Here is a 57,671-nt window from a genome sequence, read left to right as displayed (position 1 = left end):
GTAGCAGCGACGGCAGGACTGTCTGGAAGTAACAGGCGAGCCCCGGCCAGCAAACGACTGCGATCACCATTGATAAAGGCTTGCGGATTGAGTGCATGTATCTCGTTCATCAGCACCTGAACGGAGCCCTGTTTGGCACTTGCAACTAGTCGCGTGGCAATCTTCCACAGGCTGTCGCCACTGACCACGCTATAGCTATTGCCCTGGGTGGTTGCTGGCATTACCGCCGGGCGACTGCGCTCGACGGCAGCCACACGCGGCGCAGCTGACACAGCAGGGGATGCGGGAGCAGCCAGACTGCGATAGGCAGCGGAACTGGGCGGATCAAGCAGCACGGTGTACTCGCGGTACAACTGGCCATTAGGGCGCGCCACTTCGACGATAAAGTTCAGGTAAGGCTCGCGCACCGGCTGGGTCGACACCACACGAATCACGCTTCTACCGCCGCGCAGCAAGGGCGTGAAGCGCAAGTCATTGAAAAAATACAGACGATCGACGCCTGAACGGGCGAAGACTTCAGCGGGTGCCAGGCGCACACGCATATCGGCACCGCTCAGATCGCCCACATCAAATAACTCGATTTCGGCATCCAGCGGCTGACTGAGCGCCGAATGCAGGGTGATCTCGCCCAGACCCAGGGCTGGAACCAACCCCGAATACAGGGCCGAGCTGGATGCCAGGCCGATCAGCAGTTGACGAACCTTGGCCATAAAAAACGCTCCCGGTGAACCGCCCCTGCACCCTTGCAATTACACGTCATGGACGTGCGCTTCCAGCGCTTGCGAGAGTATAAAGACGGCAAATGCGGCCTTGGGACTACGTTCCCTGTTTAATCCGGCTGGTGCATGGCAATAATTACGGCGCACTGAATAGACAAATGCTCACCGCCGTTCGGCAAAAAGCCGCCACAGGTGCAAGCATAGGCCCACAGCCAAGAATATGACAACTGCGTCACACCGCCGTTTAGCTGTCAGCGCTTTGTCACCCTAACGCCCCAGGCCGCCAAAACCGTAATCGCGAACACCCCGGCCACCAGCCAGAAACTCTGCTTGAAGGCCAGCATTTCGGCGAAGTGATCGCCGCCTTCCGCGCTGTGCCGCCATTCCAGGAAGAAGGTCAGCAGATTGACCCCGAACGCCCCGCCTAACTGGCGCACGAAAGTGATGGCGCCAGCGCCCTGCGCCAGCTCCTCTGAGCTGAGGATATCCAGCGAACCGGTACTCAAGGCCGGCAGCAATATACCTAGACCAATACGCCCAATGCAGGCCCAGAAACACAGCTGGATAAACGAGGCGCCCGCCTCGACCCAGGCCAGCCCCGCCGCCGACAGGGCAAAGATCAGCAGACCGGTACTCAGCAGCACGACCGCAGACAGCCGGTCACTGAGCCAACCGCCGAGAAAGGACGCCATACCCATCAACAGCCCGGCCGGCAATAGCAGCAGCCCCGAGCGCCCGGCGCTGAATCCCTCGACGGTCTGCAGATACAGCGGAATCAGGTAGGTCGAACCATAGAGGCCCAGGCCAAGGGTCAAGGCGACCCAGCTGGCGCTGCGAAATCCGGCATGCCGCCACAGCGCCAGCGGCAGCAGCGGCTGAGCGGCGCGCCGGCTGCGCAGAATAAATGCCACGCCCGCCAGCAGCGCCACACAGCCCGGCAACCAGACCCTCGGCGCCGTCCAGGCAAAGCGCTGCGCTTCGGCGAGAAAACCCAGCGCGGCAAAAATCGCTACACAGAGCCAGGCAAAGGCCTGGAGATCCAGACGCGGCGTACTGCGCTGACGCTCACTGGGCAGCAACCACTGCCCCGCGAGCATGGCCAGCAGGCACATCGGCAGCGGCATCCAGAAGATCGACGGCCAGCCGAAATGATCGACCAGGTAACCACCAATCCCCGGCCCCAGCGATGGCGCCAGCATCACTCCCAGGCCGTATATACCCAGCGCCATGCCGCGGCCGCCATCGGCGAATACGCGAAAGATCAGCACCATGGCCAACGGCTGTACGATCCCCGCGCACAGCCCCTGCACAATGCGCAGGGCAATCAGCTGCCAAGCAGCGTAAGCGACCAGGGCCAACAGTGAGCTGAGGATAAACAGCAGCAGGCCAACCTGCGCCGTACGCCGCGCGCCGAAGCGTGCCTGGGCCCAGGCGGCCAACAGCAGGCCGGCGGTCATGGCGGCGAGAAAACCGGTGGACAGCCACTGCGCCAGCGGCCGGCCGATGGCGAAATCCGCCATGATCACCGGCAGGGCGACGTTGATACTGGTGGAGGCCAACACCATGGCCATGCTGCCGACCATCAGCACCGCCAGCAGCCACTGCGGGTAACGCGGACCGAAGCGTTGCTGCAGGCTTTGCAAGTCGTCACGCATCAGCGTTTTTCCAGGTTACTCAACACCTGGGCATGGACCTTCTGGCAGCGCCGCAATTCGTCTTCATCAATGCCGGCGAACACTTCCTGGCGCAGTTGCGCGGAGATCGCTTCGATCTTTTCAATCAGTGGACGGGCTTCTGGGCTGAGGGCAATCTTCTTCGCGCGACGGTCTTCCGGCACCGCCTGACGGCTAACCAGGCCCTGGGCTTCCAGGCTGTCGAGCAGGCGCGCCAGGGTCGGCCCTTCAACGCCGACGCTCTGCGCCAATTCACGCTGGGTCGGTAATTCGGCAAAACGTCCCAGGTGCAGCAGCACCAGCCAGCGCGCTTGCGACAGCCCCAGACCGACCAGGCGGCGATCCAGTTCGGCGCGCCAGGCGCGGGAGAGTTGGGCAACTTGCATGGCAAAACGGTGTTGATCGGTATGCGACATGGACAGCGGCTCTTAACTATAAAAAACTAATTATTAGCCAGCTAACCATAACCTTTTTGCCGAGGCAAGCCTGCAAAAGGCTTACAACCGTTTCACCACTTTACATACTGGTCTTCAACAAACCCCCAGAGCTTGTCGATACGTACCTCGGGGCGACCAGTCGGGCGCAGCACGCCGCTGAACTGACCGAATATCTGTTTGAAGTTGCTCGCCAGCAGCCCCAGGTTCAGCCGTTCCTTATGCAGGCCACGGCCCTCGAAACGCAGCTCGACCTGGCCGTCATAGGAGTCGATCAACCAGGGCTGCAGCGGTTGATCGCGATCAAAAGCAAAACGCACCGTATCGACCTTGAGCAGCTCACCATCCAGCCAGAAGCAGTTCTCGGTAAAGCTGCTTTCATTGACCCCGCAGGACAGGTTCAGCCCAACCCGCTGCTCACCCGCCAGGCCGGACAGGCAGGCCCAATTCCAGTGGGTCTCGGGGCGCATATATCCGGCCGACCAGTCGTGATGGGCGAATGCGCCAACCTGCGCCAGATCAAAATCTCCCAGCACGCTGCGTACCTGCCCCGTGCAGCGTACCCCCGCCACCTTCTGCGCATAGACCCAGCCATTGACTGCCGTCGGCGTGTTGATGCACATCGGCTGAAACGCCGGCTCTGCCTCGGAAAAACAGGCATCGATGCGGGTGCCGTCATCCAGCTTCACCAGCAGGCGCTTTTCCTTCGATGCGGCGCTGTTCTCCAGGCGCAGCAGATTGCCGCCGCTGCGCACCTCGCACACGCCCTGATCCGGGGTCTGCGAGAACTGGCTACCCAAGCCCAGCGGCAGCTTGAACTGGCGCTCGATCATGCGCCCACTGGCGGGATGGAACAGGTAGACAAAACCCACACCCAGCAGGCTGAGGTTGGCCAGCGCGCAGCCGCCAATCAGCTCATCGCTGATCAGACCGAAATACTGGAACTGGTGGAAGCGCCGCCACTTGGCCAAGGCGCCCAGCTTGCGGCCCATGGGCGAGCGGAAATCAAAGTCGCGGTAATTGATCAGCCCCGGCGCGGCGGGAAAGATGCCGTAATGCGGCTGGCCGTTGGCCTGAATCAGTCGATCCATCGGAGCAATCACTCAAGGAAAAAACCTCAGCGATGCTAGCACCCAGGCTTCGCTGCGGGCATTCACCCCAGGCGCCAAGCGCAGCGGCAAAATCGGCCATGACTGAAGCGGTTGGGCTGAGCTGCGCGAAGCCCAACAACAAGGTCTGTCTGACCTCGGCGCGCTCTCCATCGTCCGTTGGGCTTCGCCGCTGAGCGCCTCAACCCAACCTACGCCACCACCTGATTACGGCCAAACGCCTTGGCCTCGTACAACGCGCGATCCGCATGCTCGTAGAGCTGCGCCAACGCACCACCGGCGGCCGGTTGAATGCAGGAAATGCCAATCGACATAGTCAGCATGCTCGCCGTATCCGAGCCGGCATGTTCGATATTCAGGGTCTGCAGGGTCTGGCGCAGCGCTTCGGCGTGATGCCGCGCTTCGGCTTCGCCGATGTCATAGAGCAGCACGGCAAACTCTTCGCCGCCCAGGCGCACTGCCATGTCCAGCGGGCGCCGCGCCGCGTCCTGCAGCAGGCTGCCAATGCGCTGCAACACGTTATCGCCGGCCTGGTGGCCGTAGTGATCGTTGTAGGCCTTGAAGTGATCCACATCGCAGAGCAGCAACGCCAGGTTGCGCTGCTCACGCTGAGCCTGGCGCCACAGGCGCTCGAACTGACGGTTGAAGCTGCGGCGGTTGTGCAGTCCGGTCAGGCTGTCGTGATCGGCCAATACACGCATCAAACGGCTGATCAGAAAATGCTCACGCGACTTGAACTCCAGCAGATAACAACCCACCGCGCCCATCAGGTTGCCGAACAACAGAAACAGGGTGTTATTGATCAACCGTGGCAGCGCCACGCTGGCCACCAGCAGCTCGACGCAGACGTAGACCAGCAGCACCAGCAAGGAACAGCACAAGGCTTCGAGCAGACGTAAACCCGCCAGAAAGTAAGCAGCCATACAGACCAGCAACAACCCCTCATAGGGGTAGCCGGGGTCAACCCGATGGGCAATACCCACCACGAAGGACGCCGCCGCCCCCAGGGCCAGCAGGCTGACCAGGCTTAACGGCTGCAGTAGGTGGGTATGCTTGCGCTGGATCAGCAGCCCAGCGAACAGGCACAACAACAGTAAAACGGCGAGACGGATGGCCAGCATCCACCACACCTCGGGCGCCTCGATCAGCACAAAATCGAACGCGGCAAAGGCCAGCCACACCAGAATGCCCACGCCCAGGGCAATGCGCTTGAGGTCGAAGGTGTCGTCACTCAGGTAGTCGCGGTACTCCTGCTCCAGCGGCCGCGAGAAGCGCAGTAGACGAAAGCCCAAGGCGAGCTGATCCGCGTAGGGATTGGGGTGAACATCGTCTAACCAGGCATGGGAAAGTGGCACCGGAACCTCTATAGCAGCGTGGCTGAAAACACCTTAGTCGCTCGTACTCGGTGCCACAAGATCAACCGGCGGCCAGACCGCGGTCACTTAGGCCTCGAACTCCGCCTGCAAGGCCGCTCGTACGCAGTGCAAAATGCCCAGCTCCACGCGCCCGACAAACTGCTCGCTGATCGCGGCTACCGGCGGCAGCTCGCCCTCGCCATCGAGAAAGGCATCCTGAATTTCGCCGAGCAATGCTTCGGGCACATCCAGCGCCTGCTCCAGGGACAGCTGCTGACGGCCAATGGCTTCAGCCAGCAGAGCGTAGACATTCTTTTCACTGCAGCTGAGCTGACTGGCGATCTGCGCCGGGGTCATGCCGGCACGGGCCAGGCTGACCAGTTCATGGCGCAAATCGACCACCGCACGCGGCGCTTCATCCTCCGCACCGAGCACGGCCAGGAAGGCCTCGCCATAACGCTCCAGCTTGCGCGCGCCGACACCACTGACCCGCGCCATCTCGGCCAGGGTACTGGGCTGGCTGCGCAGCATCTCCAGCAAGGTGGCATCCGGGAAAATTACATAAGGCGGCACGCCATGCTCCTCGGCCAGTTTGCGGCGCAAGGCACGCAGCGCTTCCCACTGGCCGCGCTCCTCGCCACGCACCAGCTGGCTGGCGGCGCTGCTGGAGGCCTTGGCGCTCTGCTGCGGTTTCAGATCGCGGCGCAGCTGCAGGCTGACCTCGCCCTTGAGCAAAGGCCGGCAACTGTCGGAAAGACGCAGGCCACCAAAGCCTTCCAGGTCGACATCGGCCAAGCCGCGCGCCACCAACTGGCGAAACAACGAACGCCACTCAGCTTCGGCCAACGCCTTGCCGATGCCGAACACCGCCAGGTGCTGATGGCCCACGCCGCGCATCTTCTCGTTATCACGACCGAGCAGCACATCGACCAGGTGCCCCACGCCATAACGCTGGCCGGTGCGATAGATCGCCGACAGCGCCTGGCGCGCCGGCTCGGTGGCATCCCAGGTCTGCACATCGTCGATACAGTTGTCGCAATGGCCGCAGGGCTGCGGCATGTCTTCGTCGAAATAGGCCAGCAGCGCCTGGCGCCGGCAGCGGGTTTCCTCACACAGGGCGAGCATGGCATCAAGCTTGTGCTGCTCGACGCGCTTGTGCCGTTCATCGCCTTCGGAGTTATTGAGCATCTGCTTGAGGAAGATCACATCCTGCAGGCCATAGGCCATCCAGGCATCCGCCGGCAACCCGTCACGGCCGGCGCGACCGGTTTCCTGGTAATAGGCTTCCAGGGATTTCGGCAGATCGAGGTGAGCGACAAAGCGCACGTTGGGTTTGTCGATACCCATGCCGAAGGCGATAGTCGCCACCATGATCAGCCCTTCCTCGTTGAGAAAGCGCTTCTGATGATAGGCACGCAGTTCGTTGGCCAGGCCGGCGTGGTACGGCAACGCGGGGAAGCCCTGCTCGGAGAGGAACGCGGCGACTTCTTCGACCTTTTTGCGCGACAGGCAATAGACGATGCCGGCATCGCCCTTGCGCGCCGCGAGGAAGCTGAGCAGCTGCTTGCGCGGCTGCTCCTTGGGCACGATGCGGTAGAAAATATTCGGCCGGTCGAAACTCGACAGGAAGCGCTCGGCATTCTGCAGATGCAGGCGCTGGACGATTTCCTCGCGGGTGCGCATATCCGCCGTGGCGGTCAGGGCGATGCGCGGCACATTCGGGAATAACTCAGCGAGCTGCCCCAGCTGCAGGTATTCCGGGCGGAAATCATGCCCCCACTGCGACACGCAATGCGCCTCGTCGATGGCGAACAGGGCAATCTCGAGGTTCTGCAGAAAGCTCAGCATGCGCGGCTGCACCAGCCGCTCGGGGGCGAGATAGAGCATCTTGATTTCGCCGCGCTTGATCCGCTCGGCGATCTCGCGCTGTTCATCGGCGCTCAGGGTCGAATTCAGCGCCACGGCGGCGACGCCGAGTTCATCGAGGGTGGCCACCTGATCATCCATCAACGCAATCAGCGGCGACACCACCACCGCCAGGCCTTCGCGCAGCAGGGCCGGCACCTGAAAGCACAGCGACTTGCCGCCACCGGTGGGCATCAGCACCAACGCATCGCCGCCACTGGCCACGCGCTCGATAATCGCACCCTGACGGCCACGGAAGCTGTCGTAACCGAATACGTCTTTGAGGATGCGTTGCGCGTGGTCGAGCATGAAAGGTCTCCGAAACAAGCCGCGCATTATACGCAGGTGCCGCTTGGGCACGCGCGAGCGTGGCGGAGTTTGATCCGATTTTCACCCACTGCACTGCGGCTATGGCTGCTCAGGCCGCTCTAGACTAGAATTCAGCCTCGTTTACTCCTTCAAGGTAGCCCCCGATGTCCTTCGCCGAGCAACTCTCCCGCCTGCAAGCCTTCCTCGATGCCGATGAGCTGCATGAAGAGGCCCTGGACTACATCGCCGCCCACGGCTACCTGACCGCCCTGTCGATCTGCCCACAGCCGGTGCCAGAGCGCGAGTGGATTGACGCGCTGTTCTCCGAGGCGCCGCACTACCGCAGCGACGCCGAGCGTGAAGAGATCGAAGCCACCCTGATTCAGCTGCAAAGCCATATCGCCCGCCAACTGGCCAGCGACGATGAACCCGACGTACCCTGCGACCTCGACCTGGGCGATGAGCCGGATGATTCCGACCTGCGCGGCTGGTGCATTGGTTTTATGGAAGGCGTGTTCCTGCGTGAAGCGGTGTGGTTCGACGACGCCGAAGATGAAGTCAGCGAGCTGCTGCTGCCGATCATGGTCGCTTCCGGCCTGTTCGACGAACAGCCCGAGTTCGCCGAGATCGCCCGTGACCGCGATCTGGTCGACAGCATGGTCGAGCAGATCCCCGAGCTGCTGACCGCACTGTTCCTGCTGTGCCATGCGCCGGAAGAAAAACCGGCCCTCCTGAAGCCTCGCCACCACTAAGCACGCGCCATGGCGCGTGAGATTCAGCAACCGGGTGTTCAAGAGCAGCGCAACCCCGTCATTCGCTATGTTCTGCTGGCCATTGGCTGGCTGAGCGTGGCGCTGGGGGTGATCGGCATCTTCCTCCCTGTGCTGCCCACCACGCCTTTTCTGCTACTGGCGGCCGCCTGTTTTATGCGCAGTTCGCAGCGCTTCTACCTGTGGCTGGTCAATCACCGCCAGCTTGGCCCGTGGATCGTCGACTACCTCAACGGTCAGGGCATTCCACTCAAGGGCAAGGTCTACGCGATCAGCCTGATGTGGCTGAGCATCGGCCTGTCGTGCTACCTGGTACCGCTGTTCTGGGCCCGGGCCTTTATGCTGACCAGCGCGGTGCTGGTCAGCCTGTACATTCTCAGTCAGAAAACCCTGGTCAAACCCTAAGCACCACGCCAGCCGACATTCGCTATAGTCAGCGCGGCAAAAATCTGCAGCAGCACCTAGACTCTTCCAATCTCCGGCCGAGGCGCGGTACATGTCACCCCGTCAGCTTACTCATGGATGGTTCAAGCGCCTCAAGCGAGCGTTGCTGGGTGGCTGCATCCTGCTGATCGGCCTGGCCAGCGCCCTGGCCAACTGGGACTTCGGCGTCATCCTGCAAAATGCCGAAAGCCGCTACGGCAACCTCGGCGCAGCCAAGCAACGTATCCAGGCCTGGGAAGCGCAGATCAAGGCCAGCGGCAGCAGCAGCGAACGAGACAAACTCAACGAGGTCAACCGCTTCTTCAACCGGCAGATCCGCTTTACCGACGATATCCGCCTGTGGAAACAGAACGACTACTGGGCCACGCCCATCGAGATGCTGGTCAAGGGTGAAGGCGACTGCGAAGACTATTCCATCGCCAAATACTTCACCCTGCGCCGCCTCGGCATCCCCAGCGACAAGCTGCGCATCACCTACGTCAAGGCGCTCAATTACAACCAGGCGCACATGGTCCTGACCTACTACGCCAGCCCCGGCGCCGAACCGCTGGTGCTGGACAACCTGATCAATGCAATAAAGCCGGCCTCGCAGCGCAAAGACCTGCTACCGGTCTATGCGTTCAATGCCGAAGGTCTCTATCTCCCAGGCTCCAACAGCAAAAAGAGCGATTCCAAGAAGCTCTCGCGCTGGCAGGACATCTTGAAAAAAATGCGCACGGAGGGCTTCGCCATCGGCGAAGGCTAGGAGGAACCAATGTCTCTACTCAAGCAGCTATTTCTTGCCATCTGCCTGTTCCTGGTCGTGGCCTTTACCGGCAGTTTTATCGCCGGAGTGGAAAGCTCGCGCGAGCAACTGCTCAGTCAGCTGCGCTCTCACGCCCAGGACGCCGCAACCGCGCTGGGTCTGTCGATGACCCCGCACGTGGATGACCCGGCGATGATCGAGCTGATGGTCAGCTCGATCTTCGACAGCGGCTATTTCACCAGTATCCGCGTAGTGCGCATCCCCGACGATGAAGTGATAGTCGAACGGCGCAGCGACGATGCCAGCGACGAAACCGTCCCGGCCTGGTTCAGCGAGCTGGTCGACCTGCAACCCCAGGGCGGCGATGCGCTGATCATGCGTGGCTGGGAACAGGCTGCGCGAGTCGAGGTACTCAGCCACCCGCAATTCGCCCTGGCCAAGCTCTGGGACAGCGCCATCGGCAGCCTGATCTGGCTGCTGCTCTGCGGCCTGGTCAGCGCCGTGCTCGGCGGCTGGCTGCTGCGCACTCAACTGCGCCCGCTGGACAACATGGTGCAACAGGCCCAGGCCATCACCCGCCGCGAATTCCTCACCCTGCCCAAGGTGCCGCGCACCCCCGAGCTCAAGCGCGTGGTCACCGCCATGAACCAGATGGTGGAAAAGCTGAAAACCTTGTTCGCCGAGGAAGCCGCGCGCAGCGAGAAGCTGCGTGAAGAGGCCTATCAGGACAGCAGCACCGGGCTGGCCAACCGCCGTCTGTTCGATATTCGCCTGGCCAACCAACTGGTGGTCAGTGAACAGAATGCCGAAGGCTACCTGATCCTCCTTCGGGTCAATGACCTCGGCGGACTCAACCAGCGCCTCGGTGGCCAGCGGACCGACGCGCTGATTGCCGCTATCGGCGAGCTGCTCAAGCGCCTGCTCAACCAGACCAACCGCTCGGACTGGCTGGCCTCGCGCAGCCGGGGTGGCGAATTCAGCCTACTGGCTCCCGGCATTGGCAGTGAAGAAGCCGATTTGCTCGCAGGCGAGCTGCACAGCGGCCTGGAAAGCCTGCGTCAGACCGGCGCCAGCGACTGCACCCCGGTGGCGCATATGGGCATCGCCGCCTTCCGCCCGGGTGAAGAGCCCAGCCAAGTCATCGGTCGCGCCGATCAGGCGCTGGCGCAAGCGCAGAACGATCCGAGCCGCCACTGGGTGCGCCTGGACGACTACAACGCGCAACCGACCCAGGGCCTGCACGACTGGCGCACCTGGATCGACGATGCGCTGAACACGCGCAAGCTGCAGCTGTATTTCCAGCCGGTCACGCAATGCACCGACCGCCATCAGCTGCTGCACCACAAGGTGCTGGCACGCCTGCTTGATCCGCAAGGCGAAGCGATTGCTGCAGGCCGTTTCCTGCCCTGGATCGAACGCCTGGGCTGGACCGCCCGGTTCGACCTGGCCATGCTCGAACACAGCCTGGCGCACCTCAGCCGGCATGCGGCGCCACTGGCCCTCAGCCTGTCGGCGGCGACCCTGCGCGACAGCGAAACCCTCAAGCGCATGTTTGAAATCCTCAAACAGCACCCGCAGCAGGCCAGCCTGCTGACCCTGGAAGTGGACGAGCGTCATCTACCGCCTGCGGCCGAGTTGGAAGCGCTTAGCCAGGGCATCCGCGAAGCCGGTTTCAGCCTGGGCCTGCAACACTTCGGCGGACGCTTCAGCCTGATCGGCAACCTGACCCACCTGGGCCTGGCCTACCTGAAACTCGACGGCACCTATATCCGCGCCATCGATCAGGAAAGCGACAAGCGCATGTTTATCGAAGCAGTATTCCGCGCCACCAACAGCATCGACCTGCCGTTGATTGCCGAGATGGTAGAAACCGAGGGCGAGCTGGCGGTGCTCAAGGAATTGGGGCTGTACGGCGCCATGGGCCGCCTGTTGGGCGCACCGCAGCCTTGGAAGGAGTAAAAGAGCGATCAGGCGCAGGGGGAGACGTTTTACCCATTCACCAACAGCGACCTTATGGTGGATGAAAAGGGCGTCATCCACCCTACAGTCCCGGCATTTCAGCCTGCGGCCGAATGCAACCCGGGCTGCAGGTCATGCATATAAGGTTCCAGCTGCCTCAGCTGGCAAACAGATAACCTTCCACATCCATCCCGGCATCACGCATCTGCGCCAGCTTGTAGCGCAGGGTGCGCGGGCTGATGCCCAGACGCTCGGCGGCTTCCTTACGGCGGCCGCGCTCGGCGCGCAGGGTATCGATGATCATCTGAAACTCATGCCGGCGCAGGTCATCGCCCAGGGCACCGACCTCTGCCGGCGAGGTGTCCTGCTGCGCAGGTGCGCTATTGACCACCACCGCCAACAGCGGCTGTGCGGTCGGCGTAACCGCCGAACCAATCGGTGCCAGCAGGCAAAGGTCTTGCGGCTGGATCAGCCCGCCCTGCTGCAAAATCAGCGCGCGCTGAATGGCGTTATCCAGCTCACGCACATTGCCCGGCCAGCTATGGCTCATCAGGCTCATCTGCGCTTGCGGGGACAGCCGAATCGGCGCGTGATTCATTTTCTTCACGTACTTGGCCAGCAGACGCTCGGCCAGCGGCACGATGTCCGCCGGGCGCTCACGCAGCGGTCGCCAGGCCAGCGGGAACACTGACAAACGATAGTAAAGGTCTTCGCGGAAACGCCCCGCCGCCACTTCTGCGGCCAGGTCGCGGTTACTGGTGGCCAGCACGCGAATATCCAGGGTAATCGGCTTGCGCGCGCCCACCCGCTCCACCTCACGTTCCTGCAGCACGCGCAACAACTTGGCCTGCAAGCCCAGCGGCATTTCAGAAATCTCGTCGAGCAGAATGGTGCCGCCCTCGGCCAGTTCGAACTTGCCCGGCGCGCTGGTAATTGCCCCGGTAAATGCGCCCTTCTCATGGCCGAACAGCGTGGCTTCGAGCATGTTGTCCGGAATTGCCGCGCAGTTGATCGCAATAAAGGGTTTGCTGCCGCGTGGCGACTGCTGGTGGATAAAGCGCGCCAGCACCTCTTTACCGGTGCCGGATTCGCCGGTGATCAGCACCGTGGAATCGCTCTGCGCCACCCGTGTGGCCAAGGCCAGCAGCTGCACGCTGGCCGGTTCCTCGGCGACCGGGCCGTCCTGTTCACTGGCTGAAACCCGGCCCAACGCATGCCGATCCACCAGCGTCAGCAGGGCTTTCGGCTCGAATGGTTTGACCAGATAATCCGCCGCGCCCTGGCGCATGGCATCCACCGCTCGCTCCACCGCGCCAAAAGCGGTCATCAGCAGCACCGGCAGTTGCGGCTGGCGCTGACGAATCTGCGCGAGCAACTGGTGGCCATCCATGCCGGGCATGTTTACGTCACTGACCACCAGGCCGAAGGGCTCTTCGGCAATCGCCAGCAGCGCCGCCTCGGCGCAATCCACCGCGCGGTAATCATGCCCACCCAGCGCCAGGGTATCGGCCAGCGCCTCGCGCAAGGCGCGGTCATCTTCGACCAATAGAATTTTGCTAGCCATGGATGGTTACTCCTGAATCAAAGGGTGCGTAGCACCAAGCAGCGGCAAGGTGAGAATGGCGCAGGTGCCACGCCCCGGCCGCGAACGCAGCTGCACATCGCCCTGATGGGCGCGCGCCACTGCCTTGACCACGGCCAGGCCAAGCCCGGTGCCGGTGGTTTTGGTGGTAAAGAAGGGTTCGCCGAGGCGCGCCAATGTCGCGCTGTCGATGCCTGGGCCGTTGTCGCTGATGCACAGGCGCAGCGTTTCGCCGCGCTGATACAGATGAATCTTCAAACGCGCCTCACGGCCGCCAGCCTGAATCGCGTTCTCGATCAGATTGAGCACCGTGCCAACCAGGGTGTCGCGGTTGCACAGCAACTCGCCCGCGCGGCTGTCACACTGCCAGCGCACCTGCATATCCAGCACATGGGGTTCGGCGGCGCTGCGCAACGCATCGAACAGCGCCTTGGGCGCCAGGCGATCGGGCAACGGCAGCTCGCCCCGGGCGAAGATCAGCATGTCGCGCACCTGATGTTCCAGCTCGTGTAGACGCTCTTTCAGGCGGCCGGCAAAGCGCTGCTGCTGCTCAACCGGCAGCACCTGCTCAGTCAGATGACTGGCGTAGAGCAACGCAGCGGACAGCGGCGTACGAATCTGGTGGGCCAGGGATGCGACCATGCGGCCCAGGGCAGACAAACGCTCGTGGCGGGACAGTTGATCCTGCAAGCGCCGGGTTTCTGTCAGGTCGGTCAACAGCACCAATTGGCCAGGCTCGGCGTGCAGTGAACGAGTGGCAATCGACAGGCGCCGGCCATCCTTCAGGGAGATTTCGTGGCCATCATCCTCGCGCGGAGCGAAGTTGCGCGAGATGACCTGACGCCAGAGCATGCCCACCAAAGGCAGACCAAGTAGGTTGCGCGCCACCGGATTGGCCTCGCGCACCACGCCCTGACCATCGATGACGATTACCCCGCCGGGCAACAGATCCAGCAGGCTCTGCAGACGGTGAGCCAGGCGCTCTTTCTCGGCCAGCTCCTGCATACGCTGGGCGCTGACCAGCGCCAACTGGCCCTTGAGCTCGGTCACCCGCGCTTCGAGCATACTGTAGGAGGTGCTGAGCTGGGTCGACATCTGGTTGAACAGGGCAAAAGCCTGTTCGAGCCCGGCACGGCTGGCCTGCTCCACGGGAGCAGGCGCTTGGGATTCTTCAGGGCGTTGGGCGTTGGCGTTCATGGTTCTCTCTCGCGCAGCGAGCCGTCATAAGACAGTCAGTTGCATGAGAGATAGCAATACCCGTGCCTGAAAAAATATTCCTTATATATCAATATCTTGCTGAAATAACGTCAAGAAACCGGCTAATTTCCTCTACAGGATACGGATAACCTTGTAGGAGCCAGCTGGCTGGCGCCTACCTATCCTATGTAAGCCACAACGTCAGTCGTCCTGCCCCTCGTCCTCACGCCGGCTCATGCCGTACTTGCGCATTTTCTCGACCAGGGTGGTACGACGAATACGCAAGCGCTCGGCGGCCCGCGCCACCACACCACTGGCATCATCGAGCGCCTGCTGAATCAGGCCCTGTTCCAGATTGCCCAGGTAATCCTTCAGGTCCAAGCCCTCAGGCGGCAGCATGGCCATCGAGTCCACGCCCGGCAGACCGGCCAGGATAGTCGCGCGCTCATCCAAGTCATCACGCAGACTGGCCACCAGGCTCTCGTCTTCATCATCGACATGGCGGAATTTCTTCGGCAGCTCGCCCACACCAATAACGCCATAGGGATGCATGATCGCCATGCGCTCGACCAGGTTGGCCAGCTCGCGTACGTTACCCGCCCAGTCATGCCGGCACAGCGACATGATCGCCGCCGAGTTGAAACGGATGGAGCCGCGCTTCTCAAACTCCATGCGCGAGATCAGCTCATTCATCAGCAGCGGAATATCCTCGATGCGCTCACGCAGCGGGGCCATCTCGATCGGGAAGACGTTAAGACGGTAATACAGATCCTCACGGAAGCTGCCGTCTTCGATCATCTTTTCCAGGTTCTTGTGCGTGGCGGCAATGATCCGCACATCGGCGCTCTGGGTCTTGTTGCTGCCCACCCGCTCGAACGTACGCTCTTGCAGCACACGCAGCAGCTTCACCTGCATGGGTAGCGGCATATCGCCGATTTCATCGAGAAACAGCGTGCCGCCGTTGGCCAGTTCAAAGCGCCCGGCACGGCTGGTGATTGCCCCGGTAAAGGCGCCCTTCTCATGGCCGAACAGCTCACTTTCCAGCAACTCGGCTGGAATTGCGCCGCAGTTGACCGGTACGAAAGGCGCCTCGCGGCGTTTGGAGTGGTAATGCAGGTTGCGCGCGACCACTTCCTTGCCCGTGCCCGACTCACCAAGGATAAGCACGCTGGCCTCGGTATCGGCCACCTGCTGCATCATCTGCCGCACCTGCTGAATGGCCCGACTGGTGCCGACCAGGCTGCGGAACAGATTGGTCTCGCGCTGGCGGCCGCGCTCGCGGGCCTGGTCATACATCTCGCGGTAAACCTGGGCGCGGTGCAGGGAATCCAGCAGCTTATTGTAGCTCACCGGCATTTCCAGGCTCGCCAGTACACTGCGGCGCTGCTCTTCCGGCCATTCCGCAGCGACCGAACTATTAATCAGCAACGTCGGCAGGAACTCATCCCAGGCCGCCAACTGCTTGAGCATTTCCAGCACACCACCTTTGGCTTTTACTTCGCCAAGCAACACGCTGAGCACTTCGCGACTAGACGTCAACTGCGCCACACACTGCTGCCAGTTCTGGCTGTCACAGGCCAGATGATCCTCACCGAGAAAATTCAAAATCACCGTCAAGTCACGACGGCGCTCGCTGTTATCGTCAATCAGGAGGATTTTGGTTTCACGCCACATAATTTTATTTTCTGATCCTGGAGTGAAAAAAGCGCCCATCGCCCAAACACAAGGCAACCCAACGCCGGCAATTGGCCACTAGTTAAGTCAATTTCTTGTTAATAGTCAATTTTATGGCGTGCTTTTATTGTGCCTGCCAAGCAGATCAAGCCGCTATTTAACCAACAGAGGGAGGATAGGGACAGAAAGCAGAAGGTCGATACCTGGCAGCATCGACCGAAAACAGCCGATCAACCAAATAGCTGATAGACCTTGGCGCCGTGTTGCGACTGATTGAGTTGCACGAGTTCATGAGCCAAACGCTGTTGCTCGGCCTGGCAGACGCTTACCAACTCACGATAAAGATCCAACAGCTCCTGCATACGTGCACGCAGGGTGTCTTCATCACTGGCAGACTCGACCATCGCCTCGTCAACGGCCTGGCGGCACTGCAAATCCAGCTCGCCAATAGCGGCCCAGTCCTGAGTAGCCAACGCGGTACGCAAAGCACAACCGGTTTCTTCTAGACGCTGCACGGATGAACTCATAAACACTTCCTCAGGCGGGAAACCGCATCACTCGGCGATAGCATCCCAGCCGGCTTTTACATTACGCAGCAGGCCAGCAACTTCATCCAGCGGGGCTATTTGATTCTGCACATTGGCTTCAACCAGACGCGTAGCCATGTATTCGTAAAGGCTATCCAGGTTGGCAGCGACCTCACCGCCCAGCTCAAGATTAAGGCCTTCACGCAAACCACCGATAATGCCGATAGCTTTACTGATCAACTCGCCTTTGAGGGCAACTTGATTACGCTCCATGGCGCCACGCGCCTGAGCCAAACGCGTGAGCCCGCCCTCCATCAACATTTGAATCAATCGATGCGGGCTGGCTTCAACAGCCTGAGCCTGGGTATTGACGGTTTGATACTGCTTGAGAGCCGCCATCGCGTTCATCGTTGTTCTCGCTGTTCTGTTTGCTGGATACCTTGGGTATCGGCGCTACAGCGCAAAGCTTTAACGACGAAATCAGTTTCCTACAGCTGGCTCAACCTCTGGACCGATGGCATCCCAGGCAGCTTTGATCTGCCCCAGCAAGGTCTGGACTTCGTCCAGGGTTCGCGGTGTGTCGTCCAACGCAACGCCAGCCAGGCGCCGGGTCATGTAGTCATAGAGCGAGTCGAGGTTCTCGGCGATTTCGCCACCCAGTTCCTTATCCAAACCTGCCTGCAGAGCCCCCAGGATAGTGATGGTACTGCCCACTGCCATGCCACGGATCTCGGTATCGCCTTCGAGCTGAGCGTGCTTGGCCAACATCACCCGCTGCAAAGCGCCATCGAGCAGCATCTGTACGGTGCGATACGGAGATACATCATGGCTGGTCTTGACCTGCTTGTAGGTATCGATCGGGTGCTTGCTCATTACTTATCCTTTCTCACGAAGCCCGGCAGGCTGGCCAACTGATTGGCGAGGTTTTCGCTGGTTTTCTGCAAACGGCCGACCAGCATATCCATGGCGTTGTACTGACTGTAGAGGCGCGCCTGCACCTTCTCGATTCGCAGGGTCAACGCCTCGCGCTGTTTGTCGATGCTGCTGATGGTAGTTTGCAGGCCCTTTTCGCGCTGCTGAAACACCCCGTCGGCGCCCAGATAGGGTTTGACCACAGCTTCCAGGCGGCCCATCAAGCCGTCTTCGCCCGAGAGGAACTCGGAGACTTTGTCGTACTTGCCGGTGAGCGCACTGTCCAGTTTTGTCGAATCGATACTCAGCTTGCCGTCTTTCTGGGTGGTAATGCCCAACTCGGCGAGCGACTGCACACCCAGGCTGTCGCCCAATTGCACCAGCTCCTTGCGCATCCCACTGAGCAGGTTACGGATGGAGGTATCGCCTAACAGAGGGCCGGCCACTGGCGCCTTACCTTCGCCGACGGGCACGACCGCCGTCAGCTCATTGGTGGTTTGCACCAGTTTGTTATAGGTGTCGACGAACTTTTTCAGGTTGCCAGCAACCGTACCCTTGTCCTGAGCGATGGTGATATCGACGGTTTTATTAGCGGCAATGTCGTCCGCCGACTGAGCGCTGACCAGATTGATAGTGATACCTTCGATCACGTCACTAATGCTATTGGTCAATTTGACGACCGCGAGGCCATCCACCGAGAACATCGCGGACTTAGCGCTATCGATCGCCTTGCTATTACTACCCGCGACCGATGCCAGACTGGTCAGGCTGTTGTCGCCGGCACTCAGATCATCGGTGGTCGCCGAGACACTCAAATTCTCACCGTTGCTCGACTGAATAACCAGACGCACACCACCGCTGACCGTTTCGATCGAGGCGCTAATTCCTTGCCCAACACCATCGGTATTGATTTTCTGACGGATGGTATCGAGCGAGTCTTCGGCGCTTATCACCACCCCGAGGTTGACTGCCCCGCTGGCAATATTCAGCGTGCCGGCCTTGAAGGTTGCGCCCCCGCCGCCTGCCACAGTGGGCAATTGAGCCGCGCTGTTAGCCGCGGAAAAGGTCAGGGCAGTCAAGGCATTGGCGCCCAGTGTCACACCATCCTGGGTAGCCGCCACTTGCAGATCATTGCCTTCCCCGGTTTTCGCCGAGCTAAGTACCAGGCGCGAACCCGAGGCGTCGGTGACGATATTGGCGCTAATGCCCTCAGTGGCACCGGCCGTATTAATTGCATCACGAACCCCCAACAAACTGTTGTTGTCGGCGGTAATATTCACATTGATGCTACTGCTGCCGGCGCTGATAGTCAGCGAGCCACTATTGAAGGTAGCCGAAGAGTCGCCGCTAACGGACTGCAGTGCCACCTTGCTGCTGGCGGCCAGTTGCTGCACCTGCAGGCTGAATTTGCCAACCGGCACATTCCCAGTGGCGGTGGCTGTAAGCACAGACGAACTGGAAGATGAAACCTTCTGCTTTTGAAACGCAGAGACGCTGTTAAGGCTTTGCAACACGCTGCTGAAGTCACCTAGAACAGAGCGCAAGCTGCCTAGTGCAGAGATACGCGAGGTGGTGGCCTGCTCGAGACGATTGAGCTGCGACTCCTTGGGAGCGCGCTCTGCATTGACCAGCGCCGTCACGATGCTGTTGATATCGATTCCTGAGCCAATGCCCGTAATCCCGACCATAAATCACCTCGCCAAAATAGTGACAGCGCAACGCCAATAGGCGTTACGCAGTCAAAAGCCATGCCAGCAAAACGCTAGGCTTCGGCTTTGAACAACAAACTGCGAACCTCCGAAAGATTCTCTGCCAGTTGCAGGGCTTCTTCAGAAGGGATTTGTCGAATCACATCACCAGATCCGGCATCGGTAACCTTGACCACGACCCGCCCACTGGTTTCCTCCACCGAGAAATTGATGCTGCGGCGAACCGACTGCACAAAATCCTGGATAGAAGCGACGGCTTCTTCGAGCTGCTCGCGGCTGGCGCTTTCGCCTTCAACCGCTGTTCCTGGCTTGAGTTTGTCAACCACCAGCTCATCGCCAATCGCGCTTGCGCCAGACTCCGAAGCCTTAGTGCGTAAAGCTTCGTCCGGTGCTAAACGCGCAGACTCGCGGGTTGCGACCTGAATAAGCGGTTTCTGTATTGAGCCGATGTCCATAAATTTCTCCTCACAACGAGGGAACGGGGGGAAGAGCCAAGCCCTTCCCCCCGTAGTCTAGCGCTTCTGCCCTTAACCGAGCAGACTGAGAACAGCCTGTGGCAACTGGTTAGCCTGGGCCAAAATCGCGGTACCGGCCTGCTGCAGGATCTGATTCTTGGTCAGTTCCGAGGTTTCAGCAGCGTAGTCAGTGTCGCGAATCCGGCTGCGGGCAGCGGAAGCGTTCTCGCCAATGCTCTGCAGGTTGGAGATGGTGTTCTCGAAGCGATTCTGTACCGCACCGAGTTGGGCACGCTGACTATCGATATTGGAGATAGCGCCGTTGATGATGCCTAGAGCATCCTGAGCACCAGCAGAGGTGCTGATATCGATGTCCTTAACGGTATCGAGGGTACTGAATCCACCTGCACCCAAACCTGCGCTGGCGCCGGTGATCTGGAACGCATCCGGGGCTTCAATGATCACCTGACCATCGACACGCGAGTCGTTAGTGCCACCCGTAGTCAGGGTAGCCGCAGCACCTACTGCGGTCGAGCCATCGAACGAGTAAGCGCTCAACGTCGCTGTCGCGGTGCCGCCGCCGTTATAGTTCTGCACAGAGATAGCATCACCACGGTCGCTGACCAGTTCGATATAGTCACCTTTCGACACCGCCGAGATACCGGTCTTGCCGGTGTCCTTGTTGATGGCCTCGGCCAGAGCGGACAGATCTGTGGTATCGGTGATCACTGCCGAGATACTGGCGTTGTCGGTGCTGACGGTCTTACTGTTTGCACCGTACAGGTCAAAGGACACGGTTCCCGAGGCCGAAACAGCACCCAAACGCGCCACGGTACGAGCGTTGGCGGTAACCCCGGTTTCATCGCTCTTGGCATTGACCCCGGCGGCCACCTCGCCTGCCGAACCGCTGGCGGCAAAGGTGACTGTGGTTGGATCAGCGTTCAGCTTGGAATCGATATCGAAGCTGTTGTCGGTGTAGACGCTGCCTGCGGTTGCACTGAATGCACCGCTAGTAGCAGTAGCCGCAGCGCCACCGGAAGTGGTTAGGCGGTTCACACCGATACGATCGGTGGTGGCGGAGCCGATCGACACGTTGATGTTTTCATAGGCGTTAGCGCCCACTTGGAAGCTCTGCGAGCCGAAGGAGCCGTCGAGAATCTTGCGCCCGCCGAAGCTGGTGGTTTCGGCGATACGGTTCAGTTCCTGTTGCAACTGGGCAACTTCGCCCTGCAGAGCGGCACGCTCAGTGGCACCGTTGGAACCGTTGGCCGACTGCAGCGACAGATCACGCATACGTTGCAGAATGCCGGTGGACTGCTGCAGTGCACCTTCAGCGGTTTGCGCCAGGGAGATGCCGTCGTTGGAGTTGCGCACCGCGACATTCAGGCCGTTGATCTGACTGGTCAGACGGTTAGCGATTTGCAGGCCTGCTGCATCGTCTTTGGCACTGTTGATGCGGAAACCAGTGGACAGGCGCTGGAGGGAAGTATCCAGCCCTTTGGACGAGGAGTTGAGGTTACGCTGAGTGTTCAGCGAGGCTACGTTGGTGTTGACTGTAAGGGCCATGGTAATTGCCTCCAAAGGACCGTGTTACTGAGTTTGTCTGAGCCTGCGAGCTTTGGGTCTGCTTTTGCTCAGACGCCCCATTAAGTTCGCATTCGTACTTTGTATCGGCGTTCCTTGGGGAAGCTTTAGGAATTAGCGGTAAGTTTTTTTACGCAATAACGTCAAGTACTTAGCGTCAGAAAAACCAAGTAATGACCGGTTTGCCGAGTTTCCGACAGGCACTTTGCAATCATTCCGGCCATTCGGGACTCATTTCCGAGGCTCATTTCGCCCGGTTCGAACGCGACCGGGCCTTTCTATTCCCTAGTCCGGCAACCAGGCGGCACGCCAGGCTTCAGCGTTGTCCGCTTCGAGCATCCACTTAGCCAATACCTGGGCACGCAATTCATCACCCATCTTTGCGGCGGCATCCAGATCGTTGATATGCGCACGAATGGCATCGACCCAATCCTTAAAGCGGTTCTTCACCCGAGTAACCGCTAGGTCGCCCCGGTAGCACAGCACATCACTGCAGATCACCGGAAAACCACACGCGCCGTACTCGAGCAGACGAAGGTTACTTTTGCAGTCGTTGAACAGGTTCTGCTCGACAGGCGCCAGCGCCAGATCGAGATCCAGAGCCGCGAGTGCTGCGGAATACCTTTCTATATCGACACCGGCGTGCACTTCATGCACATAGGGGCGAATTTTTTCTGGGCACATGCCAAAGAACACCCATTCGACCTCGACCGCCAACTCTCTAATCACGTCGGCAATCAGCTCCAGGTCGCCGGTGTGGCCGATGCCACCCGCCCACCCCACGCGTGGTTTCTGCCCACGTTGGCGGCGACTGGAAAGGCCTTTCCACCAATCCACCGGCAGTCGGTTCTCGATCACCCGTATGTCCGGATGAAAACCGCACAGCGCGTCGGCAAGAGGTGCTGTGGTCACCACGAAACGGTCTACGTAACTCAAGCCGCGGCGTAGCGACTTGAGAATATCCCTGGGCATCTGATTGCGATGCACGCTCTTGATCGGCAAATTGGGTAGATAGTCGTCCAGCTCATAGACCTTGAAGGCACGGGAGAACTGCTTGATACGCTGCATGGCCTCTAGCCGCTCATCGCCGATCTGCCGCTGCAGCACTATGACGTCGGGGTCGTAGCGCTGCAGATCGACCACGTGCAACAAGCCTTCCGAGAGCATGCCATCGACCAACCCTGCGTCGCGCAAGGCCCCGAACGGTTTGATAACGCGGTAGTTGCCGCAGCCCCAGGGGTCGGCCGGGTGCGCCAGAACCACGGGTAATGGCCGCCAGGCCAGTGGCCGCCAGGTCAAGCCGATATCCGGTTCCAGTTCAAAGCCTTTACCGTTTAGCGAGAGGTTGCGGTTATAGGCCGGATCGCTGGCCAGGGTCGGCAACCACTTGGCGTACATGGCGTCCTGCTCGCCGACGAAGCGTTTGCGCTTGGCCTCAGCCGAGGCCGGGTCGACTTTCTTCTGGCTGACGCTGCCTTCGTGCAACAGCACGGCATGGGGCGTCCAAACGTTGAGATAACCCGCGGCGCCCACCTTCAAGCACAAATCGATATCGTTATAGGAAACCTTGAAGGCATGCTCGTCCATACCTTCCACTTGGTCATACACCGACTTGCGGATCATCAGGCAGGCGGCGGTCACCGCGCTGTAGTTCTGGTCGATCTGCAAGCGCTGCATATAGCCGGGCGCGTCCATCGGCTCGCCTATAAAGGGGTGATCGGCCGGGCCGCGCAGGCCGAGCAATACCCCAGCGTGCTGGATGCGTCCGTCCGGGTAGAGCAGCTTGGCGCCGACAATACCGACCTCCGGGCGCTGGGCGTGGTTGAGCAACTCATCGAGCCAGTCCTCGCGGATGATCGCGGTGTCGTTGTTGAGCAGCACTAGGTACTCGCCGCGCGCCTCGCGCACCGCCATGTTGTTGATCGCCGCGTAGTTGAACGGGTGCGGATAGCGCAGCACGCGCAACTGCGCCTCGCCCAGGCTTTCGATGCCGGCCAGCCACTCGCACGCCTCGGGAGTTTCGCTGTTGTTGTCGACGATCAGCAGCTCGTAATGCGGGTAACGGGTCTTCTCCAGCAGGCTTTCCACGCAGCGCTGCAGGATCGGCAACTGGTCCTTGGTTGGAATGATGATGGAGACCAGCGGCTGAGCCTGATGTCCGTAACGGATGCGGTAGCGGCCCGGCAGGTGCGCCAGCAGTTCGGCCTGATAACCGCGGCTGGCCAGATGACGCAGGATCGCCGCGCGCTCGGCCGGCTGATCCTCGAGCCTGGGGGTATCGGTGATGACCAGGGGCTCATCGATATGGCCGAAGCCGGTCAACCCGCCCTGCTCGATCAAACGCAAGATCAGCTCGAACTCCAGCGCCCCTGCATACTCGGCAGAGAAGCCATCGGCTTCAATGATGACATCGCGGCGCAGTAGCCAATGCCGCGCCATGCCGGCTGGGAAGCTGAGCAACATATCCAGGTTGAAACCGGGGCGGAATGCCGGCCCCAGGCCATTGGCCGAGCGCAGCAGCTCATCGCCATAGGCAGCCCGGCAAGAGCCGCCGGCATGCACTAACTCCAGCGCCATCATCAGCAAACCGCTGGCGGTGAACTGATCGCCGGCCTGGGCCAACATTGCCCAGTCGAAATCCGCCTCGGCGACAAGCTGGTTAAGCGCCTCGACATAGCCGCCAGCCGTCACGCTCAGGCAGCGCACGCGGGGGTCGGCAACTTCGAGCTCAGCCGCCACGCCGGTGCTGAGCACCATTATCTGCAAGCGCGCGTAGCGATGCTGCGGTGCAGCCAAGCTATCGAGCGTCGCCCGTACTTTGTCGACTTCGCCGTGCAGATCCAGCAGCAAAATGCCGAAGCTCGGCCCACCCTGGTTGGCCTCCAGATACTCAGTGATCATGCGCGACTGCACCGCAGTGGGCAGGCGCATGTCCAGCCACATCCGGATGCCATCGCGCGCGGTCTCTTGCAGCACACCGCCGGCATCGCGCAGCGGCGCGAATCCGGCCGGTGCTACGCGGCTAACCGCCTGGCGCGCTTCGGCGCGCTTGGCCGCCTCGGCCAAACGATCACGCAGCGGAAAATCCTGCCACGCCTCGGCAGGGCTGCCGAGCGCACGGCAACGCACCTGGGCATCCGGGCGCGGGTTGTACAGGCCCATGGCGTGGATCTGCGCGGTGAACACCTGCACACCTTTCTGCCACAGCGGCAGCATGTCACCCTGCTGTTGGCGCTGTTCGGCATGCTTGCGAAAGCACGACAGCGGTTCGCACAGATAGACCAGGCTGCCATGGCGCAGCACGTTCACGTACATCGCCAGGTCGTTGATCGCCCGCACCGTTTGCCCATTGAGGCAGCAGACGTTGGGCTTGATCCCGGCCAGATGGGCGCGGCGGAACATCACCGTGCTTGGCTCGCCGATAAAGTTCATCGGCGCATCGGCGAGGTAGGCGATCAAGTCGTCGCCGTTGAGGATGCTGTCCTGGTCGAACGGGCAGCAAGTCGCCGGCACGTCCGGCAGTGGCAGGCCGGATTCGTCGATCAGCAGGCGCCGGCTGGTCACCAGGCTGACATCGGGATTGGCCTCGAAGGCCTCGACCATGCGCGCGATGCAGTCGTTGAGCAGGATATCGTCGTCGTTGAGGAACTTAACGAACTCACCTTCGGCCTCGACCACGCACTGGGTGTAGTTCATCAGCCCGCCGAGGCCCGGCTGGTTGCGGATCACCCGGATCGGATGACGACTGTGGCCGAGATGACGCTCGAGAATGCGCTGGATTCCCTTATCCGGGCAGTCGTCGCTGACCAGGATTTCCAGCGGCTGGTAACTCTGGGCCAGCGCGCTGAGCATCGCCGCCTCGAAGTGCCGTGGTTTGAACGTGGGAATCACGATACTGACGAGGGGTTGTTTGCTCACGGGCGATTTCCTTAGCGAATCCGTACGAATGGCGCGCAGGCCATGCGCTTCATTTCAAGCGTCGAGAATATGGGTATGGCTGGTCAGAACCTCGCGCACGCGCTGCGGGCTGTTCCACATCAATACGTCGAGTATCGACAGCCCCGGCTCGAAGGCATAAGGCCCGGTGTCGTAGCGGAACTCGTCGAATTGCAGAAAGCCGAGGCGGATGCCGTGACGGGCGAAATCCTGCGGGTCGAACAGGTCGCGGCCGCCAGGCGGATTAAGGTAAAAGCTGGCGCCCAATTGCCGGCTGATCGCCGGCGCCCAACCGCCAGGGCTATCGATGTGTTGCAGATCCAGGTCCAGCTCCGAGCAGACCGCATAATCGAACGGCAGCTCGAGATAGGCGCAGACCGCCACCAGCCCCTGTACGTTGAGTTCGACCAGCGAATCGCCAGCCACAGCATCGAAAGTGCGATTGACCAGCTGCACCACCTGCTCGTAGAACGGCGCCTTGCGCCGGTAGTGAGTCAGCTTGCCGAGCACGCTGGCGCGGGTTTTAGGCATGTCCTGCACGCGCGCTTCGCGGGTAGTGACAGCGATGGAGGAATTGGTCAAGGGTACGTTGATGTAGTTCCAGCCGGCCTGCGGATGCAGCACGCGGTTGCGGCTCATCCAGGACTTGGGCGTGTACTGACTGACATCGAACACCACCCAGCGCTCGGTATGGGCGATCAACGCGAAATGCCCGAGGTACGGGAAAAAATACGGTTGCATGATGCCCAACTTCACGCCCGCCCTCCCAGGTTGTGGCGAACGCTGGCGGCCTGCTCCTGGGCGGCGCGGATGATTTGACCGATGCGCCGCGCGCCTGCCGCGTCTATCGGTTGACCGATCGGCAGCTGCAGCACCTTGGCGCACAGGGCCTCGGTCACCGGCAGACGTTCGCCCGCCTGCGGGTAAAGCTCGTCATAGGGCGTGCAGCGGTGGATGCCGGGGTAGAAATAACGCCGCGCCAGCACGTTCTCCGCGCGCAGCACCGCCTGCAATTGGTCACGACTGAGGCCGAAACGTTCGGCATCGATTTCGCAGACTACATATTGATAGTTGGTCGCGCTCACCGCCTGCGGTTCGATCAGACGTAGGCCCGGCAAACCAGCCAAGGTTTCGCGATAGGCGGCGAAAATACTCCGGTTGCACTCGAGGGTCGGGGCGAAATTATCCAGGCTGAGCAAGGCGATGGCCGCCTGCGCCTCGGACATACGGCCGTTGGCAGTGCGACTGACGTGCACCGGGTGCCCGGCGCCGTAACTGCTGCGAATATTGCGCAGGCGCGCGGCCAGTTCGTCGTCGTTGGTACACACGCAACCGCCTTCGGCGGCGCTCAACACCTTGGTGGCGTGGAAGGAAAACACCTCAAGCGCGCCGAAGTTGCCGACTGCCCTGCCCTGTACCGCGCAACCAAAAGCATGGGCCGAATCGTAATACAGCGGCACGCCGCGTCTATCGGCGAGCTGACGTAACGGGTCCTGGGCACAGACATCGCCCCACAGATTGACCGCCAATATCGCGCTCACGTCGTTGTCTTCCAGCAACTCTTCCACTCGAGCAGGGTCGAGTTGATGGGTCAAGGGATCGACGTCGCAAAACAGCGGCTCCAGTCCAGCCCAGGTCAACGACTGCGAGGTGGCGATAAAGGAGAACGCCGGGGTGATCACCTTGCCGCGCAGGCCCAGGGCATCGGCGGCCATCAACAGGCCGATGGTGGCATTGGTGACGCAAATGGCATGGCGCACACCCAGACGCTCCTGCAACACCTGTTCGAGCTGCTGGGTCAACGGCCCCTGGTTGGTGTAGTACTGGCGCTCGAAAATGCCGCGCATGGCTTCTTCATAGGCGGACCACTCGGGAAAATACAGCTGGCCGACCGGCAGCGGCTGCTCGAACGCCGGCGTGGCGCCGAGGATGGCGAGTTCGACGGCGCTCATACGGCAACCCTCTGGCGCAGTTCGGCGGCGTGTTCGTGAAGGAAGCGCAGCATGGCGACGACGACGTGGATGTCCTGCTCGTCGACGAAATGGCCGCAGGGCAACAACACGAAGCGCTCGGCGAGCCGCTCGGTAACCGGCAGCGAGCCGCCGATGGTCGGGTAGTCGGTGGGTTTCTGATGCAACGCCGGCGAATAATAGGCGCGGGCGAGAATGCGTTCGGCGTTGAGCAGGCTCAGGGTCTGCGCCCTGGGCAGCGGCCAGTCGTCGAGTAGTTCGATCAGGATGTTCTTGAAACCACTCCGCTCGCTTTCGTCGAACTCGACCAGACGCACGCCCGGCACCCCCGCCAGTTCCCGGCGATAAGCCAGGTAGCGCTCGCGGTTGCGTGCCACATGGGCGTCCAACCCATCCAACCCGGCCAGCGCCATGGCCGCATGCACCTCGTTGAGCTTGGCGTTCATGCCCAGTTCCTGGACGTTGTCCGGGGTGTAGAAACCGAAGCCGCGCATACGCACCAGCTTGGCCGCCAGTTCGGCGTCGTTGGTGGTGATATAGCCGCCCTCGAAACCGTTGAGCAGTTTGCTCGCATGCAGGGAGAAACACTCGGCCCGGCCGAAGCTGCCGACTTTGCGTCCGGCATAGGTTTCATAGACCGACTCGACGGCGTCGATAAACAGCGGAATGCCGCTCTCCTCCGCCAGCGCCTCCAGCCCGGCGGCATCGCAGCAGTTCATGATCGGGTGCACGCCTAGAATCAGCGCGGTCTGCTCGTTCAGATGCGGGCGCACGGTGTCGGCGCTCAGCGCCAGGGTCTGCGGATCGACCTCGCAGAAGCGCGGTACCAGATCGGCCCAGGCCGCCACATCAGCCATCCGCCTGTAGGTCAGCGACGGCATGACGATTTCCCGACGCCCCGGCAGCGCCAGGCATTTGATCGCCAGCACCAACGCCCAGAAGCCGCTGCAAAAGGTTACGCAGTGGCTGGTCTGGTGAAACTCGGCCAGGCGCCGCTCCAACTGCTGCACCAGCGGCCCGTTGTTGGTGAATTGGTGCGCGTCATAAAAGGTGCGCGAATACTCCAGGAAACGTTCGAAATCAGGCTGGACCAGGCTCGAGGTCGAGCGCGGCAGGTCGAACAGCGGCTGGCCGCCGAACAACGCCAGCTCATCGCAGTTGGACTTAGCCGTCATGGGCGCACGCGCTCGAGCAAAGCGTCGTAACGGTAGTGCGCCGTGTAGAAGCCCTTGGGCATGCGCTGGATATGCGCCTGCCAGCCGCAATCGGCGGCCAGTTGGCAGAGCTCCTCGGCGCTACGCCAGATACCGATTTTCGAGTCGTGATGCTTGAGCTCGGCGGTGTGGTCGCGACCATCGGTGTAGAAATCCTGATGGCGTTCGAGATCCGGCAGGTTGCCGATAAACACCCGCTCGACTTGGCTGTAATCGCGGCACAGCCTGGTCAGCACCAGACGCGCGGTGGCCTCGGGGAAATACGGGAAGCTGCCGTAGCACAGCACCTTGGTGAAACGCGCCGGGTCGGTCTCGGCGACTATGTACTCGCCGACGTCGGCCAGATCGAAACGGCGCAGCGGCAGCTGCTCGAAATAGCGCTTGGCCACCTCGATCAGCACCTCGGAATAGTCCACACCATAGACTTCGGCGCAGTCGTCGAAGAAGTAGCGCGACAACGCGCCATTGCCGCAGGCCAGATCCAGCAGGCGGTCGCCGGGCTGGAAGGCCAGTGCATTCTTGATGGTCGCGACTATCAGTTGAATCTGCTCTTCCGAAACCGGCTGGCCATTGACCGACCGCTTGATCTGCCCCCAGAAGTCGTCGGGAGCGAGAGTTTTCGGATATTCCTTGAAATCTGATTCCACGGGAGTTCACCCCTGCCTGCTGCGATTAAGTTGATCGCCGTCCTCGGACGGCCGCCTACCAACAGCTTAGGTCAGCCGCCCCAGCGATCCTGCCATGCCGCTATGCGCGTGCGATATAGAGAGTGCTGCTCGGCTTCAGGCCCATTGCCGCGTACACCTCGGCGCCGAAGTAGTCGATGCCGTATTGGTCGACGCTGAAACCGTTGCCCTCGATTTTGCGCACGTAGTCATCGTGGGCATATAGCCGCACGTGATCGTTCTGTCCATAAAGCCGCCAGCGTCCGGCTTCGTCGGTAACGCTGGGGTCTTCGAGGGTGTGTTCAATGCCGACGATAATCGGCGCCATTAAAATGCCGCAGCCACCGTCACGGGTGATCCGACGCAGCTCGCGAATCGCCTTGCCGTCGTCGGCCACGTGTTCGAGCACATGGCTGCAGATGAAGAAATCGTAAGTGCCGTCGGCAAACGGAAGGTCCATCAGGTCGACCTGATAGTCCACCCCCTGCATCGCCAGGTCGGCGGTGGCGTAATCGAATAAACGGCTGGCGCGGATCAGCCGCGACATCGCCTGTTCCGGCGCGAAGTGCATGACCTTGGCGCCTTCGGCTAAACGGCCAGCGGCGACTTCCTGCTCCATCCAGTAGACGTACAGGCGCTCGCGGTCAGAGGCGCCGCAACGCTTGCAGGTATAGCTGTCGTGGGCGGTCATCTCGCCCTGGCCGTAATGCACGAAGCCATGTTGGCGGGCGTTTTCCCGGTAGAACTCGGGAATAGCGGCAAAGCTGGCATCCGCTTGTTTGCATACCGGGCAGGGATAGACCGCAGCCGCAGCTGCGGCTACTGGCTGCTGTACTGCCGGTTTCGTGGGCTGCGGCTGTGTCTGTTGTTCGAGAATGCCGAGCAGATTGTTGGCCACCAGATGCTCGCTTTCGCCTTGCAGCGCCAGGGCCTGGCGAAACAACTGCAAGGCACTCGACGTATCGCCCAGCTTGTGATGGATTACGGCCAGATCGTTGGCCAGCTCGGCATACAGGCCAACGCCCTGCCGGACCTGTTCGAGCAGCGCCAAAGCCGTGGCGAAATCGCCCGCGGCGAAGGCCTGGTAAGCCTGTTGCTTGATTGCTTGCAGATCGCTTGCCATGAAAGCCTCATGTGCGGGATCACGTCGAACGAGCCTGGGAACCTATCCGACGGCGACGGAAAAACGTCAATTATTTGGCCAGAGGCCGTAGTGATGAGGGTAGCAGCAAGAAATCGGCCAACTCGGTGCGAGTCGTCAGCGGCACGCGGAGGGCGTGTACGGCGCCTTTCGGAGGAAGGTCTAACGCAACTGGTTGAACAGATTCAACCCAGCAATCTTCACGTAGCTCTGCTGCGCCGCCTCAAGCACTATGCTCTGGAACGACAGGCGCGACAGCGCTTCGGCATAGTCCAACTCACGCAAATCCGCCTGCACGGCCTTGTTGACCAGGGTGACGTCCTCGTTGTCGATCTCGGTGGTGTCGATGAGGTTCAGGCGCGCGCCAATTTCGGTTTGCACCTCCAGCACCTGACCAATGCCGTTGTCGAGGTTGGTCAGAGCAATCGCCACTTCGTTACGCACACCGAGGTTGCCAGCCGGCGAGGTCGGTGACGACTCCAGAGCCTGACGCAAACGGCTGATGGTGTTGAGAATGCTGCGCTGCTCCTGAAACTGCGGCTGCACACCGAACTCATCACCACCGGCAACCGACGCTGGAGCTGACAGGGTGAAATCGGCGCCGAACACGCTGAATGTTGCCGGATAAGGCCCAACTACTGTGCCGGTAGCAAGTACTGGGCTCCCCGGCCCAACCGGCTGGGAATAGACCTCGTAGTTGCTGTCATCGGTAAAACGCAACACGATGCCAGATGTCGGGAACTGGCTGTCAAATGCTGCCTGGTTGCTGATGCCTGCCGGAGCGACGATCGCGGCCGAATTGTTGGTCGAGGAACGATTAACGGCAAAGTCCGTCGGTGCCGATTGCAGCGTGAAACTGTGGGTATTGATACCCGGTGTTCCCGGCGTAGCGGTATCGGCCAACAGGTTATCCAGATCCAGCTCGTTGTCGCCGGGCTGCAACACCACATCCAACTGGAAACGCATGCCGCGAAAGTTGATGGTATTGCCGCTATTGACTAAGGGGTCAATCAAGCCACCACCTGGCACCTCGGATGTAACGTCAGCACCGGCATTGTCATAGATACGAAACTCGGTGCCGCTGACAAAGGCTAGCGAATAAGGCTCACCCGCCCGAAAGTTGCTGTTGAACGCCTGGTTGTCCTGCACCAGCCCAGGCGACATAAAGACTCGCTGATCTGCCGCCGGCAACGCCGGAATGGTTGTGGCCGGTAACGGCGGCGTTGGTAAAGCCGGGTTATTGACGCCTAACGCATTGATAACCCGATTGGCATTGCTCACATCTTCGAACAACCGCTTGCCGTTATCGTTGATCGCCACATTACTTGAGCCGGCCACCTGCAGGCTGCGCTGGCCCTCATCACCCTGATAGGAATAGGTACCATCGGGGTTACGCAAGAACGGTTCGGTTTTACCGAGAAAGCCGCTGAACAGGTACTCACCACGAGCGTTGCGGCTGTTCATCAAATTAAGCAGCTCGCCTTCACGCTCACCCAACTCCTTGGCGATCGATTTGCGGTCCTCACCAGACAGCGCACCGCCGCCGGCCTGCACTGCCAGCTCGCGGATACGCTGCAACACATTCACCACCGAGGTAACGGTGGTCTCTTCCTGAGTCAGACTGTTCTTCGCGGCGGTGAGGTTTTCCTTGTACTGGCCCAGCAGCGCTTGCTGTTGCTCAAGTTGCAGCAGGCGCACCGAGGCCACCGGATCATCGGCGGGGGTCAGAATACGGTTACCGCTGCTGATCTGCTCCTGGGTACGGATCACATTGGCATAGTTGCGCCCCAGGCCACTGACACCGTTGTTAAAGGCCTGGATCGAAGAGATGCGCATCACCATAAAGCTAACCTCGAAGTTCTAGACAGCGCGTCAGAACGTGTTAATCAGTGTATCGAACAGGTTGCGGGCAACTTGAATGATCTGCGCCGAGGCCTGGTAATACTGCTCAAACTGAATCAGTTTGGCCGCCTCTTCATCGAGGTTGACCGCCGATACTGAATCCCGGTTATCGGTGGCCTGCTTAAGAATGGCGCCGGTGGCCTCGCCATCGACCCGTGCCTGGCTGGTCAGGGTGCCCACTCGCTCTACCAGATCGCCATAGGCATCGGTAAAACTTGAGCCAGTGGTATCCGGTGCTAAAGGATTGATGCCAATTGTCGTGCGGTTTTGCAGATCAATCAGCTTCAACGCATTGCGGTTATCAGACACCCCATTGGTGTTAAAGGAAACCGAAAAATTGTCGCCCGCTTGCGGCCGGCCGCTGATGGTCACTTCATAATCGAAGGGCACCGGCACAGCGGGCGGGCCGGCAGTCGCGGGCACGCTGATGGACAGTTTGTTGTTCTGGCCGGGCACAATCACCCCGGTATCGATGACGTTGCCGTTGATATCGACCACGTCATAGCCCTGGGTTGCCCCACCGCCGGCGCCCATGACGATGCGCAGCGGCGGCGCATTGCGCAGGCTGGTTTCCAGATCGGCCTGCGCCACCGGGTCATAGATATCGATTTCAGTTATCAACGTCGGCTGGCTGATCACCCCGGTGCCGATATTCGCCGGGCTGGTTTGCGCTTTCAGCGGGGCGGCAAACGCCAGCTCTTCGGGCCGCTTCATATCCGCACGGATGGATTCGCCTGCATTGCGGGTCGGCATCACCCGAAAGCGGTCCCCGGCGGCAAAGGTGCCACTGGCCACATTCAGCGAAACACCATCGAACTCCGCCGCCGGCACCTGGGTAATGTCGAACGGGCCAAAGCTGGTGCCGTCACTGACGCGCCGCACGGTGTAATCAGTGGCGTTAGTAAACTCCACCTCATAGTCGCTAGTGGTCAGCTGCGTGGTGTCTTCGATCAGCACATTGAGATTGGCCGTGGTATCGCTATTGCCGATACGCGCCAGGCTGCGCTGACCAGTCAGAATGGGATCATTCAGCTCGCGGAACAGGCCATTGCCGAACTGACCATTGAGGTCCAGGCCCTGGCCCAGCTGGCGGTTGACCTGATCGGTGACTGACAGCGCCAGGCGCCCAACCGAGTTCAGCGTGGTGTCCAGCACATCTTCACGGTAGCGAATCAACCCGCCCATCTCGCCGCCGGTAATCAGCGAGGTAATACCCTGGCGCGAGTTGCCGCTGACAAACTGCACCTCACTGCGCAGCGGATCAGATAGCCCAGGTACCACCTCCAGCCGCGAAGCCTGGCTGCCGACCACCAAGGGCTGGCCTGAGCCGACAAACAGGTTGTAGCTGTTGTCATCCTGGGTGACCACCGTCACACCGATAAAGGTCGACAGCTTACGCACCGTTTCTTCACGGGCATCAAGCAGGTCGTTGGGCTGCTGGCCGTTAGACGCGGCCACCGCGATGGCTTCGTTGTAACCGGCAATCGACCCGGCTAGCTGGTTGACCTGATCGGTCACCGCCGATAGCTGCTTGTTGATAAAAGCGTTCTGCTCGTACAGACGGTCGTACACGGTATTAAAGCGCTTGGCCAAACCTTCGGCTTCGGACAAGGCGAGCTGCCGCGCGGGGATATTGGCCGGGTCTTCGGCGGCGGTCTGCAGTGCAGCGAAAACTTTCTGCAGCCCTGGGTTAATCCCCGTGGTAGTGCCGGCCAGCAGCGAATCGAGCTGGTTGATCTGGCTCAGATAGCTCTGGGTATCGCTGTTGAGCGCCGTGCTGCTGCGCACCTGGGTATTGAGGAATTCGTTATAGATGCGCCGCACATCCACCAGCGTGGTGCCCGAGCCGATATAGCCGGCACCGCTGAACTGCGGAATGCGCGTGGCCTGGATCGTCTCCTGGCGCGAGAAACCCGGGGTATTGACGTTGGTGATGTTATGGCCGGTAACGGCCAGCGAGGTCTTGTTCGCCGACAGCCCGGACAGGCCAATATTGAGTAAGTCAGCCATGCTTCATCATCCGTTGGTGGACGGCGTAGTGACGGCCGCGACTGTTTGATAGGTCTGCATCTGCCGCGCTATCTGGGCGATCTTGCGGGCGTACTGCGGGTCGGTGGCGTAGCCGGCCTTCTGCAGTTCACGGGCGAACTGCTCGGGCTTGTCGGTGTTGGCCAGGGCCTTCTCGTAACGGCCATTGCCCTGCAGGAAGCTCACGTAGTCGTTAAAGCTGTGTTCGAAGGAGTCATAGGCGCGGAACGAGGCCGCTTCCTTGACCGCCTTGCCGCCCTTGAACTCGGTGGTCAGTACCCGCGCAGAGTCGCCTTCCCAGGTGTTGTGGGTCTTGATGCCGAACAGGTTGTGGCTGCTGCTGCCATCCTGCTGGCGAATGATCGACTTGCCCCAACCGGTTTCCAGCGCGGCCTGGGCCACCAGGTAACGCGGGTCGACGCCAATCTTCTCGGCGGCCTGCTCGGCCATCGGCAGCATGGCGGCAATAAATTCATCTTTCGAGCCGAACGCGGCTTTGCCCGGCGCCAGTGGCGGCTGGGCAATGCGCCGCCCGGTGATCGCGTCCATCCCATTCAAAGCCAGCGCGGTATCGGCGGGTGCGGCAAAGGCCTTGGCGGGAATCCAGTCGTTCTGCGCCAATGGCTGGCCATCGGCGGCAGTGGCCGATGGCACAATGCCGGCGAGCAGACGGTCCGTCAGCTTGCCCGGCAGCGACAGGCGCCGCTGATTGATCAACGAGCTGTCGTCACGCGCGCTGTCGACCTTGGCCAGTGGCTTACTCGGCGCACTGGGCACCGGTTCATCGACCTGGGCAAACGGATTCGGGCGGCTGCCGGCATCCTTGATCTTCGACATTTGCCGCACCAGCACGTCGGCCAGGCCGATGCCGTTCTGGTGATTGGACAGGGTCACCGACAGCTGCTGGTCGTGCATGTCTTGGTAGGTTTTGCTCTCGTTGCTGTTCATGAAGTTGCCTTCACCGAACACTTCGTTGGCCGAGCGCATGGCCTTGAGCATTTCATTGAGAAACAGCGACTCGAATTCCTGAGCCACCTTCTTGATGTTTTTTTCGCTGTCACCGCCGACCTTGAACTGGTTGAGGCGATTGAGATCGTTATAAGCACCACTGTCGACGGTGCTGGTGCCGCCGAGCAAACCGGCTGAAAGGCGAGAGTCCATGGCGCAGCCCTCTTATATAACGATCAGGTCAGCCTGTAGCGCGCCGGCTTGTTTCAGCGCCTCCAGGATGGCCATTAGGTCGGAAGGCGAAGCGCCCACCTGATTCACCGCGCGGACGATTTCATCCAGCGTGGTGCCGGGGCCGAACTTGAACATCGGCTTGGCTTCTTCATCGGCATTCACCCGCGAGCGCGGCACCACAGCGGTCTGGCCGCCGGACAATGCTTCCGGCTGGCTGACAATCGGGTCTTCGGTAATGGTCACGGTCAGGCTGCCGTGGGTTACGGCGGCAGGCTGCACGCGCACGTTCTGGCCAATCACGATGGTGCCGGTGCGCGAGTTGATGATGACCTTGGCCACGGCCTGGCCGATCTCGACTTCGAGGTTTTCCAGAATCGACAGGTAGTCCACCCGCTGACCCGGATCGAGCGGTGCGCTGACGCGAATCGAGCCGCCATCGACCGCCTGCGCCACGCCTGGGCCGAGCAGTTCGTTGATATGGTCGACGATGTTCTTTGCCGTGGTGAAATCTGGACGATTGAGATTGAGCGTCAGGCTGTTGCCCTGATCGAAACCGCTTGGCACCGGCCGTTCGACCGTCGCACCACCAGGAATGCGCCCCGCCGACGGCACGTTGACGGTAATCCGCGAGCCGTCGCCGCCTTCGGCGTCAAAACCGCCAACCACCAGGTTGCCCTGGGCAATCGCGTAAACGTTGCCGTCGATGCCCTTGAGCGGCGTCATCAGCAGGCTGCCGCCGCGCAGGCTCTTGGCGTTACCGATGGAGGACACGGTGATGTCGATGGTCTGCCCGGGCTTGGCGAACGCCGGCAGATCCGCATGGATCGACACCGCAGCCACGTTCTTCAGCTGCACGTTGCCGCCCTGCGGCACCTTGATGCCGAACTGCGCCATCATGTTGTTGAAGGTCTGCACGGTGAACGGCGTCTGGGTGGTCTGGTCGCCACTGCCATTGAGGCCGACCACCAGGCCGTAGCCGATCAACTGGTTAGTGCGCACGCCCTGGATGCTGGCCAAATCCTTAAGCCGCTCGGCCTGAGCCAGCGAAGCCAGCAACAGGGCGGCAGCGGCGAGCAGGTATTTGCTAAGCGTCATAGTAGCCATCCTCAGAACGGCCACATTGGGCTAAGAAAAAACCGGCTCATCCAGCCCGGCTGAGAAGCATCGGCAAAGGCGCCAGTGCCCGAGTAGGTGATGCGTGCATCGGCGATGCGGGTCGAGGACACGGTGTTGTCGGTAGAGATGTCATCCGCGCGCACCAGGCCGGCAATCCGTACCAGCTCATCGCCGGTATTGAGGGTCATCCACTTCTCCCCGCGCACCAGCAGCACGCCGTTGGGCATCACTTCGGCCACCGACACGGTGATCGAACCGGTCAGGCTGTTGCTTTGCCCGGCCGCACCGGAACCTTCGCTTTCACGGGTGGCGTCGAAGCTGGCATCCAGGCCGAGGGTGTCGTTGGTCAGCCCCAGCGCACTAATGCCTGCCAGCGGATTTTTCGGTGCCACGGCCATGCCGAACAGGTTGGGCACGCCGAGGTTGGCCGAGCTGTCTTTGCTGATCTGGCTGTTGCTGTTCTTGCTGGCCTGGGTGCGCTCATTGAGGGTGATGGTGATGATGTCACCGACGCGATAGGCCTTGCGATCACCGAACAGCCCATTGTCAAAACCGGCCTGATAGATCGAACCGTTGTTCTGCGCCGCAGGCAGCGGGGTGCGCGGCATCACCGGCGCGTAATAGGGATCATCCGGCTTAGGCGCGGGAGCCATGCAGCCACTCAAAGCCAGGGGGCCAAGCAGTGCACTTATGATTATCAGCCGGTTCATATCTACTACCTCAGATGTTGCATTCTGCTGGGTGAAGACCTTGGTGGGTTACGCCGCTTCGCGTCTAACCCACCCTACGCCATTAAAGGTTCTGCGAAATAAAGCCGAGCATCTGGTCAGCGGTGGAAATGACCTTGGAGTTCATTTCATAGGCGCGCTGAGTGGTGATCATGTTCACCAGCTCCTCGACCACGCTGACGTTGGAGTTTTCCAGGGTGTTCTGCAGCGTGGTACCCAGGCCGTTCAGGCCGGGCGTACCAACCTGCGGTGCGCCGCTGGAGGCGGTCTCCAGAAACAGGTTGTTGCCGATTGCTTCCAGACCCGCCGGGTTAATAAAGTCGGCGGTCTGCAGGTTGCCGACGATCTGCGGCTGCGGATTGCCGGAAGTGGTCACCGACACGGTGCCGTCCTCGCCCACGGTAAAGGTGCGCACCTCGTTGGGCAGCACGATGGCGGGCTCCAGGGCATAACCGTTGGAGGTCACCACCTGGCCATCGGAGTTCAGATGAAAGCTACCGTCGCGGCTGTAGGACACGGTGCCGTCAGGCAACAAGACCTGGAAGAAACCACGGCCGTTGATCGCCATATCCAGCGGCTGCTCGGTGGTTTGCAGGCTACCGGCAGTGAAGATCTTCTGCGTACCCACCACCCGCACACCGGTACCCAGTTGCAGGCCCGACGGCAGTTGGCTGTCCTGGCTGGACTGGCCACCCGGCTGACGACGGATCTGGTACAGCAGGTCCTCGAACTCGGCGCGATCACGCTTGAAGCCGGTGGTCGAGACGTTGGCCAGGTTGTTGGAAATGGTGGTCAGGTTCATGTCCTGAGCGGACAGACCGGTCTTGCTGACCCACAGTGCCGGAAGCATAGCGATTCTCCTCGGGCGTCGATTTACCGACGCCGCGTGCTGATAATTAGGTCATTTGCAAGACGCGCGCCATGGCCGCCGAGTTGTCTTCGGCGGTGCGCATCATCTTCACTTGCAATTCGAATTGGCGGGACAGCGAGAGGATCGCGGTCATCTCTTCCACGGCGTTGACGTTGCTCGATTCGAGAAAGCCCGAGGTGACTTCCATATTGGCGTCCGCCTGTACCGGGCCCTGGCCCTTGAAGCGGATCAGGCCATCGGTGCCCTTCTCCATCTGCTTGAGGTCCGGGTTGACCAGTTTCAACCGGTCCACCTCGGCCAGCACGTTAGGCGCCTCGCCCAGGGCGCGAATGCTGATGGTGCCGTCCTTGCCGATTTCGATTTTCTGCTCTGGCGGCACCGCAATCGGCCCGGCGTTGCCCATCACCGGCAAGCCATTGCCGGTACGCAAAACGCCCAGGGCATCGACGTTCAGGCTGGCGGTACGCACATAGGCTTCAGTGCCATCGGGCGCCTGCACGGCCAACCAACCCTTGCCGCCAACGGCCACATCCAGATCGCGCCCGGTTTCCTGCAGCGAGCCCGGGGTAAAGTCAGTCCCCGGACGTTCGCTCATGGCGTAGACCCGTGACGGATAACCGTCACCAAAGATCGGCATGGAACGCGCCTGCTCGAAATCCCGGCGGAAACCATTGGTGGTGATATTTGCCAGGTTGTTGGCGTGGGCACGCTGGGCCAGGGTGTTGTTGTGGGCGCCAGTCATGGAAACGTACAGCATCTTGTCCATGGTTATTCTCCGAGTGGGCTTGCCGCCGCGCTGCTCTATACAGGCTATGAAGCAATGGCTGTGCCAGCACTCGAAAAACAAACATAAGTACTTGATAAATATAAATTTTAAAAATAAAAAAGGCTCCCAAAGGAGCCTTCTAAATACCAGCGCGGCGTACTTTTGCCGCCTGCGACAGGCGCTTGCCTGCCGCAGGCAACACCTATCAACGCAGGTTGATAATGGTCTGGGTAATAGCGCTTTCGGTTTCGATGGTCTTGGCGTTGGCCTGGTAGTTGCGCTGGGCGACGATCAGGTTGACCAACTGGTCCGACAGTTCGACGTTGGAGTCTTCCAGGGCACCGGACTGCAGAGCCCCCAGGGTACCGCTACGTGGCACACCGACCACCGGCTCACCCGAGGCAAAGGATTGCACCCAAGCGGTTTTACCCACCGGCGTCAGCCCCTGCACATTGGCGAAGCTGGCCAGAATCACCTGCCCCTGAATGTTCGACTGACCATTGGTGTAACGGGCAAAGATCACCCCGGTGTCATCAATTTCCAGCCCGGCCAACTGACCGGTGGTGTAGCCATCCTGGCTGACGCTGTTCACCGCGAAAGAGCTGGCAAACTGGGTGGACTGGCGCAGATCGATATTTACCCCAGTTGGACTGGCATCAGCGCCATTGGCCGACCAGATCGGCGGCACCGAGGTGTCCGGCGCAGCAGGCACCCAGGTGGTCAGATCAATGGTGCCGTCAGCCCCCACGGAGAAACCGGTGGGTGTCGAAGCGATCAGCGCCGCTACATCCAACTGACCCGCCGTGGTGAACTGCAGATCAACCGTGGACGGCGTGGTCAGGGTCGGATCGTCCGGATTGCGCCCATCGATCAGCACATTCATGTTCCAAGTATTAGGCCCAGTCTTAACAAAATACTGGGTAAATACGTGGGAGTTACCCTGGGTGTCGTAAATATTGGTCGAGGTCGAAGAGTTATAGGTGGTCGGATCGGTGGGATCGAACGGCGCCGTGGTCGGTACAGTATTGGTCGAGTTGAGGTTGAAGGTCTGGTCCAGGTTGCTAGTAGGCAGCGGAGCCTGGCTGGCCGTCTCAATCTGCAGGTCGCTGATCACGCCATTTTGCAGGTTGTTATTGGCATCCACCGCATAACCCTGCAGCTTGTAACCAAAATTATTCACCAGAAAGCCTTCGCGATCCGTGCCGAAGTAACCGGCACGGGTATAACTCACCTCGCCGTTATTACTGGTCTGGAAGAAGCCATTACCGTTGATCGCCAAATCCAGCGCATTTTGCGTGTAGTTGATGTTGCCCTGGTTGAACAGCTGCGACACATCGCCCAGCAGCACACCACTGCCCTGCGGGTTGGCCCCGGAGCCCAGCACGGATGCCGCATAGACATCGGCAAACTCGGCACGCGACTGTTTGAAGCCGGCAGTACCGGCGTTGGCGATGTTGTTGCCGGTCACGTTGAGGTCGCTGGTCGCCGCACGCAGACCGCTAAGACCGATATTGAAACCCATGGAAGACTCCTTTGCCGGACAGCCGGCGGCTAAACCTGTTAGTTACTGACCGATCACCTGGACTTGCGACATTGGCACGCTACCGAGCCCAGCCAGGTTCAACATCAATTCGCTGCCGCCCAAGGTGACGCTGTCGACGTTAGCCGGCAGCATGGTGAAGAGTCCCTTGGTACCCTCGGCATAAGTGGCCTGCGCCTCGAACTTGTAGGAGCCAGGCGGCAATAGATTGCCGCTGGAGTCCTTGCCATCCCAGATAAAGCTGACATTACCCGCTGCCTGCTCGCCGAGATTAACCCGACTTACGGCCGCCCCCGACTTGTCATAAATATTGACGTAGACGTTGCTGCTGCTGGCCGGCAGCACCAGGCTGGCCTTGAAACTCTGACTGGTATCAACCACCGCCTTGTCACCGGGCACAATCACCTTGCGCCCGACCAGAGACGAGGCTTGCAGCGCCTGGGACGACTGATAACCGGTGAGCAACGAGCCCATGCTGGTATTCAACTTCTCGATCCCCTCAACCTGGCTGAACTGCGCCAACTGGGCGATAAACTCGCCATTGCCTTGCGGCTCCAAAGGGTTCTGGTTATTCAGCTGGGCCACCAGCAAGTTGAGAAACTCATTCTTGCCCAAGTCCTTATTCGTCTTGGTCTCACTCTTGATCTGGTATTGATCCAGCGTCGAACCACTGACATCGCCAACAGTACTCATGGGGGTGTGCTCCTTTTCCGTTGGCTTACTGACCCAGGGTCAATACGCGCTGCATCATCTGTTTGGCGGTGTTCATCATTTCAACGTTGGTCTGGAAGGCCCGACTGGCAGAAATCATGTCGGCCATCTCCTCCACCACGTTGACGTTGGGGTAGTACACGTAGCCGCCGGCATCGGCCGCCGGATGGTTCGGCTCATAGCGCGGCATCAGGCTGCCCTGATCCTCGACCACACCCAGTACCTGCACGCCGACACCGGCTTCATCCTGATCGGCAAACAGCGAACCGCGATCACCGTTCTGCGCCGACTGGAACATGGTGGCGAACACCGGATGCCGTGCGCGGTAGGTCTGATCGATGCTCGAAGAGACCGTCTCGGCGTTGGCAATGTTGCTGGAAATGGTGTTCAGGCGAGTGCTCTGGGCGCTCATGCCGGTTCCGGCGATGTTGAAAACACTGGCGAGTGACATGGCTTCAGGCTCCTATTAATCGCCGCGCAGGGCGCTGACCAGCCCTTTGAATTTGCTGTTGAGCAGGGTGAAACTGGCTTGGAACTGCACCGAGTTCTCTGCGTAATTCGATTGTTCGATCTGCAGGTCTACGGTGTTCTGATCAATCGATGAGTGCATCGGCGTGCGGTACGCCAGGTTGGCATCGCTACCCATCACGCCGTCGGCGGGAATGTGCTGGCTGTTAGTCCGATTCAAGCTGACCGGGCCGCGTTGGCTCTTGGCGCTTTGCTCAGCCAGCACAGTGGCGAACTGCAGGTCACGCGCCTTGTAGTGCGGCGTGTCGGCGTTGGCGATGTTGTTGGCCAACACTTCAGCGCGCTGAGCACGAAAGCCCAGTGCCTGTTCATGGATGCCGAGTGCCCGATCGAAACTGATGCTCATGGTCAGAAACCTTTGCCGGTTGGTGTTGCGACTTTCCGTGCAAGACCATAAGCAATGCCTGTGCCATATTATTTTTTACTTATTTATCAGTAACTTAATTGATAAATACCGTGACAAAAGCGGCAAAGCGGCAAGCGCTTTCCGCCTATGGGCAAGCCAGCGGCAAGCGGATTGGGCCTGTTGCCGCTGGCCCGGTAAATTTCAGCGCAACGCTGCATGGCCGCGATGGCTCAATGCAGGGCAGAACCCATCACCCTCAGCCAGATTCTGTATGGCCCACCACCGCTCGTCAGGCGAGCCACAATCAATCACACACAGTTTTGACAAGCATTCTCATTAACATTAGTATCCGTCGCATTAGCCACTGCCCTGCCACGAGCCCTAATCATGTACGTGTGTCTCTGCGAAGGTATTACTGACGGTCAGATCCGCGAAGCCATCTACGAAGGCTGCTGCAGCTACCGTGACGTGCGCGCCACCCTCGGCGTCGCCAGCCAATGCGGCAAATGCGCCTGCCTGGCCAAGCAAGTGGTCCGCGAAACCTTGAGCGACGTGCAAAACAGCCAGGTCGCCATGGCCTACCCGGCGAACTTTGTTGCCGCCTGAATTTAGCGATATAAAAAACCGGACCTTGTGTCCGGTTTTTTTATGCCTTTAATTCAACACCTTAGCGTCAAGATGCAGAACTTAAACATTCGCATTCATATTAATTTTAACTTTAAATTCAAACACTTAGGTTTGACAGGTTAGAAGCATCGGCCCAGAATTTAAAACTAACTCCCCTGCAAGGCAGACGCAGACATGAAAGGCGACAAGAAGGTCATCCAGCATCTGAACAAGATCCTCGGTAACGAGCTGGTCGCGATCAACCAGTACTTCCTGCACGCACGTATGTACGAGGACTGGGGCCTGAAGAAACTCGGCGAGCACGAATATCACGAGTCCATCGACGAGATGAAGCATGCGGACAAGCTGATCAAGCGCATCCTCTTTCTCGAAGGCCTGCCTAACGTGCAAGACCTCGGTAAAATCCTGATCGGTGAAAACACCAAAGAAATGCTCGAGTGCGACCTGAAGATCGAACACAAGGCGCACATTGACCTGAAAGCGGCGATTGCCTACTGCGAAAGCATCGGCGACTACGCCAGCCGCGAGCTGCTCGAAGAAATCCTCTGCTCCGAGGAAGACCACATCGACTGGCTGGAAACGCAGCTCAGCCTGATTGAGGCCGTGGGCCTGCAGAACTATCTGCAGTCGCAGATGGACGAATAAGCGCAAAATACCGCGCCATAAACAACAAACCCCGCACTTGGCGGGGTTTGTTGTTTATGTGCAAGCGGATTAAGCGTCAGCTTTCTGCACAGCGTCCTTGATCAGGGTCTGCAACTCACCCTTGTCGAACATTTCCGCCATGATGTCGCTACCGCCGACCAGCTCACCACCGACCCACAATTGTGGGAAGGTTGGCCAGTTGGCGTATTTAGGCAGGTTGGCGCGGATTTCCGGGTTTTGCAGGATGTCGACGTAGGCGAATTTCTCGCCACAGGCCATCACCACCTGCGCCGCTTTAGAGGAAAAGCCGCACTGCGGAGCGTTCGGCGAGCCTTTCATGTACAGCAGAACGGTGTTGTTCGCGATCTGCTCTTTGATGGTTTCGATGATATCCATTGGGCACCTCAGGACTTAACTTCCCGACTCACGGGTCGGCACTGTGGCGGCATTGTAACGAAAAGCCCAGCGCAATGCTCGGCCTTCCCTGCCACTTTCCTTATGCCGAATATCACCTGATCAAGCGGCTTCAACCTTTACCGGCACCCCGTTCAGCGCCGCATTGCCGGACAAGGCATCGAGTTGCCGCTCATCGGTCAGGTCATTGGCGCTGGCACCCGGCTGTCCGCTGGCGATGCTCATCTGCACGCCCGGCCGCGCATGGCCCCAGCCATGCGGCAGGCTGACCACGCCGACCATCATGTCGTCGCTGACGGCCACTTCCACCTCGATGACGCCGACCCGCGAGCGCACGCGCACCCGTTGACCATCGGTCAGTCCGCGCTGGCTCAGGTCCGCCGGGTGCATCAGCAGCTGATGGCGCGGCTTGCCTTTAACCAGGCGGTGATAGTTGTGCATCCAGGAGTTATTGCTGCGCACATGGCGGCGGCCAATCAGCAGCAGTTCGTCCGCCTTGGCCGTGGGCTGCGCGGCAAAGCGCTGCAGGTCGGCCATGATTACCGCCGGTGCGGCCTGAATCTGCTGGTTGGCGGTTTTCAGGCGACCCGCCAGATTCGGTTTAAGCGCGCCCAGGTCGAGCCCGTGCGGGTGTTCACGCAGCGTGGCCAGGGACAGCTTATGCTCCGACTTGTCGCCGTAGGCGCCGAAACGCAGGCCCATGTCGATCATCTGCTCGGGCGCCATGGTCGGTTTCAGCTCCACGCCCGTCTTGGCAGCAAAGGCCTTGGCCAGGCCGACGAAAATTTCCCAGTCATGCAACGCACCGGCTGGCTTGGCCAGGACGGCCTCGTTGAAGCGGGTGACATTGCGCACCGCAAACAGATTGAAGGTGGTGTCGTAGTGATCGTGTTCCAGCGGCCCGGTTGGCGGCAGGATCAGGTCGGCATAGCGGGTGGTTTCGTTGATGTAAAAGTCGATGCTGAGCATAAATTCCAGGCCATCCAGCGCCTGCTCCAGCTGCCGCCCATTCGGTGTGGACAGCACCGGGTTGCCCGCCACTGTGACCAGCGCGCGCACCTGCCCTTCACCCTCGCTGAGCATTTCCTCGGCCAGGGCCGACACCGGCAACTCGCCGCCGTACTCCGGCAAGCCGGACACGCGGCTTTGCCAGCGGTTGAAATGCCCACCCGAGGTCGAGGCCACCAAATCCACGGCCGGCTCGGTGCAGAGCACGCCGCCGACCCGGTCGAGATTGCCGGTAACCAGGTTGATCAGCTGCACCAGCCACTGACACAGGGTGCCGAAGGCCTGGGTGGAGACGCCCATGCGCCCATAGCACACCGCCGACTCGGCAGCCGCGAAGTCGCGCGCCAACTGGCGAATCGTCTGCGCCGGCACACCGCAGCGGGCGCTCATGGCTTCGGCGGTAAAACCGGCAAGCGCCTGACGCACTTGATCCAGCCCGTCTATCGCCAAGTGGCTGGCGCGGCCGAGGTTTTCCTCAAACAGGGTATTGAGCAGGCCGAACAGCAGCGCAGCGTCCTGCCCCGGACGAACGAACACATGCTGGTCGGCAATCGCCGCGGTTTCGCTACGCCGCGGGTCGACCACCACCAGCTTGCCGCCGCGTTGCTGGATGGCCTTCAAGCGCTTTTCCACATCCGGCACGGTCATGATGCTGCCGTTGGAGGCCAGCGGGTTACCGCCGAGAATCAGCATAAAGTCGGTGTGATCGATATCCGGAATCGGAATCAGCAGACCATGGCCGTACATCAGGTGACTGGTCAGGTGATGCGGCAGCTGATCGACCGAGGTGGCGGAATAACGGTTGCGGGTTTTCAGCTGGCCGAGGAAGTAGTTGCTGTGGGTCATCAGGCCATAGTTATGCACGCTTGGATTGCCCTGGTACACCGCCACGGCGTTCTGCCCGTGCCGCGTCTGGATCTCACTCAGGCGCGTGGCCACCAGTTCAAAAGCCTCATCCCAGTCGATGGCCTGCCACTCATTGCCCACCCGGCGCATCGGCTGGCGCAGGCGGTCGGGGTCGCTCTGGATATCCTGCAGGGCCACCGCCTTGGGGCAGATATGGCCGCGGCTGAAGCTATCCTGGGCATCGCCCTTGATCGAGCGAATCTGCGTGGAGCCGTCTTCCTGCACTTCGGTTTCGATGGTCAGGCCACAGATGGCTTCGCAGAGATGGCATGCACGGTGGTGGAGGGTTTTGCTCATGGCCGGGCCTCTTGTTTTGAGTCGATGCACCAAGCACCGCACAGCATGACTATGGCGGCAGAACGGAACCTGCACCAGCAGGGTTCGCTGCGTGAATTGCGCGGCATCAGGTCAGCCGATAGCTGGTAATTCGCCCCACTGCAATCACCTTGAAAGCGCAGGCAATTTGCGCCTGATCGGCGTTTGCTTATAAGATCGCGACTTCCCCGTTTCGTCGCACAGTGCGGCCCCCCAGCCGCAGGTTCTGCCGTTTCTTCTATTTAATTAGGCCATTGAACCTGCGCCCTGCTGTCAAAAGGTAGTTAACGATGAGCGCAAGACACTTTCTCTCGCTGATGGATTGCACACCGGATGAACTGGTGAGCCTGATCCGTCGCGGCATGGAGCTGAAGGACTTGCGTAACCGCGGCGTACTGTTCGAGCCGCTGAAAAACCGCGTGCTGGGCATGATCTTCGAGAAGGCCTCGACCCGCACCCGCCTGTCGTTCGAAGCTGGCATGATCCAGCTCGGCGGCCAGGCCATCTTCCTCTCGCCGCGCGACACCCAGCTGGGCCGTGGCGAGCCGATTGGCGACGCCGCCATCGTTATGTCGCGCATGCTCGATGCGGTGATGATCCGCACCTTTGCCCACAGCACCCTGACCGAATTCGCCGCTAACTCGCGCGTGCCAGTGATCAACGGCCTGTCCGATGATCTGCACCCCTGTCAGTTGCTGGCCGATATGCAGACCTACCAGGAGCAGCGCGGCAGCATCAAGGGCAAGACCGTGGTGTGGATCGGCGACGGCAACAATATGTGCAACTCCTATATAGAAGCGGCCATGCAGTTCGACTTCCAGCTGCGCGTCGCCTGCCCTGAGGGCTATGAGCCGAACGCTAAATTCCTCGCCGCCGCCGGTGAGCGTGTGCAGATCCTCCGCGACCCGCTTGCCGCCGTTGCTGGCGCCCATCTGGTGAGCACCGACGTGTGGGCCTCGATGGGCCAGGAAGACGAAGCCGCCGAGCGCCTCAAGCTGTTCCGGCCCTATCAGGTCAACCGTGCGCTGCTCGACGCCGCCGACCGCGATGTGCTGTTCCTGCACTGCCTGCCGGCCCACCGTGGCGAGGAAATCAGCGAGGATTTGCTCGACGACCCGCGTTCAGCAGCCTGGGATCAAGCCGAGAACCGCCTGCATGTGCAGAAGGCCTTGCTCGAATTTCTGGTTGACCCGGCGTACCACCACGCATGAGCCAGCCCCTGCTAAACCTGCGCGAACTGAGCTGCGGCTACCCCGGACACAAGGTGGTGCAGAACCTCAATCTGCACCTGAATGCCGGCGATATCGGCTGCCTGCTCGGCCCTTCGGGCTGCGGCAAGACCACCACGCTGCGGGCGATTGCCGGTTTCGAGCCGGTGCTGGAAGGCGAGATTCAGCTGGCTGATCAGCTTATCTCCAAAGCTGGCTTTACCCTGGCCCCGGAGAAACGCCGGATCGGCATGGTGTTCCAGGATTACGCGCTGTTTCCGCACCTGAGCGTGGCCGAGAACATTGGTTTCGGCATCCGCAAGCTGGCCAACTGCGAGCGCGTCACCCAGGAGCTGATGGAGTTGGTGAAACTCGGCCACCTCGGCAAGCGCTACCCGCACGAGCTGTCTGGCGGCCAGCAGCAGCGTGTGGCCCTGGCCCGCGCCCTGGCCCCTGAACCGCAGCTGCTGCTGCTCGACGAGCCGTTTTCCAACCTGGATGGCGAGCTGCGGCGGCGCCTGAGCCATGAAGTGCGTGACATCCTCAAGGCGCGCGGCACCAGTGCAATTCTGGTGACCCATGATCAGGAAGAAGCCTTCGCCGTTAGCGATCACGTCGGCGTCTTTCATGAGGGCAAGCTGCAGCAGTGGGATACCCCATTCAACCTGTACCACGAGCCGCTGACGCCCTTTGTCGCGAGTTTTATCGGCCAGGGCTACTTTATTCGCGGCCAGTTGCTCAGCCCGGATGCAGTACAAACCGAACTGGGCCTGATTCGCGGCAACCGCGCCTACACCTGGCCGACCGGCAGTGCGGTGGACGTACTGCTACGCCCGGACGATATCGTCTACGCCCCGGACAGCCCGCAAAAGGCCCTGATCGTCGGCAAGACCTTCCTCGGCGCGGCGACCCTGTATCGCCTGCAACTGCCCACCGGCAGCCAGCTGGAATCGATCTTCCCCAGCCACGCCGACCACCTGCCCGGCCAGCAGGTCGGCATTCGCGTGGCCGCCGACCATCTGGTGGCATTCCCCGCTCCGGGTAGCATTGCCGCCCAGGTCAATCTGGGGGAATCGGGGGTACGCCGCTACAGCAGCGACAGCTGACTCACTCCAGCAATAACCGGCCGCTGGCAAGCAAATGCGCCTGGCCGGCGATCTTCACCCGCTTGCCGGCTAACTCACAGTGCAACTCGCCGCCCCGGGCCGAACACTGGAAAGCGCTCAACTCGCACTTATCCAAGCGCTGCGCCCAATACGGCGTGAGGATGCAGTGGGTCGAGCCGGTCACCGGGTCCTCATTGATGCCGATGGCCGGGGCGAAATAACGCGAGACAAAATCGTGCTGCTCACCGGGCGCGCTGATCAGCAAGCCCAGCCCCGGCAACTTGGCCACTGCCGCCAGATCAGGCTGACAGGCCCGCACCACAGCCTCGTTCGGCAAAATCGCCAACAGCTCCTGAATCCCCTGCCCTTCATGCAGCGCCAGTACACTCTCTACCGGCTGGCCCAACGCCAGCTCAACCTCTGCGCGTAAGTCACACGGCAGCGCATGGCGCACGGGGAAATCCAGCACCAGCTTGGTGCCGGCACGGGTAACCCGCAACGCGCCGGACAAACAGCTGAAGTCAAGCGCCTCACCCGGTTCGCCATAGACCTCAAACAGCACATGGGCACTGGCCAGGGTGGCGTGCCCGCACAGCGGCACCTCCGCCGTCGGGGTAAACCAGCGGATATGCCAGGCCGCGCCCTCCTTCACCACAAAGGCGGTTTCCGCCAGGTTGTGTTCGGCGGCAATCTGCTGCATCAGGGCGTCGTCAAGCCAACTGTCTAGGCGATAGACCATCGCCGGGTTGCCGGTAAACGGCCGTGCGGCAAAGGCATCGACCTGGTGAAATTCAAGCTGCATGGGGCGACTCTCCTTATCTGTAAGGGCGCAGAGCATGCCGCAGCACGCCAATACGCGCCCACTACAGCGACCGACGATTGCGCCGGTACAGCTGCACCGTCTGAATGCGCAGCGGGCTGCTACGGTGCAGCGATTAATCGCCAAAGGTTCTTAAAAATTCACTAAATCTCAATAAATCAGCAACTTATAAATCCTGGCACGCCGCCTGCTACGTGCCACCCCGGTCAGCACAACGGCGTGTCTGCCACTCAACCGACAACGACGTCATAGCACCCCTCTCCTTTCGAGACATGGGCGCTGTGGCGTTTTTTTTTGCGTTTTTTGGCTTACAGGAAGACCGCTATGCGCATGATGAAACTGTCCCTGCTGTCGCTGGCCATTGCTGGCACCACCCTCAGCCACGCCGCCCTCGCTGAAGAAGACTTCAGCAAAGTGTTTACCCAGGCCAAGCCGATCCTTGATGCGCGCTACCGCTATGAGCATGTCGATCAGGACAACGCCCTCAAGCACGCCAACGCCCAGACCCTGCGCACCCGCGTTGGTGTACAGAGCGGCAAGTGGTACGGCCTCTCGGCGCTGGTCGAAGCCGACAACGTCAGCCGTATCGGCGATGCCAGCTACAACGAAACCCGCAACGGCCAGAGCGAGTACTCGGTGGTTGCCGACCCGGATGGCAGCGAGGTCAACCAGGCCCTGCTGCGCTACGACCATAAGTCCGGCAGCGCGGTGCTCGGTCGCCAGCGCATCAACCTGGACAACCAGCGCTTTGTCGGGAGCGTGGCCTGGCGGCAGAACGAGCAGACCTACGACGGCGTGCTCGGCCAGCTCAAGCCGATCACCGGCATGACGCTGACCTACAGCTATATCGACAATATCAACAGCATCTTCGGCCCGGGCAACGGTCGGTACGACAACAAGACCAACCCGGCCAATATCGAAGGTCACAGCCACCTGCTCAATGCCCAATACGTGCTCCTGCGTGACTTTCGTGGCGCTCCGCAACTGACCCTGACCGGCTACAGCTACCTGCTTGGCCTGGACAACATCGCGGTGAGTGGAGCCGCCGCGCTGGGCAGCCTGTCCAGCCGCACCACCGGCCTGCGTGCCAACGCTGCCGTCGGCGACTTCAGCGTCGTTGCCGAGTATGCCCAGCAGAAGGACTATGCCGACAACCCGCAGGAACTGGACAGCGACTACTACCTGGCCGAGCTGGGCTACACCTTCAAGGGCGACGCGCTCAAGGGCGTCGTGATGAAGGCCGGCTACGAAGTGCTCGGCGGCGACGAGGGGCCGGGCAACCGCGCCTTCCAGACGCCACTGGCGACCAAGCACGCCTTCCAGGGCTGGGCCGATATCTTCCTCACCACCCCGGCCGACGGTGTCAAGGATGCCTATGTCGGCGCCACCGTGCCCCTGCTCGGCGGCAGCTTGCAGGCCTGGTACCACGACTTCCGCGCCGAGCAAGGTAGCAGCCAGTACGGTGAGGAGATCAACCTGTCCTACGCCCACCCGATTCCGGGCGTGAAGGGCCTGGTCGGCCTGGTCAAATACGCCAGCTACGATGCCGACGACTTCGCCGTGGATACCGACAAGGCCTGGCTGCAGCTGCAATACAGCTACTGATCCCTGCCCCCAGCGAAGGGCGCGCGGCCACGCCGCGCGCCTATGGAGAACGCCATGACAAGCCGTCTAATCGCCCCCTGGCTAGCGCTGCTGGTGCTGCTCAGCCCAAACAGCTGGGCCAGTATCAGCGTCGCCGAGGCCATGAACCTGTCGGGCATGCAGCGCATGCTCAGCCAGCGGATTGCCAAGAATTACCTGATGCTCGGTGCCGAGATCCGTCCCGAACAGGCCGAGCAACAACTCGACCAGAGCATCGCCAAATTCGAGAGCAACTACCTGGCCCTGAGCGAATACGCTCCCACCGCGGAAATTCGTAGCGCCCTGCAACAAGCCGGCGAAACCTGGCAACGCTATCGCGAGCAAGCACTCACCCGCCCGGACAAAACCGGTGCACTCCAGGTGTTGCTGCTGAGCGATCAGTTGCTGGCACAGAGCGAGCAGGTGGTGCAACTTGTGGAACGCCACAGCGGTGCCAGCAGTGCCGCGCTGGTCAACCGCAGCGGTCGCCAGCGCATGCTTAGCCAACGTATCGCCAAGCTGTACCTGGCCATGAGCTGGCATCTGCCAATCACCGAGTTGCAGCAGCAATTCGATCAGGCGGTCAACGAATTCGAAGTGGCACTGCAGGAACTGCAACAGGCTAGCCAGAACACCGCGCAGATCAGCAAAGGCCTCAAACAGGCCGAAGCGCAGTGGCGCTTTACCCGCGCCGGCTTCAACCTAGCCAGCGACTCGCGCTATGTACCCACGGTGATTGCCACCACCACCGAGACCCTGCTGTGGCAGATGCACGAGCTGACCAATCAATATGAAGGAGTCATGCTCGCGGGCTCCTGAGAACCTATTTAGGGTCGGCACCCGCTCTAACTCTGACTGGCGATAGGTTTCGAGTAGAACAGTCGCCAGCAAGCTGGCGCCTACACAATGCCTCGCCTCAGCCGTCGCTGCGTACCCGTTGCACCGCATCCAGCCAACCGTCATACAGCTTGCTGCGGTGGCTGTCGGCCATACGCGGGTCGAAGCGCTGCTGGCGATGCCAATGCCGGGCGATGCTCGCCAAATCCGTATAAAGCCCGGCTTGCAGGCCGGCCAGATAGGCCACGCCGAGGGCCGTGGTTTCCGTGACTTCCGGGCGCTCCACCGGCACGCCGAGAATGTCGGCGAGAAACTGCATGACCCAGTTGTTTTCCACCATGCCGCCATCCACCCGCAGCGCGCTCGGTTCGGCCGCGCCGTCCTGGCGCATGGCTTCCAGTAGGTCACGGGTCTGGTAGCACACCGACTGCAGGCCGGCGGTGACGATTTCCTTGATCCCGGTGTCGCGGGTCAAGCCGAAAATCGCGCCACGGGCTTTCGGGTCCCAGTACGGCGCCCCCAGGCCGGTAAAGGCCGGCACCAGGTACACGCCGCAGGCATCGCCGGTCTGCTCGGCCATGGCTTCGGTATCGCGGGCATGGCTGATCAGCTTGATACCGTCGCGCAGCCACTGCACGGCGGCGCCGGCGACGAAGATGCTGCCTTCCACCGCATAGGTGACCTGGCCATTTAGGCGATAACCGACCGTGGTGAGCAGACGGTTCTTCGAGGTCACCGGCGTGCTGCCGGTGTTCTGGATCATAAAACAGCCAGTGCCATAGGTACTCTTGACCATGCCCGGCTCGAAGCAGGCCTGGCCGATCAGCGCGGCCTGCTGATCGCCGGCCATGCCCAGTACCGGAATGGCCGCACCGAGCAGATCGGCTGCGGTGATGCCGAAATCAGCGGCGCAATCGAGCACCTCCGGCAGCAGGCTGGCGGGAATCTCGAACAGCTTGAGCAGTTCCTCATCCCACTGCTGGGTGTGGATATTGAACAGCAGGGTGCGCGAGGCGTTGCTGGCGTCGGTCTTGTGCGATTTACCGCCGGTCAGACGCCACAGCAGGAAGGAATCCACGGTGCCAAAACGCAGCTCACCGCGCTCGGCACGCTCACGGGCGCCGGGCACCTTCTGCAGAATCCAGCGCAATTTGGTTGCCGAGAAATACGGATCGATCAATAGCCCGGTCTTGGCGGCTACGACAGGTTCATGGCCGGCGGCTTTCAGCTCGGCGCAGTAATCGGCGGTGCGCCGGTCCTGCCAGACAATCGCCGGATGGATCGGCGTACCGGTCTGCGCATCCCACACCAGGGTGGTTTCACGCTGGTTAGTGATGCCGATCGCCGCCACATCGCTGGCACTCAGGCCGCTCTGCTTAAGCGCCTCACGGCAAACCTTGAGGGTGCTCAACCACAGCTCTTCGCCATCATGCTCAACCCAGCCGTCCTGGGGAAAATACTGCTTGAACTCCTGCTGCGCCCGCGCCACGGGTAAGCCCTGAGCACTGAAGACAATCGCCCGACTGCTGGTGGTGCCCTGGTCGATAGCAAGCAGGTAATGAGACATGCAGATTTCCTTGTTTTTATAAGTTGTAGAGCGGCTGCTAGCCGCGACCAATAGGTGCAAACAACGCCTGGGTCAGCTGCGCCAGCACGGCGGCGTCCAGCTGCACTTCCAGCCCGCGCCGCCCGGCGCTGACATAGATACTGGGAAACTGCTGCGCAGAGTCATCGATAAAGGTGCGCAAACGCTTCTTCTGCCCCAGCGGACTGATACCACCGAGCAGATAGCCGGTGGCCCGTTGCGCTGCCGCGGGGTCGGCCATATCGGCTTTCTTTACCCCGGCGGCATGCGCCAGGGCTTTCAGATCAAGCGTACCGGCCACCGGCACCACCGCCACCAGCAACTCGCCTTTCTCGCTGGCTGCCAGCAGGGTCTTGAACACCTGGGCCGGCTCAAGTTCGAGCTTTTCCGCCGCTTCCAGGCCATAGGAAGCCGCCTTGGGATCGTGGTGGTAACTGTGCACCTGGTGCACAGCCTTGGCTTTTTTCAGCAGATCGATGGCAGGCGTCATGTTCGAATGTGAAAATAATCTGACAAAGTTGGCGTACCTTAGCCCATCTATTGCCCTTTCGGCAGCCTATAATGGCGCGCAACTTCAAGGATTTGCCCCATGACCCTGCCGCCCCGCCAACACGACATTCTCGAACTCGCCCGCGAACGCGGCTATGTCAGCATCGACGAGTTGGCCCAGGCGTTTGCCGTCACCCCGCAAACCATTCGCCGCGACATTAACCAACTCGCCGAACAGGGCCTACTGCGGCGCACCCATGGCGGTGCCGCCAGTGAAAGCTCAAGCACGCAGAACACTGCCTACAGCATGCGCGCCGGGCAGATGCGCGATGAAAAACAGCGCATCGCCGCCGCCATTGCCGCGCATGTCCCCAACCATGCCTCGCTCTTTATCAACATCGGCACCACCACCGAAGCCATTGCCCGCGAACTGCTCGGCCACAAGGGCCTGAAGGTCATCACCAACAACCTGCACGTAGCCGCCCAACTGAGCGCCAAAGCGGACTTCGAGGTGCTACTGGCCGGCGGCACGGTGCGCAGCGACGGCGGTGTGGTCGGCCAGGCGGCGGTGGATTTTATCCAGCAGTTCAAGGTCGATTTCGCCCTGGTCGGCATCAGCGGCATCGATGAAGACGGCAGCCTGCTCGACTTCGACTACCAGGAAGTGCGGGTCTCCCAGGCGATTATCAGCAATGCCCGCCAGGTGTTTCTAGCCGTCGATTCCAGCAAGTTCGGCCGTAATGCCGTGGTGCGCCTGGGCTCGGTGGCCCTGGTCGACCGACTGTTTACCGATGCTGCGCCTTCCGCGGCAATCCACCGCCTGCTCGCCGAGCACAAGGTGCACCTCGACCTGGTGTAAGCCAAAGGCTATGTCTGCGTTAGCTGTTGCAGGAAATCTTGAGGAAGAGCGCCGACCTGTAGGAACGGGCTTGCCCGCGATGCTTTTGCGTTGCCGGATTTCGCGGGAAAGCCCGCTCCTACAAAGGCCTACAGCACGGAGCAACAGGTAATGAGTACATATCCAAGCCAAAAGCCTTAGCTTAGAAATCCACGACCACTGGGCGCGAAAGCGTATTTCGGGGTGGCGAAGCCGTGATTATTCGACTAGCATATTTTCGAAAGTGAACATTCAAAGTTCAATACTGACTTTCGGTGCCGCCATGCCTACTCGTTCCGCCAGCCTTGTTCCACTCGCTGAAGTCTATGATCTTGCCGTGATTGGCGGCGGTATCAATGGTGTCGGGATCGCCGCCGATGCAGCTGGGCGCGGCTTGTCCGTGTTCCTTTGCGAAAAGGACGACCTGGCGCAGCACACCTCCTCCGCCAGCAGCAAGCTGATCCACGGCGGCCTGCGCTACCTGGAGCACTACGAATTCCGCCTGGTGCGTGAGGCACTGGCCGAGCGCGAAGTGCTGCTGAACAAGGCCCCGCATATCGTCAAACCCATGCGCTTTATCCTACCGCACCGCCCGCACCTGCGGCCGGCCTGGATGATCCGCGCCGGGCTGTTTCTCTACGATCACCTGGGCAAGCGCGAGCAGCTGGCAGGCTCGCGCAGCCTGCGTTTCGGCGCCGGCAGCCCGCTGCAAGCCGAGATCAGCCGTGGTTTCGAATATTCCGATTGCTGGGTCGATGACGCTCGCCTGGTGGTGCTCAACGCCATGGCCGCCCGCGAGCAAGGCGCCCACGTGCACAGCCGCACCCGCTGCGTTAGCGCACGGCGCAGCAAGGGCTTGTGGCATATCCATCTGGAACGCCGCGATGGCAGCCTGTTCTCGATTCGCGCCCGCGCCTTGATCAATGCCGCCGGCCCCTGGGTGGCGCGCTTTATTCGCGAAGACCTGAAGCAGGATTCGCCGTACGGTATCCGCCTGATCCAGGGCAGCCATATCGTCGTGCCGCGCCTGTTCGAAGGTGAACAGGCCTATATCCTGCAAAACGAAGACCGCCGTATCGTCTTCGCCACCCCCTATCAGGAACATTTCACCCTGATCGGCACCACGGACCGGGAATACCAGGGCGACCCGGCAAAAGTGGCAATAAGTGAAGAAGAAACTGACTACCTGCTGAACGTGGTCAACGCTCATTTCAAGAAGCAGATTCAGCGCAGTGACATCCTGCACACTTACGCTGGCGTAAGGCCGCTGTGCGACGACGAGTCGGATGATCCCTCGGCCGTCACCCGCGACTACACCCTGTCGCTGTCCGGCCATCCCGGCGAAGCGCCGCTGCTCTCGGTGTTCGGCGGCAAGCTGACCACCTACCGCAAGCTCGCCGAATCGGCGCTGGCGCTACTGGCGCCCTACTTCGCCACGATGGGCCCATGCTGGACCGCCAGCAGCCTGCTGCCTGGCGCCGAGCAACTGGACAGCCAAAACGCCCTGGTGGAAGCACTCTGCGCCCGCTTTGGCTGGCTGCCCACCTCGTTGGCGCGGCGCTGGGCCAGCAGCTACGGCAGCCGCAGTTGGGTGATGCTCAAAGGCGTGAGCAACCTCAGCGACCTGGGTGAACACCTGGGTGGCGGCCTGTATACCCGTGAAGTCGACTACCTGTGCCAGGAAGAATGGGCCGTGCTGGCCGAGGACATTCTCTGGCGGCGCAGCAAGCTCGGCCTGTTTATGACGCCCGCGCAGCAGGCCAAACTCGACAACTACCTGCGCATCGGATCCCCGCGCAGCCCGGAAGATGCGCACGCGGCATAAAACACACCAAATGAAAATAAAAAAGGGCGACCTAAGTCGCCCAAATTGCCTTGCGTGCCTCTTATGGCAGATTCAGCCCTGCTTGCGCTTGCGTGAGTCCTGCCAGATGAAATAACCGACACCGGCGAAGAAGGCGACCATCAGACCGACGGTGCCGATACCGGCGAGCACTACAACATCGATAAACATGCTGCCTCCTGCTATGAAGCCTGTGTGGGTATGGCTTCAAGTTAGCAGGGGCGGCAGGAGCGCTATTGATCCAGATCAACAAGCGGCGGGCACTGGCCAGAAGAGGCGACGCTCAGCTGATCCAGATCAACAAATCAGCCTGATGCACATCCGCCTCAGGGCTTTTTCGGCTTGCCCTTGGGCTTTTTCTTGCCTTTGGGCAGCGGCAGAGCCTGCTCGAAGGCATCGCGCATTTCATTGAGTTTCTTGTCGCGCAGGCCATGGATGCGCTTGTCGCGCTCGGCGGCGAAATCAATCAGCTTGTCGTCTTGGCTCATGGGCTTGGCTTGATCAACCGAAAGGTCAGGTTCAGACGGGGCGCGCAGGGGCTGCGCGTCTTCGCCACTTGGTGTTGCCAATAATGCTGGGTTGCCCCGCGCATGACCAGCAGCGAACCATGCTGCAGCGGCAATGAATGCTCGATACGGTTGTGCCCTTTACGGCGCAGATCAAAGCGCCGCGTGCCGCCCAGATTGAGCGAAGCGATCAGCGGATTTGCGCCCAACTCGGCCTCATCATCACTGTGCCAGCCCATGGAATCCTGACCATCACGGTAATAGTTGAGCAGCACGCCATTCAGCGGTTGCCCCACGGCCTGCTCCACCTGCGCACGAATCTGCGCCAGCAGCGGCGTCCAGGGCAAGGGTTGATGGGTCAAACCGGAGTAGCGGTAACTGGCCTCGGCATCGCCATACCAGGCCACCAGGCGCGGCACCGGCAGTTGCCGCCCGTAAATCTGCACCTGCGGCTGCTGCCAGGGTGTCTGCGCACTCAACTCGGCCAGCCAGCAGTCGGCGGTTGGCGTATCCAGCCACTGCGCATGCAATTGCAAGTCGGCGTTGGCCAGCTGCAGCGGGCTGTCGGCAAATAGATCCACGGCTAAATCACTCAAACTTCCACATCCACCCACAACCCCTGACGCGGCAACTCACTGAGTTCCTCTATATCTGCCTCGGCCACTTCACCTTCGGCCAGCTCTTCCGGGCTGTAGCCGTGGCGGCGCTGACGACGACGCTGCTCTTCGCGCAGCAGTGCCTCGGCTTCCTGGGGGTGGCGTTTGTCCAGGCTCACGCCACTTTCCTTGGAGCTTTCGGCCGTGGCAGTCACCGGCGGAATTTCCGGGCGCGGCTTAACCACATCCTGCTGGACGGTCACGGGAGCCAGACTGTGAGGAATCGGCGGCAGCATCTAATAAGCCCTCCTTTGGTCAGACTGTCGGCCAGTCAAGCCGCGACTTGAGCCTTGCCTCGCTACACTTTTGATCTACCTAATCACACAAAGTGCCCTTGCGCAGCAATGCTGCCTTGGGCCTGAGCCCTGGGTTCCGTTAACATAGTCGGCTTTTTCACGCGGGAGACAAGCATGGCGCAGTATGAACCGGGGCAACGCTGGATCAGTGACAGCGAAGCGGAGCTGGGCTTAGGGACCGTCCTGATGCAGGACGGCCGCATG

General features: G+C 60.8%; 54 protein-coding genes (1 of these 54 running past the window's edge). 13 read left to right on the top strand and 41 right to left on the bottom strand.

What is annotated here, in order from left to right:
* The 6 genes from WA145_RS00975 to recQ form a co-directional block, all read right to left on the bottom strand.
* A protein-coding gene (locus WA145_RS00975; RefSeq protein WP_422579775.1) for a FimV/HubP family polar landmark protein crosses the window boundary here: on the bottom strand, window positions 1-710 show its 5' portion. Its footprint begins 1,342 nt before the window's first position; 710 of the gene's 2,052 nt are visible here — the first part of the coding sequence; it begins with the start codon at window positions 708-710; the stop codon falls past the left edge of the window.
* 260 nt (window positions 711-970) lie between these two features.
* Complete coding sequence (locus WA145_RS00970) at window positions 971-2,374, bottom strand: DHA2 family efflux MFS transporter permease subunit (RefSeq protein ID WP_422579774.1); 1,404 nt, start codon at window positions 2,372-2,374, stop codon at window positions 971-973.
* Complete coding sequence (locus tag WA145_RS00965; RefSeq protein ID WP_422579773.1) at window positions 2,374-2,808, bottom strand: MarR family transcriptional regulator; 435 nt, start codon at window positions 2,806-2,808, stop codon at window positions 2,374-2,376. Before WA145_RS00965 ends, WA145_RS00970 begins: the two co-directional genes overlap by 1 nt.
* A gap of 92 nt (window positions 2,809-2,900) precedes the next feature.
* Entirely contained in the window at window positions 2,901-3,917 is a 1,017-nt protein-coding gene (locus WA145_RS00960; RefSeq protein ID WP_422579772.1) for a DUF2804 domain-containing protein, read from the bottom strand.
* Window positions 3,918-4,126: 209 nt separating this feature from the next.
* Window positions 4,127-5,290, bottom strand: a complete 1,164-nt coding sequence (locus WA145_RS00955; protein WP_422579771.1) for a diguanylate cyclase domain-containing protein — start codon at window positions 5,288-5,290, stop codon at window positions 4,127-4,129.
* Window positions 5,291-5,377: 87 nt separating this feature from the next.
* A complete protein-coding gene (recQ, locus tag WA145_RS00950; RefSeq protein ID WP_422579770.1) occupies window positions 5,378-7,504 on the bottom strand; it encodes a DNA helicase RecQ in 2,127 nt (708 codons plus the stop codon).
* Between the two features lie 164 nt (window positions 7,505-7,668).
* Between recQ and WA145_RS00945 the strand changes: the two genes are divergently transcribed.
* The 4 genes from WA145_RS00945 to lapD all read left to right on the top strand — a co-directional run bounded on the left by WA145_RS00945 (window position 7,669) and on the right by lapD (window position 11,422).
* Window positions 7,669-8,256, top strand: a complete 588-nt coding sequence (locus WA145_RS00945) for a UPF0149 family protein (protein ID WP_422579769.1) — start codon at window positions 7,669-7,671, stop codon at window positions 8,254-8,256.
* A gap of 9 nt (window positions 8,257-8,265) precedes the next feature.
* On the top strand, window positions 8,266-8,679 hold the full coding sequence (locus tag WA145_RS00940; RefSeq protein ID WP_422579768.1) for a YbaN family protein: 414 nt from the start codon (window positions 8,266-8,268) through the stop codon (window positions 8,677-8,679).
* Between the two features lie 91 nt (window positions 8,680-8,770).
* A complete protein-coding gene (lapG, locus tag WA145_RS00935; protein WP_422579767.1) occupies window positions 8,771-9,463 on the top strand; it encodes a cysteine protease LapG in 693 nt (230 codons plus the stop codon).
* A gap of 9 nt (window positions 9,464-9,472) precedes the next feature.
* Window positions 9,473-11,422, top strand: coding sequence for a cyclic di-GMP receptor LapD (lapD, locus tag WA145_RS00930; RefSeq protein WP_422579766.1), 1,950 nt, complete (start codon window positions 9,473-9,475; stop codon window positions 11,420-11,422).
* Window positions 11,423-11,579: 157 nt separating this feature from the next.
* Here the strand turns inward: lapD and WA145_RS00925 are convergent, their stop codons facing one another.
* The 26 genes from WA145_RS00925 to flgB all read right to left on the bottom strand — a co-directional run bounded on the left by WA145_RS00925 (window position 11,580) and on the right by flgB (window position 41,706).
* Complete coding sequence (locus WA145_RS00925; protein WP_422579765.1) at window positions 11,580-12,986, bottom strand: sigma-54-dependent transcriptional regulator; 1,407 nt, start codon at window positions 12,984-12,986, stop codon at window positions 11,580-11,582.
* Window positions 12,987-12,992: 6 nt separating this feature from the next.
* The gene (locus WA145_RS00920) at window positions 12,993-14,201 is read right to left on the bottom strand and encodes a sensor histidine kinase (protein WP_422579764.1); all 1,209 of its coding nucleotides are present in this window, start codon (window positions 14,199-14,201) and stop codon (window positions 12,993-12,995) included.
* Between the two features lie 201 nt (window positions 14,202-14,402).
* Window positions 14,403-15,875 (bottom strand): sigma-54 dependent transcriptional regulator, encoded by a 1,473-nt coding sequence (locus WA145_RS00915; RefSeq protein WP_422579763.1) that lies wholly within the window; start codon window positions 15,873-15,875, stop codon window positions 14,403-14,405.
* 230 nt (window positions 15,876-16,105) lie between these two features.
* Entirely contained in the window at window positions 16,106-16,402 is a 297-nt protein-coding gene (fliT, locus tag WA145_RS00910; protein ID WP_422579762.1) for a flagellar protein FliT, read from the bottom strand.
* 27 nt (window positions 16,403-16,429) lie between these two features.
* Window positions 16,430-16,810 (bottom strand): flagellar export chaperone FliS, encoded by a 381-nt coding sequence (gene fliS / locus WA145_RS00905; RefSeq protein ID WP_422579761.1) that lies wholly within the window; start codon window positions 16,808-16,810, stop codon window positions 16,430-16,432.
* Between the two features lie 72 nt (window positions 16,811-16,882).
* Window positions 16,883-17,275, bottom strand: coding sequence for a flagellar export chaperone FliS (gene fliS / locus WA145_RS00900; protein ID WP_422579760.1), 393 nt, complete (start codon window positions 17,273-17,275; stop codon window positions 16,883-16,885).
* A complete protein-coding gene (fliD, locus tag WA145_RS00895; protein WP_422579759.1) occupies window positions 17,275-18,954 on the bottom strand; it encodes a flagellar filament capping protein FliD in 1,680 nt (559 codons plus the stop codon). Before fliD ends, fliS (WA145_RS00900) begins: the two co-directional genes overlap by 1 nt.
* 122 nt (window positions 18,955-19,076) lie before the next feature.
* Window positions 19,077-19,478, bottom strand: coding sequence for a flagellar protein FlaG (locus WA145_RS00890; RefSeq protein WP_422579758.1), 402 nt, complete (start codon window positions 19,476-19,478; stop codon window positions 19,077-19,079).
* 72 nt (window positions 19,479-19,550) lie between these two features.
* Complete coding sequence (locus WA145_RS00885; RefSeq protein ID WP_422579757.1) at window positions 19,551-21,044, bottom strand: flagellin; 1,494 nt, start codon at window positions 21,042-21,044, stop codon at window positions 19,551-19,553.
* A 303-nt stretch (window positions 21,045-21,347) separates the two neighbouring features.
* Window positions 21,348-24,980, bottom strand: a complete 3,633-nt coding sequence (locus tag WA145_RS00880; RefSeq protein ID WP_422579756.1) for a glycosyltransferase — start codon at window positions 24,978-24,980, stop codon at window positions 21,348-21,350.
* A 54-nt stretch (window positions 24,981-25,034) separates the two neighbouring features.
* A complete protein-coding gene (locus tag WA145_RS00875; RefSeq protein WP_422579755.1) occupies window positions 25,035-25,739 on the bottom strand; it encodes a WbqC family protein in 705 nt (234 codons plus the stop codon).
* An 11-nt stretch (window positions 25,740-25,750) separates the two neighbouring features.
* Entirely contained in the window at window positions 25,751-26,950 is a 1,200-nt protein-coding gene (locus WA145_RS00870; RefSeq protein ID WP_422579754.1) for a DegT/DnrJ/EryC1/StrS family aminotransferase, read from the bottom strand.
* The gene (locus tag WA145_RS00865) at window positions 26,947-28,143 is read right to left on the bottom strand and encodes a DegT/DnrJ/EryC1/StrS family aminotransferase (protein ID WP_422579753.1); all 1,197 of its coding nucleotides are present in this window, start codon (window positions 28,141-28,143) and stop codon (window positions 26,947-26,949) included. Before WA145_RS00865 ends, WA145_RS00870 begins: the two co-directional genes overlap by 4 nt.
* On the bottom strand, window positions 28,140-28,829 hold the full coding sequence (locus WA145_RS00860) for a class I SAM-dependent methyltransferase (protein WP_422579752.1): 690 nt from the start codon (window positions 28,827-28,829) through the stop codon (window positions 28,140-28,142). Before WA145_RS00860 ends, WA145_RS00865 begins: the two co-directional genes overlap by 4 nt.
* A 100-nt stretch (window positions 28,830-28,929) precedes the next feature.
* A complete protein-coding gene (locus tag WA145_RS00855) occupies window positions 28,930-29,970 on the bottom strand; it encodes a methyltransferase domain-containing protein (protein ID WP_422579751.1) in 1,041 nt (346 codons plus the stop codon).
* 180 nt (window positions 29,971-30,150) lie between these two features.
* Window positions 30,151-31,830 carry a flagellar hook-associated protein 3 gene (locus tag WA145_RS00850; RefSeq protein WP_422579750.1) on the bottom strand — a complete coding sequence of 560 codons (1,680 nt, stop codon included), beginning with the start codon at window positions 31,828-31,830 and terminating at the stop codon, window positions 30,151-30,153.
* A 30-nt stretch (window positions 31,831-31,860) separates the two neighbouring features.
* Window positions 31,861-33,900: a flagellar hook-associated protein FlgK gene (flgK, locus tag WA145_RS00845; protein WP_422579749.1), complete on the bottom strand. Its 2,040-nt coding sequence runs from the start codon at window positions 33,898-33,900 to the stop codon at window positions 31,861-31,863.
* A gap of 6 nt (window positions 33,901-33,906) precedes the next feature.
* The gene (gene flgJ, locus WA145_RS00840) at window positions 33,907-35,079 is read right to left on the bottom strand and encodes a flagellar assembly peptidoglycan hydrolase FlgJ (RefSeq protein ID WP_422579748.1); all 1,173 of its coding nucleotides are present in this window, start codon (window positions 35,077-35,079) and stop codon (window positions 33,907-33,909) included.
* A gap of 12 nt (window positions 35,080-35,091) precedes the next feature.
* A complete protein-coding gene (locus tag WA145_RS00835; RefSeq protein WP_422579747.1) occupies window positions 35,092-36,195 on the bottom strand; it encodes a flagellar basal body P-ring protein FlgI in 1,104 nt (367 codons plus the stop codon).
* Window positions 36,196-36,206: 11 nt separating this feature from the next.
* On the bottom strand, window positions 36,207-36,926 hold the full coding sequence (gene flgH, locus WA145_RS00830; protein ID WP_422579746.1) for a flagellar basal body L-ring protein FlgH: 720 nt from the start codon (window positions 36,924-36,926) through the stop codon (window positions 36,207-36,209).
* Between the two features lie 82 nt (window positions 36,927-37,008).
* Window positions 37,009-37,794 carry a flagellar basal-body rod protein FlgG gene (gene flgG / locus WA145_RS00825; protein ID WP_274088298.1) on the bottom strand — a complete coding sequence of 262 codons (786 nt, stop codon included), beginning with the start codon at window positions 37,792-37,794 and terminating at the stop codon, window positions 37,009-37,011.
* A gap of 46 nt (window positions 37,795-37,840) precedes the next feature.
* Window positions 37,841-38,581: a flagellar basal body rod protein FlgF gene (locus WA145_RS00820; RefSeq protein WP_422579745.1), complete on the bottom strand. Its 741-nt coding sequence runs from the start codon at window positions 38,579-38,581 to the stop codon at window positions 37,841-37,843.
* A 205-nt stretch (window positions 38,582-38,786) separates the two neighbouring features.
* A complete protein-coding gene (gene flgE / locus WA145_RS00815) occupies window positions 38,787-40,103 on the bottom strand; it encodes a flagellar hook protein FlgE (protein ID WP_422579744.1) in 1,317 nt (438 codons plus the stop codon).
* Window positions 40,104-40,145: 42 nt separating this feature from the next.
* Window positions 40,146-40,814: a flagellar hook assembly protein FlgD gene (gene flgD, locus WA145_RS00810; RefSeq protein WP_422579743.1), complete on the bottom strand. Its 669-nt coding sequence runs from the start codon at window positions 40,812-40,814 to the stop codon at window positions 40,146-40,148.
* Window positions 40,815-40,839: 25 nt separating this feature from the next.
* On the bottom strand, window positions 40,840-41,283 hold the full coding sequence (gene flgC / locus WA145_RS00805) for a flagellar basal body rod protein FlgC (protein ID WP_422579742.1): 444 nt from the start codon (window positions 41,281-41,283) through the stop codon (window positions 40,840-40,842).
* Between the two features lie 15 nt (window positions 41,284-41,298).
* On the bottom strand, window positions 41,299-41,706 hold the full coding sequence (gene flgB / locus WA145_RS00800) for a flagellar basal body rod protein FlgB (protein ID WP_422579741.1): 408 nt from the start codon (window positions 41,704-41,706) through the stop codon (window positions 41,299-41,301).
* Window positions 41,707-42,093: 387 nt separating this feature from the next.
* Here flgB and WA145_RS00795 point away from each other — a divergent pair, with 387 nt between their 5' ends.
* Complete coding sequence (locus WA145_RS00795) at window positions 42,094-42,312, top strand: bacterioferritin-associated ferredoxin (protein ID WP_422579740.1); 219 nt, start codon at window positions 42,094-42,096, stop codon at window positions 42,310-42,312.
* 195 nt (window positions 42,313-42,507) lie between these two features.
* Complete coding sequence (gene bfr, locus WA145_RS00790; protein ID WP_296219633.1) at window positions 42,508-42,978, top strand: bacterioferritin; 471 nt, start codon at window positions 42,508-42,510, stop codon at window positions 42,976-42,978.
* Window positions 42,979-43,047: 69 nt separating this feature from the next.
* Here bfr and grxD read toward each other — a convergent pair whose 3' ends face one another.
* Together grxD and WA145_RS00780 are read right to left on the bottom strand one after the other, a co-directional pair.
* Complete coding sequence (gene grxD, locus WA145_RS00785; protein WP_422579739.1) at window positions 43,048-43,374, bottom strand: Grx4 family monothiol glutaredoxin; 327 nt, start codon at window positions 43,372-43,374, stop codon at window positions 43,048-43,050.
* A gap of 120 nt (window positions 43,375-43,494) precedes the next feature.
* Window positions 43,495-45,603 carry a molybdopterin oxidoreductase family protein gene (locus tag WA145_RS00780; RefSeq protein ID WP_422579738.1) on the bottom strand — a complete coding sequence of 703 codons (2,109 nt, stop codon included), beginning with the start codon at window positions 45,601-45,603 and terminating at the stop codon, window positions 43,495-43,497.
* Window positions 45,604-45,911: 308 nt separating this feature from the next.
* On the opposite strand from WA145_RS00780, the gene argF reads away from it, so the two are divergent.
* Window positions 45,912-46,832: an ornithine carbamoyltransferase gene (gene argF / locus WA145_RS00775; RefSeq protein WP_422579737.1), complete on the top strand. Its 921-nt coding sequence runs from the start codon at window positions 45,912-45,914 to the stop codon at window positions 46,830-46,832.
* Entirely contained in the window at window positions 46,829-47,935 is a 1,107-nt protein-coding gene (locus WA145_RS00770) for an ABC transporter ATP-binding protein (protein ID WP_422579736.1), read from the top strand. Before argF ends, WA145_RS00770 begins: the two co-directional genes overlap by 4 nt.
* A 1-nt stretch (window position 47,936) precedes the next feature.
* Here the strand turns inward: WA145_RS00770 and WA145_RS00765 are convergent, their stop codons facing one another.
* Window positions 47,937-48,737, bottom strand: a complete 801-nt coding sequence (locus WA145_RS00765; protein ID WP_422579735.1) for a PhzF family phenazine biosynthesis protein — start codon at window positions 48,735-48,737, stop codon at window positions 47,937-47,939.
* A gap of 342 nt (window positions 48,738-49,079) precedes the next feature.
* Here WA145_RS00765 and WA145_RS00760 point away from each other — a divergent pair, with 342 nt between their 5' ends.
* Together WA145_RS00760 and WA145_RS00755 are read left to right on the top strand one after the other, a co-directional pair.
* On the top strand, window positions 49,080-50,360 hold the full coding sequence (locus tag WA145_RS00760) for a hypothetical protein (RefSeq protein WP_422579734.1): 1,281 nt from the start codon (window positions 49,080-49,082) through the stop codon (window positions 50,358-50,360).
* A gap of 54 nt (window positions 50,361-50,414) precedes the next feature.
* A complete protein-coding gene (locus WA145_RS00755; protein WP_422579733.1) occupies window positions 50,415-51,197 on the top strand; it encodes a type IV pili methyl-accepting chemotaxis transducer N-terminal domain-containing protein in 783 nt (260 codons plus the stop codon).
* Between the two features lie 97 nt (window positions 51,198-51,294).
* Here WA145_RS00755 and glpK read toward each other — a convergent pair whose 3' ends face one another.
* Window positions 51,295-52,782: a glycerol kinase GlpK gene (gene glpK / locus WA145_RS00750; RefSeq protein WP_422579732.1), complete on the bottom strand. Its 1,488-nt coding sequence runs from the start codon at window positions 52,780-52,782 to the stop codon at window positions 51,295-51,297.
* Window positions 52,783-52,819: 37 nt separating this feature from the next.
* Entirely contained in the window at window positions 52,820-53,290 is a 471-nt protein-coding gene (ybaK, locus tag WA145_RS00745; protein ID WP_422579731.1) for a Cys-tRNA(Pro) deacylase, read from the bottom strand.
* Window positions 53,291-53,389: 99 nt separating this feature from the next.
* Here ybaK and WA145_RS00740 point away from each other — a divergent pair, with 99 nt between their 5' ends.
* Together WA145_RS00740 and glpD are read left to right on the top strand one after the other, a co-directional pair.
* The gene (locus WA145_RS00740) at window positions 53,390-54,148 is read left to right on the top strand and encodes a DeoR/GlpR family DNA-binding transcription regulator (protein WP_422579730.1); all 759 of its coding nucleotides are present in this window, start codon (window positions 53,390-53,392) and stop codon (window positions 54,146-54,148) included.
* A 301-nt stretch (window positions 54,149-54,449) separates the two neighbouring features.
* Window positions 54,450-55,991 (top strand): glycerol-3-phosphate dehydrogenase, encoded by a 1,542-nt coding sequence (glpD, locus tag WA145_RS00735; RefSeq protein WP_422579729.1) that lies wholly within the window; start codon window positions 54,450-54,452, stop codon window positions 55,989-55,991.
* A 72-nt stretch (window positions 55,992-56,063) separates the two neighbouring features.
* Here the strand turns inward: glpD and ccoM are convergent, their stop codons facing one another.
* From ccoM to WA145_RS00715, 4 genes are all read right to left on the bottom strand, one after another.
* Complete coding sequence (ccoM, locus tag WA145_RS00730) at window positions 56,064-56,180, bottom strand: cytochrome c oxidase subunit CcoM (protein ID WP_422579728.1); 117 nt, start codon at window positions 56,178-56,180, stop codon at window positions 56,064-56,066.
* Window positions 56,181-56,335: 155 nt separating this feature from the next.
* Window positions 56,336-56,497: a hypothetical protein gene (locus WA145_RS00725; protein ID WP_422579727.1), complete on the bottom strand. Its 162-nt coding sequence runs from the start codon at window positions 56,495-56,497 to the stop codon at window positions 56,336-56,338.
* Entirely contained in the window at window positions 56,494-57,096 is a 603-nt protein-coding gene (locus WA145_RS00720) for an alpha-ketoglutarate-dependent dioxygenase AlkB family protein (RefSeq protein ID WP_422579777.1), read from the bottom strand. Before WA145_RS00720 ends, WA145_RS00725 begins: the two co-directional genes overlap by 4 nt.
* 11 nt (window positions 57,097-57,107) lie before the next feature.
* The gene (locus WA145_RS00715; protein ID WP_422579726.1) at window positions 57,108-57,407 is read right to left on the bottom strand and encodes an aspartate-semialdehyde dehydrogenase; all 300 of its coding nucleotides are present in this window, start codon (window positions 57,405-57,407) and stop codon (window positions 57,108-57,110) included.
* Between the two features lie 174 nt (window positions 57,408-57,581).
* Between WA145_RS00715 and WA145_RS00710 the strand changes: the two genes are divergently transcribed.
* Window positions 57,582-57,671: hypothetical protein (locus WA145_RS00710; protein WP_422579776.1), on the top strand; the 90-nt coding region annotated here is incomplete at its 3' end.

This window comes from Pseudomonas sp. (assembly GCF_049301935.1).
Lineage (GTDB): Bacteria > Pseudomonadota > Gammaproteobacteria > Pseudomonadales > Pseudomonadaceae > Aquipseudomonas.
The sequence above is the reverse complement of the archived record's forward strand: the minus strand, read 5'-3'. Positions and strand labels throughout refer to the sequence as shown.

Bases quoted from the DNA above. Each gene is read 5' to 3' on its own strand.
- WA145_RS00970 (WP_422579774.1), bottom strand. From the start codon at position 2,374: ATGCGTGACGACTTGCAAAGCCTGCAGCAACGCTTCGGTCCGCGTTAC.
- WA145_RS00965 (WP_422579773.1), bottom strand. From the start codon at position 2,808: ATGTCGCATACCGATCAACACCGTTTTGCCATGCAAGTTGCCCAACTC.
- WA145_RS00960 (WP_422579772.1), bottom strand. From the start codon at position 3,917: ATGGATCGACTGATTCAGGCCAACGGCCAGCCGCATTACGGCATCTTT.
- recQ (WP_422579770.1), bottom strand. From the start codon at position 7,504: ATGCTCGACCACGCGCAACGCATCCTCAAAGACGTATTCGGTTACGAC.
- WA145_RS00945 (WP_422579769.1), top strand. From the start codon at position 7,669: ATGTCCTTCGCCGAGCAACTCTCCCGCCTGCAAGCCTTCCTCGATGCC.
- WA145_RS00940 (WP_422579768.1), top strand. From the start codon at position 8,266: ATGGCGCGTGAGATTCAGCAACCGGGTGTTCAAGAGCAGCGCAACCCC.
- lapG (WP_422579767.1), top strand. From the start codon at position 8,771: ATGTCACCCCGTCAGCTTACTCATGGATGGTTCAAGCGCCTCAAGCGA.
- lapD (WP_422579766.1), top strand. From the start codon at position 9,473: ATGTCTCTACTCAAGCAGCTATTTCTTGCCATCTGCCTGTTCCTGGTC.
- WA145_RS00925 (WP_422579765.1), bottom strand. From the start codon at position 12,986: ATGGCTAGCAAAATTCTATTGGTCGAAGATGACCGCGCCTTGCGCGAG.
- WA145_RS00920 (WP_422579764.1), bottom strand. From the start codon at position 14,201: ATGAACGCCAACGCCCAACGCCCTGAAGAATCCCAAGCGCCTGCTCCC.
- WA145_RS00915 (WP_422579763.1), bottom strand. From the start codon at position 15,875: ATGTGGCGTGAAACCAAAATCCTCCTGATTGACGATAACAGCGAGCGC.
- fliT (WP_422579762.1), bottom strand. From the start codon at position 16,402: ATGAGTTCATCCGTGCAGCGTCTAGAAGAAACCGGTTGTGCTTTGCGT.
- fliS (WP_422579761.1), bottom strand. From the start codon at position 16,810: ATGAACGCGATGGCGGCTCTCAAGCAGTATCAAACCGTCAATACCCAG.
- fliS (WP_422579760.1), bottom strand. From the start codon at position 17,275: ATGAGCAAGCACCCGATCGATACCTACAAGCAGGTCAAGACCAGCCAT.
- WA145_RS00890 (WP_422579758.1), bottom strand. From the start codon at position 19,478: ATGGACATCGGCTCAATACAGAAACCGCTTATTCAGGTCGCAACCCGC.
- WA145_RS00885 (WP_422579757.1), bottom strand. From the start codon at position 21,044: ATGGCCCTTACAGTCAACACCAACGTAGCCTCGCTGAACACTCAGCGT.
- WA145_RS00875 (WP_422579755.1), bottom strand. From the start codon at position 25,739: ATGCAACCGTATTTTTTCCCGTACCTCGGGCATTTCGCGTTGATCGCC.
- WA145_RS00870 (WP_422579754.1), bottom strand. From the start codon at position 26,950: ATGAGCGCCGTCGAACTCGCCATCCTCGGCGCCACGCCGGCGTTCGAG.
- WA145_RS00865 (WP_422579753.1), bottom strand. From the start codon at position 28,143: ATGACGGCTAAGTCCAACTGCGATGAGCTGGCGTTGTTCGGCGGCCAG.
- WA145_RS00855 (WP_422579751.1), bottom strand. From the start codon at position 29,970: ATGGCAAGCGATCTGCAAGCAATCAAGCAACAGGCTTACCAGGCCTTC.
- WA145_RS00850 (WP_422579750.1), bottom strand. From the start codon at position 31,830: ATGGTGATGCGCATCTCTTCGATCCAGGCCTTTAACAACGGTGTCAGT.
- flgK (WP_422579749.1), bottom strand. From the start codon at position 33,900: ATGGCTGACTTACTCAATATTGGCCTGTCCGGGCTGTCGGCGAACAAG.
- flgJ (WP_422579748.1), bottom strand. From the start codon at position 35,079: ATGGACTCTCGCCTTTCAGCCGGTTTGCTCGGCGGCACCAGCACCGTC.
- WA145_RS00835 (WP_422579747.1), bottom strand. From the start codon at position 36,195: ATGACGCTTAGCAAATACCTGCTCGCCGCTGCCGCCCTGTTGCTGGCT.
- flgH (WP_422579746.1), bottom strand. From the start codon at position 36,926: ATGAACCGGCTGATAATCATAAGTGCACTGCTTGGCCCCCTGGCTTTG.
- flgG (WP_274088298.1), bottom strand. From the start codon at position 37,794: ATGCTTCCGGCACTGTGGGTCAGCAAGACCGGTCTGTCCGCTCAGGAC.
- WA145_RS00820 (WP_422579745.1), bottom strand. From the start codon at position 38,581: ATGGACAAGATGCTGTACGTTTCCATGACTGGCGCCCACAACAACACC.
- flgE (WP_422579744.1), bottom strand. From the start codon at position 40,103: ATGGGTTTCAATATCGGTCTTAGCGGTCTGCGTGCGGCGACCAGCGAC.
- flgD (WP_422579743.1), bottom strand. From the start codon at position 40,814: ATGAGTACTGTTGGCGATGTCAGTGGTTCGACGCTGGATCAATACCAG.
- flgC (WP_422579742.1), bottom strand. From the start codon at position 41,283: ATGTCACTCGCCAGTGTTTTCAACATCGCCGGAACCGGCATGAGCGCC.
- flgB (WP_422579741.1), bottom strand. From the start codon at position 41,706: ATGAGCATCAGTTTCGATCGGGCACTCGGCATCCATGAACAGGCACTG.
- WA145_RS00795 (WP_422579740.1), top strand. From the start codon at position 42,094: ATGTACGTGTGTCTCTGCGAAGGTATTACTGACGGTCAGATCCGCGAA.
- bfr (WP_296219633.1), top strand. From the start codon at position 42,508: ATGAAAGGCGACAAGAAGGTCATCCAGCATCTGAACAAGATCCTCGGT.
- grxD (WP_422579739.1), bottom strand. From the start codon at position 43,374: ATGGATATCATCGAAACCATCAAAGAGCAGATCGCGAACAACACCGTT.
- WA145_RS00780 (WP_422579738.1), bottom strand. From the start codon at position 45,603: ATGAGCAAAACCCTCCACCACCGTGCATGCCATCTCTGCGAAGCCATC.
- argF (WP_422579737.1), top strand. From the start codon at position 45,912: ATGAGCGCAAGACACTTTCTCTCGCTGATGGATTGCACACCGGATGAA.
- WA145_RS00770 (WP_422579736.1), top strand. From the start codon at position 46,829: ATGAGCCAGCCCCTGCTAAACCTGCGCGAACTGAGCTGCGGCTACCCC.
- WA145_RS00765 (WP_422579735.1), bottom strand. From the start codon at position 48,737: ATGCAGCTTGAATTTCACCAGGTCGATGCCTTTGCCGCACGGCCGTTT.
- WA145_RS00760 (WP_422579734.1), top strand. From the start codon at position 49,080: ATGCGCATGATGAAACTGTCCCTGCTGTCGCTGGCCATTGCTGGCACC.
- WA145_RS00755 (WP_422579733.1), top strand. From the start codon at position 50,415: ATGACAAGCCGTCTAATCGCCCCCTGGCTAGCGCTGCTGGTGCTGCTC.
- glpK (WP_422579732.1), bottom strand. From the start codon at position 52,782: ATGTCTCATTACCTGCTTGCTATCGACCAGGGCACCACCAGCAGTCGG.
- ybaK (WP_422579731.1), bottom strand. From the start codon at position 53,290: ATGACGCCTGCCATCGATCTGCTGAAAAAAGCCAAGGCTGTGCACCAG.
- WA145_RS00740 (WP_422579730.1), top strand. From the start codon at position 53,390: ATGACCCTGCCGCCCCGCCAACACGACATTCTCGAACTCGCCCGCGAA.
- glpD (WP_422579729.1), top strand. From the start codon at position 54,450: ATGCCTACTCGTTCCGCCAGCCTTGTTCCACTCGCTGAAGTCTATGAT.
- ccoM (WP_422579728.1), bottom strand. From the start codon at position 56,180: ATGTTTATCGATGTTGTAGTGCTCGCCGGTATCGGCACCGTCGGTCTG.
- WA145_RS00725 (WP_422579727.1), bottom strand. From the start codon at position 56,497: ATGAGCCAAGACGACAAGCTGATTGATTTCGCCGCCGAGCGCGACAAG.
- WA145_RS00715 (WP_422579726.1), bottom strand. From the start codon at position 57,407: ATGCTGCCGCCGATTCCTCACAGTCTGGCTCCCGTGACCGTCCAGCAG.